This window comes from Spongorhabdus nitratireducens (assembly GCA_947387575.1).
Classification (GTDB): domain Bacteria; phylum Pseudomonadota; class Gammaproteobacteria; order Pseudomonadales; family Endozoicomonadaceae; genus CANDOC01.
On sequence record CANDOC010000004.1, the window covers coordinates 345,002 to 402,672 of the forward strand.

Annotated in this window: 47 protein-coding genes and 1 tRNA gene (2 of these 48 running past the window's edge); 19 read left to right on the forward strand and 29 right to left on the reverse strand. The window is 49.8% G+C overall.

Annotated elements, in window-relative coordinates:
- The 8 genes from ACYZZ0_RS10030 to ACYZZ0_RS10065 all read right to left on the reverse strand — a co-directional run.
- Positions 1–75, reverse strand: the beginning of a protein-coding gene (locus tag ACYZZ0_RS10030; protein WP_461536480.1) for an acetyl/propionyl/methylcrotonyl-CoA carboxylase subunit alpha. Its footprint begins 1,929 nt before the window's first position; 75 of the gene's 2,004 nt are visible here — the first part of the coding sequence; its start codon is at positions 73–75; the stop codon falls past the left edge of the window.
- 26 nt (positions 76–101) lie between these two features.
- Positions 102–1,283, reverse strand: coding sequence for an acyl-CoA dehydrogenase family protein (locus tag ACYZZ0_RS10035; RefSeq protein ID WP_461536481.1), 1,182 nt, complete (start codon positions 1,281–1,283; stop codon positions 102–104).
- A gap of 38 nt (positions 1,284–1,321) precedes the next feature.
- On the reverse strand, positions 1,322–2,947 hold the full coding sequence (locus tag ACYZZ0_RS10040; RefSeq protein ID WP_461536482.1) for an acyl-CoA carboxylase subunit beta: 1,626 nt from the start codon (positions 2,945–2,947) through the stop codon (positions 1,322–1,324).
- A gap of 10 nt (positions 2,948–2,957) precedes the next feature.
- Complete coding sequence (locus ACYZZ0_RS10045) at positions 2,958–3,836, reverse strand: SDR family oxidoreductase (RefSeq protein WP_461536483.1); 879 nt, start codon at positions 3,834–3,836, stop codon at positions 2,958–2,960.
- A 24-nt stretch (positions 3,837–3,860) separates the two neighbouring features.
- Positions 3,861–5,678, reverse strand: a complete 1,818-nt coding sequence (locus tag ACYZZ0_RS10050) for an acyclic terpene utilization AtuA family protein (protein ID WP_461536484.1) — start codon at positions 5,676–5,678, stop codon at positions 3,861–3,863.
- A 189-nt stretch (positions 5,679–5,867) separates the two neighbouring features.
- Positions 5,868–7,583 (reverse strand): hypothetical protein, encoded by a 1,716-nt coding sequence (locus ACYZZ0_RS10055; RefSeq protein ID WP_461536485.1) that lies wholly within the window; start codon positions 7,581–7,583, stop codon positions 5,868–5,870.
- 80 nt (positions 7,584–7,663) lie between these two features.
- Positions 7,664–9,289 (reverse strand): PhoPQ-activated protein PqaA family protein, encoded by a 1,626-nt coding sequence (locus ACYZZ0_RS10060; protein WP_461536486.1) that lies wholly within the window; start codon positions 9,287–9,289, stop codon positions 7,664–7,666.
- 138 nt (positions 9,290–9,427) lie between these two features.
- A complete protein-coding gene (locus ACYZZ0_RS10065; RefSeq protein ID WP_461536487.1) occupies positions 9,428–10,129 on the reverse strand; it encodes an NUDIX hydrolase in 702 nt (233 codons plus the stop codon).
- 313 nt (positions 10,130–10,442) lie between these two features.
- Between ACYZZ0_RS10065 and pncB the strand changes: the two genes are divergently transcribed.
- Both pncB and ACYZZ0_RS10075 read left to right on the forward strand, forming a co-directional pair.
- Entirely contained in the window at positions 10,443–12,278 is a 1,836-nt protein-coding gene (gene pncB / locus ACYZZ0_RS10070) for a nicotinate phosphoribosyltransferase (RefSeq protein WP_461536488.1), read from the forward strand.
- A 153-nt stretch (positions 12,279–12,431) separates the two neighbouring features.
- Positions 12,432–13,169: a sterol desaturase family protein gene (locus tag ACYZZ0_RS10075; RefSeq protein ID WP_461536489.1), complete on the forward strand. Its 738-nt coding sequence runs from the start codon at positions 12,432–12,434 to the stop codon at positions 13,167–13,169.
- Here the strand turns inward: ACYZZ0_RS10075 and ACYZZ0_RS10080 are convergent.
- Complete coding sequence (locus ACYZZ0_RS10080) at positions 13,166–13,795, reverse strand: DUF4329 domain-containing protein (protein ID WP_461536490.1); 630 nt, start codon at positions 13,793–13,795, stop codon at positions 13,166–13,168. The genes ACYZZ0_RS10075 and ACYZZ0_RS10080 overlap by 4 nt on opposite strands.
- Before the next feature lie 92 nt (positions 13,796–13,887).
- Positions 13,888–14,715, reverse strand: coding sequence for a lipopolysaccharide kinase InaA family protein (locus ACYZZ0_RS10085; RefSeq protein ID WP_461536491.1), 828 nt, complete (start codon positions 14,713–14,715; stop codon positions 13,888–13,890).
- A gap of 132 nt (positions 14,716–14,847) precedes the next feature.
- Between ACYZZ0_RS10085 and ACYZZ0_RS10090 the strand changes: the two genes are divergently transcribed.
- From ACYZZ0_RS10090 to ACYZZ0_RS10110, 5 genes are all read left to right on the forward strand, one after another.
- Positions 14,848–15,273, forward strand: a complete 426-nt coding sequence (locus ACYZZ0_RS10090) for an Mpo1 family 2-hydroxy fatty acid dioxygenase (protein WP_461536492.1) — start codon at positions 14,848–14,850, stop codon at positions 15,271–15,273.
- A 430-nt stretch (positions 15,274–15,703) separates the two neighbouring features.
- Complete coding sequence (locus ACYZZ0_RS10095; protein ID WP_461536493.1) at positions 15,704–17,020, forward strand: OprD family outer membrane porin; 1,317 nt, start codon at positions 15,704–15,706, stop codon at positions 17,018–17,020.
- A 185-nt stretch (positions 17,021–17,205) separates the two neighbouring features.
- Positions 17,206–18,774: a bifunctional UDP-sugar hydrolase/5'-nucleotidase UshA gene (ushA, locus tag ACYZZ0_RS10100; protein WP_461536494.1), complete on the forward strand. Its 1,569-nt coding sequence runs from the start codon at positions 17,206–17,208 to the stop codon at positions 18,772–18,774.
- A gap of 78 nt (positions 18,775–18,852) precedes the next feature.
- On the forward strand, positions 18,853–19,122 hold the full coding sequence (locus ACYZZ0_RS10105) for a hypothetical protein (RefSeq protein ID WP_461536495.1): 270 nt from the start codon (positions 18,853–18,855) through the stop codon (positions 19,120–19,122).
- A 3-nt stretch (positions 19,123–19,125) separates the two neighbouring features.
- Positions 19,126–20,574, forward strand: coding sequence for a sodium:solute symporter family protein (locus ACYZZ0_RS10110; RefSeq protein ID WP_461536496.1), 1,449 nt, complete (start codon positions 19,126–19,128; stop codon positions 20,572–20,574).
- Between the two features lie 30 nt (positions 20,575–20,604).
- Here ACYZZ0_RS10110 and ACYZZ0_RS10115 read toward each other — a convergent pair whose 3' ends face one another.
- Positions 20,605–21,141: a cytochrome b gene (locus ACYZZ0_RS10115; RefSeq protein ID WP_461536497.1), complete on the reverse strand. Its 537-nt coding sequence runs from the start codon at positions 21,139–21,141 to the stop codon at positions 20,605–20,607.
- Between the two features lie 152 nt (positions 21,142–21,293).
- Between ACYZZ0_RS10115 and ACYZZ0_RS10120 the strand changes: the two genes are divergently transcribed.
- A complete protein-coding gene (locus ACYZZ0_RS10120; protein ID WP_461536498.1) occupies positions 21,294–22,607 on the forward strand; it encodes an OmpP1/FadL family transporter in 1,314 nt (437 codons plus the stop codon).
- A gap of 47 nt (positions 22,608–22,654) precedes the next feature.
- Positions 22,655–24,649 carry a sensor histidine kinase gene (locus tag ACYZZ0_RS10125; protein WP_461536499.1) on the forward strand — a complete coding sequence of 665 codons (1,995 nt, stop codon included), beginning with the start codon at positions 22,655–22,657 and terminating at the stop codon, positions 24,647–24,649.
- Positions 24,650–24,666: 17 nt separating this feature from the next.
- Here ACYZZ0_RS10125 and ACYZZ0_RS10130 read toward each other — a convergent pair whose 3' ends face one another.
- From ACYZZ0_RS10130 to nosR, 9 genes are all read right to left on the reverse strand, one after another.
- Complete coding sequence (locus tag ACYZZ0_RS10130) at positions 24,667–25,290, reverse strand: pseudouridine synthase (RefSeq protein WP_461536500.1); 624 nt, start codon at positions 25,288–25,290, stop codon at positions 24,667–24,669.
- A gap of 365 nt (positions 25,291–25,655) precedes the next feature.
- On the reverse strand, positions 25,656–26,327 hold the full coding sequence (locus tag ACYZZ0_RS10135) for a Crp/Fnr family transcriptional regulator (protein WP_461536501.1): 672 nt from the start codon (positions 26,325–26,327) through the stop codon (positions 25,656–25,658).
- 212 nt (positions 26,328–26,539) lie between these two features.
- Positions 26,540–27,739 (reverse strand): NnrS family protein, encoded by a 1,200-nt coding sequence (locus tag ACYZZ0_RS10140; protein ID WP_461536502.1) that lies wholly within the window; start codon positions 27,737–27,739, stop codon positions 26,540–26,542.
- A gap of 175 nt (positions 27,740–27,914) precedes the next feature.
- Positions 27,915–28,535 (reverse strand): nitrous oxide reductase accessory protein NosL, encoded by a 621-nt coding sequence (locus tag ACYZZ0_RS10145; RefSeq protein ID WP_461536503.1) that lies wholly within the window; start codon positions 28,533–28,535, stop codon positions 27,915–27,917.
- Between the two features lie 32 nt (positions 28,536–28,567).
- Positions 28,568–29,395, reverse strand: coding sequence for an ABC transporter permease subunit (locus ACYZZ0_RS10150; protein ID WP_461536504.1), 828 nt, complete (start codon positions 29,393–29,395; stop codon positions 28,568–28,570).
- The gene (locus tag ACYZZ0_RS10155; RefSeq protein ID WP_461536505.1) at positions 29,392–30,321 is read right to left on the reverse strand and encodes an ABC transporter ATP-binding protein; all 930 of its coding nucleotides are present in this window, start codon (positions 30,319–30,321) and stop codon (positions 29,392–29,394) included. The genes ACYZZ0_RS10150 and ACYZZ0_RS10155 overlap by 4 nt, the downstream gene beginning before the upstream one ends.
- Positions 30,318–31,706, reverse strand: coding sequence for a nitrous oxide reductase family maturation protein NosD (locus tag ACYZZ0_RS10160; RefSeq protein ID WP_461536506.1), 1,389 nt, complete (start codon positions 31,704–31,706; stop codon positions 30,318–30,320). The genes ACYZZ0_RS10155 and ACYZZ0_RS10160 overlap by 4 nt, the downstream gene beginning before the upstream one ends.
- A 52-nt stretch (positions 31,707–31,758) precedes the next feature.
- Positions 31,759–33,660: a TAT-dependent nitrous-oxide reductase gene (gene nosZ / locus ACYZZ0_RS10165; protein WP_461536507.1), complete on the reverse strand. Its 1,902-nt coding sequence runs from the start codon at positions 33,658–33,660 to the stop codon at positions 31,759–31,761.
- 9 nt (positions 33,661–33,669) lie between these two features.
- Complete coding sequence (nosR, locus tag ACYZZ0_RS10170; protein WP_461536508.1) at positions 33,670–35,811, reverse strand: transcriptional regulator NosR; 2,142 nt, start codon at positions 35,809–35,811, stop codon at positions 33,670–33,672.
- Between the two features lie 430 nt (positions 35,812–36,241).
- Here nosR and ACYZZ0_RS10175 point away from each other — a divergent pair, with 430 nt between their 5' ends.
- Both ACYZZ0_RS10175 and ACYZZ0_RS10180 read left to right on the forward strand, forming a co-directional pair.
- On the forward strand, positions 36,242–36,721 hold the full coding sequence (locus ACYZZ0_RS10175) for a hypothetical protein (protein ID WP_461536509.1): 480 nt from the start codon (positions 36,242–36,244) through the stop codon (positions 36,719–36,721).
- Between the two features lie 619 nt (positions 36,722–37,340).
- The gene (locus tag ACYZZ0_RS10180) at positions 37,341–38,819 is read left to right on the forward strand and encodes an MFS transporter (RefSeq protein WP_461536510.1); all 1,479 of its coding nucleotides are present in this window, start codon (positions 37,341–37,343) and stop codon (positions 38,817–38,819) included.
- An 85-nt stretch (positions 38,820–38,904) separates the two neighbouring features.
- Here ACYZZ0_RS10180 and ACYZZ0_RS10185 read toward each other — a convergent pair whose 3' ends face one another.
- The 5 genes from ACYZZ0_RS10185 to ACYZZ0_RS10205 all read right to left on the reverse strand — a co-directional run bounded on the left by ACYZZ0_RS10185 (position 38,905) and on the right by ACYZZ0_RS10205 (position 45,183).
- A complete protein-coding gene (locus ACYZZ0_RS10185; RefSeq protein WP_461536511.1) occupies positions 38,905–39,915 on the reverse strand; it encodes a carbohydrate kinase family protein in 1,011 nt (336 codons plus the stop codon).
- Between the two features lie 133 nt (positions 39,916–40,048).
- Positions 40,049–41,695 carry an acyl-CoA dehydrogenase family protein gene (locus ACYZZ0_RS10190; RefSeq protein ID WP_461536512.1) on the reverse strand — a complete coding sequence of 549 codons (1,647 nt, stop codon included), beginning with the start codon at positions 41,693–41,695 and terminating at the stop codon, positions 40,049–40,051.
- Between the two features lie 223 nt (positions 41,696–41,918).
- Positions 41,919–43,451 (reverse strand): YfcC family protein, encoded by a 1,533-nt coding sequence (locus tag ACYZZ0_RS10195; RefSeq protein WP_461536513.1) that lies wholly within the window; start codon positions 43,449–43,451, stop codon positions 41,919–41,921.
- Positions 43,452–43,532: 81 nt separating this feature from the next.
- Positions 43,533–44,792, reverse strand: a complete 1,260-nt coding sequence (gene pepT, locus ACYZZ0_RS10200) for a peptidase T (protein ID WP_461536514.1) — start codon at positions 44,790–44,792, stop codon at positions 43,533–43,535.
- 187 nt (positions 44,793–44,979) lie between these two features.
- Positions 44,980–45,183 carry a DUF2788 domain-containing protein gene (locus tag ACYZZ0_RS10205; protein WP_461536515.1) on the reverse strand — a complete coding sequence of 68 codons (204 nt, stop codon included), beginning with the start codon at positions 45,181–45,183 and terminating at the stop codon, positions 44,980–44,982.
- Between the two features lie 198 nt (positions 45,184–45,381).
- On the opposite strand from ACYZZ0_RS10205, the gene ACYZZ0_RS10210 reads away from it, so the two are divergent.
- The 4 genes from ACYZZ0_RS10210 (at position 45,382) to ACYZZ0_RS10225 (ending at position 47,228) form a co-directional block, all read left to right on the forward strand.
- The gene (locus tag ACYZZ0_RS10210) at positions 45,382–45,732 is read left to right on the forward strand and encodes a hypothetical protein (protein WP_461536516.1); all 351 of its coding nucleotides are present in this window, start codon (positions 45,382–45,384) and stop codon (positions 45,730–45,732) included.
- Positions 45,733–45,786: 54 nt separating this feature from the next.
- Positions 45,787–46,275, forward strand: a complete 489-nt coding sequence (locus ACYZZ0_RS10215) for a hypothetical protein (protein ID WP_461536517.1) — start codon at positions 45,787–45,789, stop codon at positions 46,273–46,275.
- Positions 46,276–46,423: 148 nt separating this feature from the next.
- Positions 46,424–47,020: a DUF416 family protein gene (locus ACYZZ0_RS10220; RefSeq protein WP_461536518.1), complete on the forward strand. Its 597-nt coding sequence runs from the start codon at positions 46,424–46,426 to the stop codon at positions 47,018–47,020.
- A 131-nt stretch (positions 47,021–47,151) separates the two neighbouring features.
- Positions 47,152–47,228 (forward strand) — tRNA-Arg (locus tag ACYZZ0_RS10225).
- 19 nt (positions 47,229–47,247) lie between these two features.
- On the opposite strand, the gene ACYZZ0_RS10230 is transcribed toward ACYZZ0_RS10225, so the two are convergent.
- From ACYZZ0_RS10230 to ACYZZ0_RS10240, 3 genes are all read right to left on the reverse strand, one after another.
- Positions 47,248–47,838 (reverse strand): alpha-ketoglutarate-dependent dioxygenase AlkB family protein, encoded by a 591-nt coding sequence (locus tag ACYZZ0_RS10230; RefSeq protein WP_461536519.1) that lies wholly within the window; start codon positions 47,836–47,838, stop codon positions 47,248–47,250.
- A gap of 53 nt (positions 47,839–47,891) precedes the next feature.
- Positions 47,892–49,787 (reverse strand): hypothetical protein, encoded by a 1,896-nt coding sequence (locus ACYZZ0_RS10235; protein ID WP_461536520.1) that lies wholly within the window; start codon positions 49,785–49,787, stop codon positions 47,892–47,894.
- A gap of 83 nt (positions 49,788–49,870) precedes the next feature.
- Positions 49,871–50,362, reverse strand: coding sequence for an aminoacyl-tRNA deacylase (locus ACYZZ0_RS10240; protein ID WP_461536521.1), 492 nt, complete (start codon positions 50,360–50,362; stop codon positions 49,871–49,873).
- A gap of 154 nt (positions 50,363–50,516) precedes the next feature.
- Between ACYZZ0_RS10240 and ACYZZ0_RS10245 the strand changes: the two genes are divergently transcribed.
- Positions 50,517–51,518, forward strand: coding sequence for a pentapeptide repeat-containing protein (locus ACYZZ0_RS10245; RefSeq protein WP_461536522.1), 1,002 nt, complete (start codon positions 50,517–50,519; stop codon positions 51,516–51,518).
- Between the two features lie 135 nt (positions 51,519–51,653).
- Positions 51,654–52,763 carry an exo-alpha-sialidase gene (locus ACYZZ0_RS10250; protein ID WP_461536523.1) on the forward strand — a complete coding sequence of 370 codons (1,110 nt, stop codon included), beginning with the start codon at positions 51,654–51,656 and terminating at the stop codon, positions 52,761–52,763.
- 42 nt (positions 52,764–52,805) lie between these two features.
- Here the strand turns inward: ACYZZ0_RS10250 and ACYZZ0_RS10255 are convergent, their stop codons facing one another.
- Positions 52,806–53,300 carry an aminoacyl-tRNA deacylase gene (locus tag ACYZZ0_RS10255; protein WP_461536524.1) on the reverse strand — a complete coding sequence of 165 codons (495 nt, stop codon included), beginning with the start codon at positions 53,298–53,300 and terminating at the stop codon, positions 52,806–52,808.
- A gap of 333 nt (positions 53,301–53,633) precedes the next feature.
- On the opposite strand from ACYZZ0_RS10255, the gene nhaD reads away from it, so the two are divergent.
- Both nhaD and ACYZZ0_RS10265 read left to right on the forward strand, forming a co-directional pair.
- The gene (gene nhaD, locus ACYZZ0_RS10260; RefSeq protein WP_461536529.1) at positions 53,634–55,058 is read left to right on the forward strand and encodes a sodium:proton antiporter NhaD; all 1,425 of its coding nucleotides are present in this window, start codon (positions 53,634–53,636) and stop codon (positions 55,056–55,058) included.
- Between the two features lie 522 nt (positions 55,059–55,580).
- On the forward strand, positions 55,581–57,671 hold part of the coding region annotated (locus ACYZZ0_RS10265) for an Ig-like domain-containing protein (protein WP_461536525.1) (this coding region is incomplete at its 3' end). 7,757 nt of the annotated region lie beyond the right edge of the window; 2,091 of 9,848 annotated nt are visible.

A 57,671-nucleotide genomic window follows, 5' to 3' on the forward strand; every position in this document is an offset into this window, starting at 1 on the left:
AATGATTCTCAGGGCAATTTCGCCACGATTGGCGATCAGTATTTTATTGAACTGTCTGTAGCTGGAATGGGTCATTTATTTTTCTCCTGCAAGACAGTCCTTTAGTCATTCTTCTGTTGTGCTGCGTACGCCTGAACTTTGGGTGCAATGCCCATTAGTTTGGTAATAATTCCCAGCATGATTTCATCGGCGCCACCGCCAATGCCGGTCAGGCGCAGGTCGCGGTGATAACGGTTGACCTGATTATCAAACATGTAACCCATGCCACCCCAGTACTGAACACAGGTATCGGTAACTTCACGGGTCAGGCGGCCAGCCTTGAGTTTTGCCATGGATGCCAGCTTGGTAACATCGCCACCATTGATATAGGTTTCTGTTGCCTGATAAACCAGTGCCCGCAGGGCTTCGATTTCGGTTTGCAACTCGGCCAGCCGGTAATGAATGACCTGGTTATGCAGCACTGGTTGGCCAAAGGTTTTACGCTCACGCAGATATTCAATCGTGTCATTGAGGCAGGACTCCATTGATTTGAGTCCCATGGCGGAGCCAAACAGACGCTCTTCCTGAAACTGAATCATCTGCATGGTAAAACCCGCACCTTCCTGACCAATCAGGTTACGACGAGGCACTCGTACATCGTCGAAAAATACCTGAGCGGTGTCCGATGATCGCATACCAAACTTGTTCAGCTTTTCAGAAAAACTGATTCCCGGCAGGTGGGAAGGCACAACAATCAATGACTTGTTTTTGTGAGCCGGATCATCAGAGGTATTGGCCAGCAAACAGAAAAAGTCCGCCTGTGTCGCATTGGTAATCCACATTTTGGTACCGTTGATGATGTAGTCATCACCATCTTTCCGGGCCTGAGTTTTGGTTGCAGCCACATCGGAGCCGGCACCGGGTTCACTCACGGCAATCGAGGCTACTTTTTCTCCGGCAATGGCAGGAGCCAGAAATTCCTCTTTCAGTTCATTCGAACCGAAACGGGCCAGAGCTGGAGTGGCCATATCGGTTTGTACTCCGATGGCCAGTGATACACCACCGGACTGACAAAGTCCCAGCTCTTCTGAGAAGGCAACCTGATAGCTGTAATCCAGACCCAGTCCGCCATGGGCTTCTGGTTTGGTAATTCCCAGCAAACCCAGATCGCCCATTTTTTTAAATACTTCATGGGCAGGGAAGGCACCGGCTTTTTCCCACTCTTCGGTATGGGGGTTCAGTTCTTTTTCAACAAAGTCGCGGACGGTTTTCTGGATGGCCTTGTGTTCTTCAGTAAACAGCATGGGAGTGAATCCTTTTTATATCGTTATTGTTATTTAGTTCAGAACCGGCTGACGCCATAGCTGCTGGTATTTGTCTGCCTCAACTCAGATGCTTTGCAGATATCAAGTACATAAGCCAGTACCCGGCGGGTGTCGCGTGGATCAATCAGACCGTCATCCCATAAACGTGCAGTACAGGCCAGAGCTGTTGATTGAGCCGCCATCTGTGCCGCTGTTTTCTGCTCAATACCGTCGAGTAACTGACTGTTGTTTGCGTCATTAGTGTCTTGGCCACTTCGTGCCAGCTTATCTTCGGTAACGATACGCAGTACTTTACCAGCCTGTGCAGCCCCCATTACGGCAGTGGTGCTGTTGGGCCAGGCGAAGATAAAGCGCGGATCAAAACCCCGGCCACACATGGCATAGTTGCCGGCACCGTAAGAGCCTCCCACGATAATGCTGATGCGCGGTACTTTGGCATTGGAGACGGCCTGAATCAGTTTGGAACCATGTTTGATAATGCCGTTGCGCTCGACTTCGGTTCCCACCATAAAACCGGTGGTATTGTGGATAAACAGAAGGGGAATGCCGGCCTGATCACAAAGCTGGATAAACTGTGCGGCCTTGCTGGCACCCGCCGGTGTAATCGGACCGTTGTTACCGATAATGCCGCAGGTCTGGCCTTCTATTTTGATATGGCCACAGACAGTCTGGTTATCAAACTCGGGTTTAAAGTCGAGGAAGTCAGAACTGTCGGCAATACGCGCCAGAATTTCCCGAACATCGTAGGGGGTTTTGGGGTCAGCGGGAACAATGCCTGCCAGTTCATCAGGACTGTAAAGCGGTTCTTCAAATGCCTGCTGTCGGGATGGCATTCCGGCATCCCATGAGACCATGGCCATCACATCCCGGGCAATTCGAATCGCATCCCGGTCATCTTCAGCAAGATATTCACCGGTACCGGCTTGCTGGGAATGCATTTCTGCGCCGCCAAGCTCTTCATGAGTTGCTACTTCACCGGTTGCAGCTTTCAATAGTGGTGGGCCTGCCAGATACATTGTTGCCTGCTGCCGCACCATAATCACATAATCAGACATACCCGGCTGATAGGCTCCGCCTGCAGTTGCACTGCCATGGACGACTGTAATCTGGGGAATACCGGCAGCCGAGAGTTTGGCCTGATTAAAAAAGGCACGGCCGCCAGGCGCAAAGGTTTCTGCTGCATAGTTAAGATCTGCCCCACCACTCTGAGACAGCGAGATTAACGGCAGTTTATTTTCAAGAGAGATCTTCTGCAGTCTCAGTCGCTTTTCCAGGGCAATAGGCGTGATTGTGCCGCCTTTCACTGCGTAGTTATCGACTGCGACCAGACAGCGAACGCCGGATACATAACCAATACCGGCGATGCAGGCTGCCCCTGCACCGGTACCATCCTTGTCGCCATACATCTTGTATCCGGCCAGTGAAGACAGCTCCAGAAACGGACGGCCCGGGTCTACTAATAGATTGAGTCGTTCCCGTGGTAGCAGTATGCCTTTTTTCTCATAACGGGCTTTTTTCTGGTGGGCAGTGTCTTCGACCAGTGTTTCGATATCCCGAAAAGCCCGCACATGAACATCCATGGCTTCACAGTTAGCGTGAAAACCGGCTGAGCTTGTATTTATATTTGTTTCCAGCCTTGGCATAGCCTGATCCTCAACTCTCTTCGTTTTCTTTCAGTACGTCAGGCAATTCAGCCAGATGGAAACCATTGTAGGTTTCTACATTGCGGGCTTTGGTAGGGCTGGGCCAGGCAGCACTGCCTAACGGTGCGCCACCGTCGATACGGATGGTTTCACCGTTGATAAATGCAGCACCTTCGCTCAGCAGGAAAGAGATAACCGAGCTGACTTCTGATTCGGTTGCCATTCGCTTCAGGGGAACATTGTTTTTCAGGGTCGGGATAATCTTTTTCATGGCACCTTCGTAGGTGTCCATGCCACTGGATGCAACCCAGCCGGGGGCAACAGCATTGACTCTGACACCACTTGGGCCCCATTCAAAAGCAGCTGTCTTGGTTAGGTTGACCATACCGGCACGGGCTGCTCCCGAATGGGCCATACCCGGCATGCCATTCCAGTTGTCAGCGGTGATATTGACGATCGCACCACCATGTTGCTTCATACTCTGGTTGTACACTTCCCGTGACATCAGAAAGCCGCCGGTCAGATTGGTTGCCACTACCGCTTCAAAGCCTTTGGCGCTGATACTTTCCATCGGTGCAGGAAACTGACCTCCGGCATTGTTTACCAGCCCGTGAATAACACCGAATTTTTCAACAATAGAAGCAATCGCTGCCTGTACACCCTCTTCATGACGTATATCCACAGACCATGAAACAACCTTGCCGCCTTCTTCCTCAATTTCGGCGGTTACCCGGTCAAGCTTTTCCTGACTGCGGCCGATCAGAATGACCTGGGCTCCCAGTGATGCCAGTTCATGTGCAGTACAGCGCCCAATACCACTGCCTCCACCCGTCACAATAATGTTCTTGCCGACAAAAATTTCTGGATGAAGGACGGATTTATACGACATGCTTAATACCTTGTTATTGTTGTTTTAATCGCAAAGTTTTGCAGCGAGTGCTGCGGGCACCGGAACCGGAAAATCAAGCAACTGCTGGGCAAAAGCCTTGCCCTGCGGATCAATCCGCAGGCTGGCGATTCCCCCGCCCCCCAGACTGTTTTCCAGCAGGAAGTTAAATGCCTGAATACCTGGCATAGCCCAGCGGGCAACCTTGCCACTGACCGGATCCAGAACATGTTGCATCCAGTCGGCAACGGCTTGCTCTGATAGTGCAGCTGCAATATAGGGCACATAGTCAGGATGACGGGCAATAACACCAATATTGGCGTGGTTACCCTTATCCCCGGAGCGGGCTACAGCAAGCTTGATCAATGGGACGGTAGCATCAGTCTCTTCAGACACTGACGGAGTCTGTTCCTGAACAGGCGAAGGTGGTGTGCTTGAATAACCCTGCTCGGGCAGAACAACGTCAGTGATACTTCCCTCAATATCAACTTTCAGGTCGAGCCTGCTCTTCTCGACCAGGCATGACCATAACCTGATAACAGGGACAACCGAGGGGCGGCCACCCACAAAGCCTGTCATCCCTGGAGCCATGGCGGTTGCTGCCTGGGCGATTTCCCGTGAGAAGATAGCCAGGGCTTCTTTCCGGCGGTGAGCAACAGCAATTTTTACGATCACTTCACGGCAGGAGGATATGCAACTATTTGTGCCATAGGTGCTTTCAGTGCCCAGTATCTCAATGCATTCACCTGAGTAATCACCAAGCTCCAATTCCTCAAATCGCCGCCTTGTTTTGTCAAGAATTGCACGAGCAACGATTTCTGCTTTTTTATTAGCATCGATACCGGCCAGCAGAAACGATGTAGTGGATTTGAAACCATCACGATAGGTGGCAGATACCTTGTATTTATCAGTAGGAGCGTAACCTGTTGCGCCGGTTACCCTAACCCGGTTTGATCCTGTTTCTTCGAGAGATACTTGAGTGAAATCACAAATCACATCCGGGAGTAGATAAGCGCCTGGATCACCAATCTCGTATACCAGTTGTTCCGCGACAGACTCACGACATACGATGCCGCCAGTATTGTCTGGCTTACTGACTTCAAACCGGCCATCCGCTTCACAGGTGATCACAGGAAAGCCCATATTGCTGTAACCGTCAGCAACTTTTTCCCAGTCGGTAAAGTTGCCGCCGGTGCACTGAGCGCCACATTCAACAATATGACCTGCAAGGCTGGCCTGAGCCAGCTTGTTGTAGTCGGTCATCGACCAGCCAAATTCATGAACCAGAGGCGCGGTTACAACAGCGCTGTCGACAATTCGTCCGGTAATAACAATATCTGCTCCGGCTTCAAGTGCCTGAATAATCGGTGAAGCACCAAGATAGGCATTCATGGTTACCAGGCCTTTCGGCATTGCTTCTTCGCTGAACATTTCTGTCGTGCCGGCTGCTGCCAGATCACTGGCCTGCGGCATCACATTATCACCGGTGACCAGTGCAACTCTCAAACTCAGGCCGGCCTGTTTGATCACAGCTTCGAGTGCATCACGGCAGGATTCGGGGTTCACACCGCCAGCGTTGCTGATAACACGAATCTTTTTATCAGCGATATCCTGCAGCAGTGGGCCTATAACCTGAAGGAAGTCTGTTGCATAACCCAGCTCCGTTTTTTTCATTCGGGCTGCAGCCATGATGGAGAGAGTAACTTCGGCCAGGTAGTCAAACACCAGATAATCGATATCTGCTTGTTTCACCAGCTGTGCTGCCGCAGTTTCGGTATCACCCCAGAAGGCGCTGGCGCAACCAATGCGGACGGTTTCCGGTTTGTTTTTATTGTTTTTTTCCACCGTATTCCCTCGATTAAACGGGCAGAGTGGCATGTCGTAAGCGCAGCAGTTGCCATGATAAAAGCAAGTATTGGCAAAAGTTGTGCACGACGTTGTTATTATTTGTTGAACGGACTATACCAAGCAAGCGCTTGGTTTTGAAGAGTCAGGAATGCTTAGTGCATTCCTGACAATATTTGTGATGGGAAATTACAGGGAAAGAGGTTGCAGGTTCAGATGATCATGAATTCTGCCAAAATCATAAGCATGATCTGCTCCGGCAGGCACACCGATTCTGCCGAATTCAGAACAGGCTGGAACGAATCTTTTTTGGACAAATGCAGATTGTGCTGCCTCTTGATCCAGTTCCTCACCATGAACCATCGTTACCTTGTGAATGCTGACAACAGCGTCGACAGGTTGATTTCCTCTGGTTAAAGCAGCAATTTTGATGTTTGGGGAATCTTTTTGTGCGTCAAACCTGGTGCAGGCAACTATAAAGATGCCATTTCGATAAGGAATCTGCAGCCTGTTTTCCGAAGCGCGACTGACTTTATCGGCAGCCCGGATTTTGCCACTCATAAAGAATTTAAAGTGAAAACCCTCTTCATATGCAGGAGGTAGTTTGTACAGCAGAAGGGGGGAATGCCCTGTCGTGATCGGATGGGAATCCATCATAGCTTTTGTTGTAGGGATATTGGGTAGCAGCCCAATACAGTTCTGGCTTGCTTCCAGTGGAGCATAGGCCAGCTCATGATGGTGAAGCTGCATGGTCAGATAGGCCTGGTCATCGTGAACAGTCGTCAGCATGCTGTGACAGGAGTTTGCCATTAACTTTGTTTGCTCATTTGGGCGTGGCCACATACTGGTAAGGTTGGAATAGGCATGCTTTTTCCAGCGCGGTGTTGAAGATGAAGGATCAGGTTCCGTAGAATACTGACACATAATGATACCTCTGCCGTTACAACCGGCAGGTTCATTACTGGTGAGATAATCTACACCGGTAGCATACTCTCCGTTTCGACTGTCCAGAGTGACGACCAACAAAAACTCTGACTCCGTCTTCTCCCAAGAAATACCCGTAGCATAGTCAGGGAAGATTCTTGTCTGCAGGTCATCAATGTTTTTGCCCGCAGCTTCTTTTAGTCCTCCACGGGAGCGTGCATCTGTGTTTAGTACTGACGCTACAGTCCAGGGGTTGTCTACCGGAGTAACCGGGACATAGCAAACATTGTTATCTCTGTCCGGGAATGGACGTATGTCCATTCTGGGTGCATCTGTTTCGGCACCGGTGATGACAATTCTGAACACATGGTTGTCAGCAAGCGCAAATACTGCAGGTTGGTGGCCCTCTTTTTCATCACGGAATGGGCGGGAGAAATGTATCGGCATACCGAGATTTCTCAGTTTGAATGCTTCCAGCTCGGGGTTGAGCTCTTTAGAACTTGCTCCCTCGGTTTGATCTGTCTTCGTGGGGAATACTTCGTCGAGCTGTTGAATCAGGGCAGCATTCTGAAGGAGTGGCTTCATTCCGTAATCAGCAAGATTCCTGGTTTCGACCAGGCTTGCTGCCACCGATGCTACTACTCCGGCCTGTCCGGCATTTTCACGGTAAAGGTGGATCTGACCATCGATTGTGCCGACAACGTGAAGACCTTCCGAGACCTGAACGTGCCGGGTAATAAATCCACAGTTATTAACACCTGTGTGTGGCACTGTTGGTGATTTTGGAATCCCGTCAAGAACAATATCTTTGTGGTTGAGGGGGGTATCAATATCGATTATTGATCGTACAAACAGTGTTGATGTTGTTGCTTCCGTACTGGCGGATCTGGATGTAACCAGATTCAGGCCGGGACCAGCCATGGAGACCGGCACAGTAATGCTGGCAGTGATTGCCAGCAGCGCTGTGAGTTTACGAATCATTTAATCTACCTCCAGGAGTTATAGATCATGCCCAAAGGTAGACAAACAGAGGTAGTTTACAGTTCCGGCTGTAAGTTGCGTTATCTGACGGGAGGATAAGATTCCGGTCGCACCAAAACCGGGGTGGTCAGTAGGAGAGGAGGTAAGCTTTTGTCCTCAAAAGAAAATTCCGTGAAAAATGCACTCCAGCCTTTGTCTGGAAATGAAATATCGAACGTATATTTACAGGAAATGCCCTGACAGGTGGCATCGATATGCCGGGCTATATACCGAACAGGAGCTTCAGAGCCCCGGTTTATTCGAAAATCTCGAATGTCCGGACTTTCTGCCTGCCAGAAAAGTATATGATTCGGTCTTTGGGTTGTGGTCACCACAAGCTTTCCGTCTACCAGCTGCCATTTCAATTCGGGTAGCGGTGTTCCGGTGGCAATGTAGGCAGCAAAAGCAGTCAGGCTATCGGTTACTGTTGCAGCATTCTCCCGCACGATGTAATGAGGGTTATTGGGCAGAACCTGGGTATACGTTGGACCTTTTAGCTCTTTCAGGAAAAACTGCCAACTGTCCGGCAGGAAAAAGTCATCGCTGGAAGCACTGAGGACCAACTTGGGCTGGGTAATACGATTTTTATAAGTAAATGGGTCAACCAGATGGAGTAGCAGCTCAAGATTTTGCCTTTCTATCTTTTGTTGTGGTGATAGCTGGCGTCCGGGCTCCAGTAGCTGCAACATGCTGCGGTAGCTGGCCACAGCGGGTGCCCAATGTCCGGCGTAGGCCATAAACTGATGCTGCATGCTGGGCACTGTATTCAGCACATCAATGACGCCTGGCATGATGGCCACAACCCGTGGATCAAAGGCTGCGGTTAACCAGGTTATCCAGCCCCGCTTGGAGAGACCGCTGACAATAAACTTGTCGGCTGATGGCAGGTTGTGTCGGGCTAATAATGTTTGGGTAACATCCATCGCTTTCACTGCGGCTTTAAGCATCGGCAGTTGCAGTGGAACACTTGTATAAGTGTCAGGATTGGATATAAACCGCCTCCAGCTCCAGGCAATCAGGTCATCTTCCTTGTAGAAACCATGAGCGCCTCCGGGGGTGACCTTGCCTTCTTTTGTTGCTTGGGAGTTATCCTGGCTGAAACTGAAATACTGATTGGGTATGTCCTGTAAATGGACAACAATCAGCCCGGTTCTTGCAGCTATGGACTGAAAGTTAAGAGCATCTGATCCCGGTTGAGCCGGTGTACCGGCAATAGGATGCAGGGTTCCACCGTCGATATAGAAAATGATATGTCCTGAGTGTGATACTGCAGTCTGTGACTCGGGAATATAGAGTGTCAGGCGGTGTTGCCAGAGAGGAAAGTCGACCCCGGCGGCTTCACCCTCCAGCCAGCGCTGGGAAGTGAATTTGTATCCCAGCCGGCGGATGCGAAGTAACTTGCCATCCAGTTCAATTGTCTCACTGGTTTCGACATCAGGCTGCTGTGGCAGGGTAAAGCCATTGTCCTGTCGCTGCAGAAACGCTTGAATAATCTGCTCGGGATGTTGCTCGATCTGTTCGTGTGTGGCGCTGGTTGGCTGTACCACTTTATTACCCGGGTTATCCATGTCGGCTGCGGTCGTTGGTGAATTCTGTCCTGTAGCGGCTGTCTGCAGGGAGAATAACATCAGGCAAAGAACAAAAATGTATCGAGCACCGAAGGTCATGCACTTCATCTCTTTTCATAATTTTGCCTGAAGTAAAGACCTTAATCGGCATATTTCCCAGCCGGGTTAGTATAAGCATGCAGCTGGGGTGCGTTATTAGTGAACGATTGTTGATAGCGAACTATTGTTGTTGGCGAGCTATGACGCAGTGGTGTGATAGAGCCGGTTAAACAATCGGGGTTCATGCTCCGGGTTGATCCGGTAAAGTGCTGCCGGCCGGTTACTGCCATAGCGCATGGTTCCTGTAGGCTGCAGCAGGTTATCACTGAGGAAGCGGTTACGGATCGAACGCATGGGCGGAGCTTTTCCCAGCAGGGCTTCAAATACCTTGCGAATATCGGAGAGGGAGAATGTTTCAGGCAGCAGATAAAGCGGCAGGGTGCTGTACTGAACCTTTTTGGATAACCGCTCCATTGCTTGCTTTACCAGTGCGCCATGGTCAAAAGCCAGGGTCGAAGTCTCTCCCATAGCACTGACATCATGCCATTCCGCATCGGTACCGAGCTTCAGCTCGGCAGAAGGTGGAATCAGGGCATAGTAAACCACGGTCAGTGACCAGCCACGGGTATCCCGGAAATCATTGCCAATCGTAACCACCTGTTCGAGATATGTCGGAGGCGTATCCAGCAGGGTCAGTAAATGGCGCTCTGCCGTATTATCCAGACAGCTGTCCAGCTCCGGTTCAATACGTCCGGCAGGCAGAGCCGGCAGGTCGGTATCGGGCCGGCTATGGGTTAATACCTGTAACTTGTTATCACGCAGTACAAAAGCGGCAATATCTACGGATATTAATGCTGTTGAAAGAAGCATACCGGTTTTGGCATCTGCAGACAGCGTCATTCTTTGGGGCCTTTTCTGAATCTCATTTCACTTTATTATGGGTATTCTTGACAGGATAGTAAATCAGGTTCACTATGTTAGTGAATCTAGTTTCATAACCGATATTATCAGACTGCCATCAACTGCCCGACAATCTTTCATGATCTGGCTCTCCAGAGCATAGCTAGAGCATAAAAAATCGGATGGTTAAAGAAGTGATGGCACTGAGTCCCAGAACTGTGGCCTGAACAGCCATAAGCAGGATGTACCGTCACCCCCGGGCCGAGAGGCCGACGGTATGCCAAAGGTAATAAAGCAAAGCAGTATCCTATTTATGACAGTCCATCTTGGAAACCGGGAGCGTATCGCTGCCTTTGATGTTGATGCCCAGAAAGGTTTTACTCCGCTTTGTCCGGACGAACTGCCGGTGCCTGACGGTCACACCATCGTGGCTGAACTGAATGCCCAAGCTGAACTGGCGCGCTGGCGGGTTGGCAGTAAAGATGCCCATCCGGAAGTTGCCGTCTGGCGTGCAACGGAAGAAGCCCCACAACTGACACCGCTTGAAGGCGAGCATGTCGATGTTCGCTGGAACATGCATTGTGTTCCCGGCACGGCTGGCTTTGAACTGCTGGATGGACTGCCAGCCGCTATTGGCTATGACTATTTTGTCTGGAAGGGGGTTGAGCCGGATGTTCATCCTTACGGCGCCTGCTTCCATGATCCTGCTGAAACCCGTACAACAGGTGTCATTGAATTTCTGCGCAGCAACCGGGTGGAAACAGTGCTGGTGGGCGGTCTGGCATTGGAATACTGCGTTAAAACCACAGCCTTACAACTGTTGAATGCCGGTTTCCGGGTCATTGTTAACCTGGGGGCTACCCGTGGTCTGGCTGAAGACTCCACCGCTGCGGCTTTAAGTGAGATGAAACAGGCCGGCGTTGAATTTATTGAGTCGGCTTTTCCGCTGCAGAAGAAACAAATCCGGTTTGCAGAAAACAAACCGATGATTCCGTCGCTGCTGGATACTGACTTCTACAAGTTCTCGATGCAGCAGGCGATGTTCCACCGCTATCGTGATGTTCATGTCAAAGCAGAGTTCCGCTGTCGTACGCCTCATGATCTGCGTATTATTCAAAATGAATTGCAGGCCCAGATCGAAATGCTGGGTGAGCTGCGTTTCAGTAGCGGTGAAATTGATTATCTGCGTTCACTGGGCCATTTCCGGGAAGACTATCTGAGCTATCTGGCGGATTTCAGGCTGGATCCGCGAGCAGTCGTTATTGATGAAGAAGCCGGGCGTATGACCTTGGTCGTTGAAGGCCTCTGGTCAGATGTCACTCATTTTGAAATATATCTGCTGGCACTGATCAGTGAGCTTTACTCCCGCTATGATGAACATCATCAGCTGGCTGAAGGACGGGCACGCTTGCAGGATAAAGTAGAGTGGCTGCAACGACAGCTGGCTACGCCGGGTATGGAAGGATTCCAGTTTGCAGACTTTGGTACTCGTCGTCGGGCGGGTCTGGACTGGCACCGTGAGGTGATGGAAACCCTGCAGCAGTGTTCTGAAACCGCACTGGTGGGTACCAGTAATGTGATGTTTGCGCGGGAAATGGGGCTGAAGCCAGTAGGTACCATGGCCCATGAATGGGTACAGGGACACCAGGCACTGACTCATGATCTGCGCAGCAGCCAGCGTGTAGCGTTGAATGTGTGGCTGGAAGAATATGGCGGTGATCTGGGCATTGCCCTGACTGATACCATTGGTCTGGATGCGTTTCTGCAGGATTTCGATATCAATCTGGCCAACCGTTACAGCGGTGTACGTCACGACTCCGGTGATCCGATTTTCTGGGGCCAGCGCGTGCTGGAGCATTATCGCAAACTTGATATTGATCCTCGGGAAAAATCACTGGTATTCAGTGATGGCCTGAACTTTGACAAGGCTGCAGAACTTTATCGCTGCTTCCATCAGGATACACGCCTGATGTTTGGTATTGGCACCTGGATAACCAATGACTTTGGACTGCGTCCGCCTAATATTGTCATCAAGATTGTGGAAGTTAATGGTCAGCCGGTAGCAAAGCTTTCTGATGCGCCGGGTAAAACCTTATGTCGTAGTGAGAGCTATGTGGCTCACTTGAAAGAAGTATTCAAAGTAGCCTGATTCAGGTGCCTTGACTCAAAAACCAAAAGGGCGGGATATCTTTTTATATCCCGCCCTTTTGGTTTTCATACGACTTTAAGCCCCGAATATAATTCACTATGATGACTTGATTCCGAACAATAATCATAAGAATAAAACGGAAAGTCTCAGATCATGGCAAAACAGCTACAGCAATTGCAGGTAATGGAGTCCTTTCGTACTCGCTACCGAAGCAGTATCAGTTCTGGATATAACGGCTGGGTGCATATGTTGACAGTGGCTGTGACCGGCCTGGCTGTGATTTTGGCAGCAGCACTGATGCTGCAAAATGTTACCCTGCAGGAATGGCTGGTGCTGCCATTAATGCTGCTGGTCAGTAATTTTTGCGAGTATGCCTCTCATCGCTGGCTGGGTCATAAAAAGGTTGGATTCGCTAAACTTTTTTACAGTCGGCATACCGGTGACCATCACAGTTTCTTTCTGGAAAACGCCATGCCCTGGCAGTCAGTAAGGGACTGGCGGGTGGTGTTGTTTCCTGCCTATCTTATTTTTGCTTTTCTGCTGTTTATTGTGCTGCCCTGGGGCGCTTTGCTGTATTTCATGGTGTCGCCTAATGCCGCTTTTCTGCTGGCGATAGGGACGATCAGTGGTTATCTGTTCTATGAGGTGATGCACTTCAGTTATCACCTGCCGGATGGTAGTTTTGTAGAAAGGGTGCCGGTGTGGAAGCAGTTACGGCAGTTGCATAATCTGCATCACCGACGGGATGTTATGGCTAAGGTAAACTTCAATATTACCTTACCGGTGTTTGATATGTTACTGGGTACGCTTTATTGGGAGAAAAGGCCTGAGCAAAAGAATGCAGACAGGAACTCTACTAATAAAAACAGGATTGCTTCGGAAGACTGTTAATTCTGTTCGTCTGAGTCTGAGCGAACTCTGATTTTCAGGCTTTGCCCTTTATTGTTGGCAACCTGCTCACCAGTAGCCATACCGGTTCTGCGTCCAAGCCCCAGTTGTTTGGCTTTGTAGGCGTTAAGTGTGGTCATTCCCGGACGAAAGATCTTCAGTTGGCCGTCTGGAGTAGCCAGATAAAAGGGCTTACCGGTCTCCTGTACCAGTTGTGTGTCCTGCTCGGAGAAATAGCTGCGTAAATAGCCACGCGTTGCTCCGGCTGCGCCATGGGTATGCCAGAAAGCGGTTAGTTCATGGTTTTCCGGCATATTGAAGCAGATTCTGATCCGGTCCCGGTGAGCATTGCCGGCTGCAACATTAAACCGAAACCAGGTTCTGCCAAAGACTTCAGTCGTAAAGACAGCCCCCATATACTCTTTATCCTGCTTTACCGAGAGCGGATTATATTGATTAACCGCGGCCAAAACGGCTTCCTGCTCGGAACGATAGTAATCCTCGTCATTCAGTACTGCAGGTGAGCAGTTCGGAGTCTCCTGACCAATAGCCAGCGGCAAAAAGCATAACAGGCACAATACCGTAATTGCGGAAATGTAATGCCCAGCAGAAAATCGCGATAGCCCCATAATCCCCTCCGGGATGCAGAGCTATTTTTTTCGGCAGGAAATGTCGGGACTTGATGGAAGGCGTGGGATTCAGAAAGAAGAGAAGAACAGGCTTATGTCTGATCTTCTTTAAACACGTGAGGCTTATGGGTCTGGATGTAGTCCATAACCTGCAACAGACGGCTGCGCAGAGCTTCGTGGCGGAAAAATTTCGGGCCGGCATTGAGGTAGTGATCCAGAAACTCTTCTGCCTGCTGGCGACTGAAGCCGAAGAAGTGACGGAACAGGCACTCAAGGTCCTTGAAACGGCGCATCTCGGGAATCAGTTGATAACGGGCCTTTTCAAGGTCGATAAAGCGGATATCCGGGCCGGGTTTGAATTCGCCGGACAGAACCAGTGGATCCTTCTTGCTCAGGTAGCGCACAAATACATGAGTGGAATAGAGGCACATATGGCATTGCCCCTGATCATGCATATGCCGTACTGTTTCGGCCAGTTTCAACAAGGTAATCGCGATCTCGGCTTCACTGGCGGTTTGTTTCCAGTCGTGCAGGCTCTGGTAGCCATCAAGTGCCCGGCTGATAAGAATCGCCTGATGCTTGTCGCCGACTTTGCGCTCGTTGTAGTAAACCACATCCAGAGTCGGGATATCACGCTGATGAAAGCGCTGGATACTTTCCATTTCCCGGCGATAGGTGGGAACACCCTTGATCGGATGTAGCAGCGTCGGAGTATTGTGATTCTCCTGCCGCTTGATAAAAAAAGGTGCCTCAGTGCTGCCTTCAATTTCAAGCCGGCTGACGCCACTCCAGCCCTTGCGCCGGTAATTGGGCGGTTCGAACCATTCAGTGGTGCAGTTCCACAACGATTCGAAATCGTTAAAACCAGCCTGCTCAAACAGCGGCCGGTATTCAGGCATCAGAAAATTGCGGTCGGTCATTTACCCGCCAACATTAAAAAAAGCGTATTAAACCATAAACCCGGCTCTGAAGCGTATAGGGTTGACCCGCAACAGCCAGACCTGAAGAATAGGGCACACCAATAACAATAATAATATTTGAGAGGCTATACCATGCGGACACTGGAGCAATGGTTTGAAGCATACGGCAGCAGTCACCGCAATGCGGTCAACAAGGCTATTCACTGGGTTTGTGTGCCGGTCATTGTGTTTTCAATTCTGGGGATGTTGTGGGCCTGGCAGCCGTGGCTGGCAATGGCACTGATAGCTATCAGTCTGATGTTTTATATTCGGCTTTCATTGAGGCTGACGCTGGCTATGGGAGGATTACTGGCCGTCTGTATCGGCGTTGGTTATGTGATTGAACCTGTTCTGTTTTTGATTTGTTCGGTATTGTTTGTTTTGGCGTGGATTGGCCAGTTTATCGGACATCATATTGAGGGAAAAAAGCCCTCATTCTTTGAAGATATCCAGTTTTTACTGATCGGCCCGCTCTGGGTGATCGCCTTCCTGTTCAGAAAATTCGGGATTAAATATTAAGCAATTTTGTCTGTTTTCGGATTGAGCTGAAGCCACAGAACAAAATTGACTTACATCACTTGTTTTTAACTCGTTGCTTCAGTTTAATCCCTTGCCCCGCGCGACCTTCAGTCAGAATGTCGCCCTCGGAAATATTACTTTTCTGTTGAGTTTTTAAATAAAAGTTGAGCCTGAAGCTGCAGAAAACTGAGTTAGATCAGTGTTTCGTCAGAAAGTGTAAAAAACTGTGTTTTTTATGCTGATATCTCGTTTCCAGAATAATAATATCGCCGCCGTTTGAGATTGATCATACACACACAAAACAGTTCATCGTACCGGCGACGGATAGGTCTTTTACCTAGAGGTTACCCCCTAGAGACTATTCCGGGTTATCAAAAAGTGTCGGCGAATGGACAATGTTGAACACACAACACATACCTTGGAGTTCAGGATGTTGCGTAAAGCCGCCCTCCCTATGGCCATTGCCGCCGCTCTGACTGCTTCTGCTGCTCAGGCTGATTTCAGCAACTTCTACGAAGACGCTACCATTGGTGGCAAGCTGCGTACTGTTTACATCGACGCTGACAAAAAAGACGGCAAAAGCGATGCTGGTGCCTGGACTGCCAGTGCTGTTGTTGATTTCCGTTCCGGCTACATCTTCGACATGATCGGCTTTGACGCTTCCTACTACGGTGCTGTAGCGATCGATGATGGCGATACCAAAGATCCTAAAAACCTGCTGACTTACGGCGACAAAGACGGTTTCGGCAAGCTGGGTCAGGCTTACCTGAAAGGCAAGTTCGGCGACAAGGACATGGGCTTTTCTTTCAAAGCTGGTCGTACCCGCATCTACACCGGTCTGATCTCCGGTTCCGGTTCCCGTTCCATTCCCAGCTCCTGGCAGGGTATCGACACTGACTTCAACTACCACGGCCTGAACGTGGGTGTTGCCTGGGTGAACAAGGTTCTGCCTCGTGACACTCCAGACATGAAGAACATGGTTACCGCAGAAAAGGTGAACGGCAAGCGTCAGCGCATCAAGCACATCACTGGTATGGAAGCCAGCTACGCTTTCGACAATGGTCTGAAGGTTAAGTACACCAACGGCTTTGCTAAAGATTACGTAAAAGGTCACCAGTTTGTTGCCAAGCAGAAGTACAAAATGGCTGATGGCACCAGCCTGACTGTTGAAGGTAACTACCGCATTTCTCAGGAAAACGGCAAGCTGTGGACCGGCACCGGTGGCTGGGGCGGCAATGGTTTTGGCGACAAGGCTCAAACCTTCGACTTCAACGTGAAGTACGGCATGGGTGCTGGCTACGTTCGTGCAGGTCTGGGTTACACCAAGGCTGACTCCTACAAGAACGGCAGTGACTACAAGACTGCTCGTCACTACTACGATTTCGGTCGTTACTCCTACGGTGCATGGAACACCTGGACCAACTCCGGTCTGGTTGAAGAGTTCTACTGGGATGGTGAAAAAGTTATCGCTGTTGGCGCTGGCTACGACTTCACCGACCTGGGCATGCCGGGTCTGACCATCGACTACAAGTTCCGCAAGGGCTTCAGCATCGACGTAGTAAATGCTTCTACCGGCAAGGTTGACAGCGACGCTTCCGAAACCGAGCACACCTTCGACATCAAGTACAAGTTCCAGAATGTTAAAGGTCTGAGCTCTCGCGTTCGTTACGGTATCTACCAGCAGAACGACGTTCCTGGTGAGTCCGACGAGAACCAGCTGCGCGTTTACCTGGATTACAAGTTCTAAGAGTGATCCCCGTCAGAAAACCTGATTTCTGACCACGGTAAGATGCCAACCCGGTTCTGCTCTTCCCCGCAGAACCGGGTTCTTCAAATGCCATAACTGAAATGTTTTTCATTAGCGCTGTTAATGAAAAATATCTTCACGCCAAGAACTGTTTTTAAGAATAACGTCTACCAAGGATGCCTTTCATGCAAATGATGCATCGCGGGCTGAAGCTGTTTGCAGCTACAGCTATCGCTCTCTCCGTCAGTGCCTGCTCCATGCTGCAGGATTCCGGTGTCAGCTACGAACAGGACAAAACCTACAAGCTGACCGTTCTGCACACCAATGACCATCACGGTCGTTTCTGGCAGGATCGCAAGGGTCGCTGGGGTATGGCTGCCCGTATGACTCTGGTTAACCAGATCCGTGAAGAAGTTGCTGCTGAAGGCGGTAACGTACTGCTGCTGTCCGGTGGTGACATCAATACTGGTGTACCTGAGTCTGACCTGCAGGACGCCGAGCCGGATTTCCTGGGTATGAACATGCTGGGCTACGATGCCATGGCTGTTGGTAACCACGAATTCGACAACCCGCGCGCCATTCTGGAACAGCAGGAAGAGTGGGCTAACTTCCCGTTCCTGTCCGCTAACATCATCGACGAGAAGACTGGTGAGCCGGTATTCAACCCGTACACCACCTTTGAATTCGACGGCCTGCGCGTTGCCGTAATGGGTCTGACCACCACTGACACTCCGAAGCAGACCAGCCCGGAAAGTGTAGAAGGTCTGGAATTCAAATCTCCGGTAGACGTGGCTTCCAAGCTGGTACCGGAACTGGAAGAAAAAGCTGACATCATCATCGCTTCCACCCACATGGGTCACTACACTGACGGCAACTTCGGTGTAAACGCTCCGGGTGATGTGACTCTGGCTCGCAAGGTTGACGGTATCGACCTGATCGTTGGTGGTCACTCTCAGGATCCGCTGTTCGAACCGGATCAGCAGAACGGTACTTACATCGTTCAGGCTCACGAGTGGGGCAAGTACGTTGGTCGTGCTGACTTCGAATTCAAGAATGGCGAGCTGAAGCTGGTTGACTACAAGCTGATTCCGGTTAACCCGAAGAATGCTGAAGTCAAGATTGCTCAGGACGAGAAAATGCTGGCGCTGCTGAAGCCTTTCCAGGACAAGGGCTCCAAGCTGGTTGAAGTTAACGTGGGTTCCATTGACGAGCGCCTGATGGGTGAGCGTAAGGAAGTTCGTTACTTCCCGACCAACGCTGGTATCCTGCTGGGCAAGGCGTTCATGGAAAAGACCGGTGCTGACTTCGCTACCATGAACGGTGGTGGTATCCGTGCCAGCATCGACGCCGGTGACATCTCCTACAAGGACGTACTGACTGTACTGCCTTTCGGTAACACTGTGACCACCGTTGAAATGAACGGTCAGGAAGTGATGGATTATCTGGCTGTTGTTGCGACCAAGCCTGTGAAAAGTGGTGCTTTCGCTCACTTTGCCGGTGCTGAAATGGTTATCGACGGTGACAAGGTTTCCGACGTTAAAATCGGTGGTGAAGCGATCGACCTGGGCAAGACCTACAAGATGGCTATCCTGAGCTTCTCTGCAGGTGGCGGTGACAACTACCCGAACCTGAAGACCAAGCCTGGCTTCGTTGACACTGGCTTCGTTGATGCCGACGTTCTGCGTGAGTATGTTGAAAATCACTCTCCGCTGAAAGTTGCTGAATTTGAACCGAAGGGTGTTATCCGCAAGTAATTGCTGATTCTGTCTTCTGGTGATGAGAAAAACCCGGCCAAAGCCGGGTTTTTCTTTTTGCATAAAAATGTACTTTAAATGCGCTTCATCCTGCATGGTCTAGACTGGATCGGAATCCGGATTGCAGACAAGAAGTTGCAGACAATGAAGTACAACAATATCCGCCGGCTCTATTACCTTGCTGTTTTTCTGCTGATGGCTGTTTCAGTGCCCTGGTATCGTACCCCCGGGCAGGAGACTGAACTGATCCGGGGCTTTCCTGACTGGGTTGTTATTGCCTTCGGTTGTTACTTCACCATTGCAACACTGAATATGTTGTTATGGTTTTTTTCCAGAACGGAGCGATAACTCATGATCTCTCCTCTCTGGTTAATCACCACTTATTTCTGCCTGTTGATTCCGCTTTGTGTTATGGCCCGGCGAGCCAGCCGGAATGGCAGCGCCATTGACCATTATCTGGCCAGTCGTTCACTCAGCTTTTTTGTGCTGTTCCTGACCCTGTTTGCAACCTGCCTCAGTGGCAATACCCTGATGGGGCATTGTGGTCAGGCCTATTATGCCGGCTTTGTCTGGGTGCTTTGTGCCGGACTGTGGGCTGCATCGATGGGTAGTTTTCACCTGTTGGTGCCGAAAATGAGACCACTGGCTGTCCGGCATAATTTTGTGACGCCTGGAGACTGGTTGCGGTTTCGTTTTCCCGGGCAGAAGAGTGGCTGCTGGCTGCGTCAGCTGACGGCATTCTGCTTGTGTGTGGCAATGGGTAATTTTCTGTTTTCCCAGCTGAAGGCCGCCGGGGAAATTATGGCACTCATGACCAATGATCAGATTTCCTACGAACTGGGTGTCATTCTGTTTGCTGTTGTGATTCTGGTGTATGACTCGCTGGGTGGCCTGAGAGCTGTAGCATGGACTGATGTGTTTCAGGGGCTGATTATCCTGCTGGGATTGCTTTTGCTGGTGATATGGCTTGGCGGGCAGTCAGATAATCTTGCACAGTTTGGAGAGCAGGTTACCAGTCATAAACCTGAAGCGGCGCTGGTGCCAGACCGGGCGGCACAGATTAAATGGGTTAGTTTGCTGTTGATGGCCTATATGTCGGTCGTTATCTATCCCCAGTCGATGCAACGGATTTTTGCTGCGTCCAGTCATAAAGTACTAAACCGGTCTTTCGGATTAATGAGTATTTTGGGGGTAGGGTCGAGTGCGCTGGTTCTGGTTATCGGCTGGTGTGCAATATCCATGGTTGACCCGAATGTGATACATAACCGGGATCAGGTATTACCTTATATCCTCGAACTATGGGCGCAAAGCAGCACTTTTGGCCGCCTGGCTGCCAACCTGACGCTACTGGCCGTTTTTGCCGCCATTATGTCGACAGCAGACTCTTTGCTGCTGACGCTGGTTTCTATCTTCAAGCATGATTTTGTTTTGGCTTCTGACCGCCAGACGCTGAGCAAGGATTACTGGATTGCCATTGTGGTCATGGGAATTATCACTGCATTTGCCCTGAATCGTGATATTACCCTTTGGCGGTTGCTGGAGTTCAAACTGGAGCTGCTTATACAGTGCTTTCCGACGTTTGTAATAGCCCTTCACTATCGTCGCTTGCCTGCTCAACCTTATCTTGCCGGTCTGGTTTGCGGCTTGGTCTTTCTGATTGCCAGTCTGGTTTGCGGGATAACGTCGTTTGGTGGACTGAGTGCTGGATTGGTTGGATTAGCTGTAAATCTGATGGTTATTTTTATCGTGTCGAGATGGTGCCGGAATCGGGAGTGGCCGGGTAACCCTGTAGCGGATTAGCCGGGCCACGCCCTAAAAAGAGCTGATACTTCAGAGCATACGTTTCAGCGAGTCATGATCCGGGTGGTCAAACATACGGTGCTTGATCACGGCCAGTAAATGAACAGCAATCACGCCTAGCAGAACATAGGGAATCACTTCATGAATATCATGCAGCAGTGAAGCCAGCTCCTTGTCCTTCTCTACCAGATTGGGCAATACCCAGCCGAACATGGCCACTTCTCTGCCCGGTGCCGCTGCCGACATCAGGTAGCCACTGGCCGGGACCAGAAACATCAATAGATAAAGCAGTGTGTGACCGAGATGAGCCAGACCTTTTTCAATCTTTGGCATAGTCGATGGGAGGGGGGGGATCTTGCTGAATAGCCGAATTACAATCCGCAGCACCAGCAGAAACAGAATCAGTACCCCGAATGATTTGTGCCAAGGGTAAATGTCGTATTTGTAATCAACTGACTTATCCAGCCCGGCCATAAACCAGCCACTGGCAATCAATCCGAGAATGGCGATAGCCATCAGCCAGTGGATAGCTCTCATCATCAGAGAATATCTGTGAGGTGCGCTCATTTTGGTCCCTGCCGTGGTCGGTTATTTTTGTGCCTCTTCTATTAATTACCCTAGACGATTCTGAAGCAGTTTTTTGACGCTGGTTCTTTTGTAATTCCTGTCGCGGCCGATCTTTTTTGTGAATAACTCCGATTTACAGGGATGAGAAGGAAATGATGTTCAGAATTGCAGCCGCATTGTTGCTGCTGGCGGGTTCAGCAGCCCAGGCTACCAATGGATATTTTTCGCACGGTATCAGTTTGAGTGAAAAGGGTCGTGCAGGTGCTGGTGTCGCTTATGGTCAGGACAGTGTCATGGCCGGACTCAACCCGGCGGCTCTCGGGCTGGCCGAGAACGGCTATGAGCTGGGTGTTTCAATGTTTTCACCGCACCGGGAATATCAGTCCCGGGGGAATGCTTCCAGAGTCTTTGTCTCACCACAGCAGTTTACCTTCAGTGTGGGAGATGGTTATCAGCAGGCTGACAGCCGCAACACTTTCTTTGCGATTCCCTTTGCCGGTTATCGCTGGGGTATCAATGACCGCCTGGCTCTTGGGCTCTCCTTCTACGGTCATGGTGGTATGAATACTGAATTCAAGGGTGGTCAGGCCTGGATGGGACCGCAGCCACTCCCTGGAACGCTGGGTGGAGGCAAAACCGGGGTTGATATGGCGCAGGCATTCTCCAGCTTTAATGCCTCATGGAAGCTGAATGACAATGTTGTATTCGGAGCCAGTCTGATCGGGGCGGTACAGCGCTTTAAAGCTTATGGTCTGAGTCGTTTTGCCGGTTTCTCCACAGACGGAAGCCATCTGACGGATAAGGGCTATGACTACTCTTCCGGTTTTGGCTTCAAGCTGGGCGTTATGGCCAATGTCATGCCTGATGTGACGCTGGGTGCTTCCTGGCAGCCACGGATTCGAATGAGCCGGTTTGACCGTTATGCCGGACTTTTTGCCGACAAGGGTCGGTTTGATATTCCTGAAACCTGGAATCTTGGCATGGCATGGAATATTAACCCGGAACATGTAGTGATGTTTGATGTTCAGAGAATCCGCTACAGCAAGGTCAGTTCGGTCGGTAATGGTATGGATCAGCTGGTGAATCGCTGTATGCGCGGGGATACCTCAGGCTGCCTGGGTGGAAAAAATGGTGCCGGCTTTGGCTGGCGGGATATGACCGTTTACAAGCTGGGTTATGAGTGGCAAGTCAAAAATGACCTGAGATTGCGGGCTGGTATCAGTACTACAACCCAGCCGGTTCAGAAACAGGATGTCCTGTTTAATATTCTGGCACCGGGCATTATGGAAGAACATTACACCATGGGGCTGGACTGGAACCTGCAGCCTGAGAGCCGGCTGTCTGTTGCCGTAATGTATGCGCCGGAAGTGACCGTGAAAGGTCAGAATGTATTTGACCCGGCCCAGACCATTGCCCTGAAGATGTATCAGTGGGAACTGACAGTCGGCTATCGTCACAGCTTCTGACAGGTATTGATACTTTCAGATAAACAGCTCGTTCAGGGAAAGGCTGAATGCTGCAAGGGATAAATTGTCGTCTGGTAATGTCTGTGCTGCACACCCTGCTGCTTGCGGCAGGGTGTATGTTGTTTAGCGGACAGACAATAGCAAAAAAGCTGGTGCTGGATGATATCAGGCAGTCAGTAAACCTGTCCGAGTATGTTGAATATCTGGTTGATGAAGAGGCTGAGTGGCGTGTAGAACAACTCAGCCAATCGGCCCTTTCAGAACAATTCAAACCTGCTGATGGTAATACCATCAATGGCGGCATGACCCGTTCAGTCTATTGGCTGCGGCTTAACCTGATGCAAATGGCTGACGAACCGGGTGCATCTGTTCGCTGGCTGCTGGAGATGGCCTATCCGCTGGTTGATGAAATGACAGTTTATCTGCCATCGCCGAAGGGAGGCTTCACCGTTCACCAGCAGGGTGACCTGCAACCCTTCAAATTGAGAGATGTACAGCACCCGCACCTTCTATTACCACTGACTTTACCTGCAGGTGTTGAAACGCCGGTTTATATCAGGCTGGTGTCTGGTGATTCGATGCAGATACCACTGATGCTGTGGAAGCCATTGGCGTATATCGAGCATGCGTCTGCGATCGCTTATGTGTTCGGTATGATTTATGGCGTTCTGGCGGTGATGTTTCTGTATAACTTGTTCCTGTTTATCTCGGTACGGGACCTCAGCTACCTCTATTACATTCTCTGTATTGCGTCGTTTGGCTTGCATCAGGTAGCCGCCAATGGTGTAGGTTATGCCTATTTATGGCCGGACTGGCCCTGGTGGCAAAATATCTCCGGTCCTTTCCTGATTGGTGGTACAGAAGTATTTGCGGCACTGTTCGCCCGCAGTTTTCTTAATACTGAACAACATGCCCCGACACTGGATAAGATGTTGAAAGCGCTGGCTGTAGCCGGTGCCGGCGTCATGCTGGTTTCGCTGTTTGTCGATCATTTCTGGGCTATGTGGTTGGCTATCGCTGTTGCCCTGCCGCATATTCCCACCATGCTGACGGTAGGTATTCGTTGTGCCATGAGTGGCAACCACTCAGCTCGCTATTTTGTTGTGGCCTGGTTTGCTTTTCTGGCTGGTGGCGGCATATATATGATGATGCTGCTGGGGCTGCTTCCCAATAATGATTTCACCAATTATTCCGTACAGGTTGGTCAGACAATAGAAGTCACATTGCTGTCACTGGCCTTGGCCGATCGTATCAACCGGCTAAGGGAAGAAAAGATTGCTTTCGAAACCCATGCACGCGAGCAGCTGGAAGAAGTAAATGCTGCACTGCAGGAAAGTAACCGGCTGAAAGATGATTTCCTGCACACCGTAACACATGAACTCAGAACACCAATGAATGGTGTGATGGGTATGCTCGATCTGATGAAGGTCGAGGATGATCCTGAGTCTATGCAGGAGTTGTTGGGTGTGGCATCACAGTCAGCCGATGAAATGCTGCATATCGTGAACAGTATCCTGACTCTGGTTGAGCTTCAGTCAGGGCAGCAAACCAAGCAACCATCAGCCTTTACCGTTACAGATATAGTGAAACCTCTGGCAGACCGTTACCAGCCTTTGTGCAATGAAAAATCATTGCAGTGGAGGGCTGATGTCGAGGATATCGGCGAAATCAAGTTAGAGGGTGATCATGGCAAGATTTCACAGATACTGGAGTGCCTGCTTAGTAATGCCATCAAGTTTACCGAGCAGGGCGAAATAGCTTTGGAAATATCACTGGCTGAAGATGAGTCTGAAGCCGCCAAGCTGAATTTTGAAGTCAGAGACACCGGTATTGGTATGTCTTCGGAAGTAAAAGACAGCATCTACAAGGCATTTGAGCAAGTGGACGGCAGTATGAGCCGTCGCTTCGGCGGCCTGGGCCTGGGACTGGCTTTAGCCCAGGCGCTGGTGGAGGTATTGGATGGAAAACTGAGTCATGATTCGGAACCTGACAAAGGTACTGTTTTCCATCTGAGCATTCCTGTAGTCCGAACAGTTGCTTAAGCCTGTTACTTTTGACGTTATAGTTTGACCTCTCGCCATTCACCCGGTTGTAGCTTTTCCAGTGACCATGGACCTATTTTACTCCGTATCAGCCGCAGTGTTGGAAATCCTGCCGCAGCAGTCATTCGGCGCACCTGTCGGTTACGTCCTTCCTTGATGGTCAGCTCAAGCCAGCAATCTGGCACAGATTTGCGTTCACGCACCGGAGGAATCCTTGGCCAGACGGATGGCGGGTCAATTCGCTTGACGCTGGCCGGCAAAGTTATGCCATCTTTGAGCTCAATCCCCTTGCGCAGCTGTTCCAGATCACTCTCTTCAGGAATACCTTCGACCTGAACCCAGTAGGTTTTTGCCATTTTCTGCTTCGGGTTGGCAATTTTGTGCTGCAGCTGGCCATCGTTAGTTAGCAGCAACAGGCCTTCACTGTCTCGATCGAGGCGGCCCGCAGCGTAGACACCGGGGATATCAATAAAGTCTTTCAGAGTTTTCCGCCCATTCTCATCAGTAAACTGGCAGAGAACATCGAATGGTTTGTTAAAAGCGATCAGTCGGGCAGGACCCGTTGGTTTTTTATTTTGAGGACGTCGCCGGGGGTTGAATCCGGGAGTTGGTTTGCGCGGGTTTCGCGGCTTGAATGACATAGTGATGCAGCTGTACGGGTCTTTAATGATAGAGGACAGTGATTATATCAGTCGTAATGCCAAACCGGTTGAAATCACGTGGATAAATTATCGGCTCAAGGCACGGAAGTTGATAAAAGCAGAAGGTATTTGTTCGGAATCAGGTTAGCGAATCGTGGATCAGTGCGCATTTTAAAACTTTATCTGCACACCATAATAGAGCCTGTAGATAAGCGCTGTTCCGTACTTATCTCCACGGGCAGGGCATGTGATATTTAATCCCCTCCTGAATATCAGTTTGCCCTGTCATGTTCGTTCTTGTGCTGATTTGGCCCCGTGTTTAACGACACGGGGCTTTTTTTATTGCTTGTTCCTATCGTTATTCATTATTCGTAATGAAGCAGCCGCTCATCATCCAGAATTGTCACCTGACGCCCATCTACCGCAATAATATTATCATCGGACAGTTTGCGCATGATGCGGGAAAAGGTCTCGGGCTGGATTGATAAGCGGGCGGCAATCAGCCGTTTTGGAATGGGCAGATCGATTTCCGGCTGCTCTGTCCTACTCTGAATCAGGTAACGCACAACACGGTGCGTCGTATTCTTCAGCGACAGTGTTTCAATCTCATTGATTCTTTGATGCAGCCGTATACTCAGCTTTCCCAATAATGCCATGGCGAGCTCGCTATTGTTTTTTAACAGCTGCTGATAGGTCTTGTTGGAAAAGGAAAACAGCTGGGATGAAGCCAGTGCCTGGGCATTCACCAGATAGTTTTTTTTATCCAGAAACATAATGGCTTCGGCAAATGTTTCATGGGGTCCGATCAGTTCCAGCACTTTTTCATTACCGTCCGGGGAAACCCGGTACAGCTTGATCATGCCGTCGAGCAGGAAATAGAAGTGCTCGGCAGGCTCTCCCTGACGAAACAGCAGGTTGTCCCGCTCAAGATTGATCAGCTGAGCATCTTTCAGTAACAGGCCCAGTTCATCATCGGTAAAAGATGAGAAAAGATGGTGCTGGAGCAGGGTGCTGGCGTGAACACGCTTGAGTTCCATAGAGAGACAGTCCTTCGCAGTCAAACTGGTCAGGCACCAGCTTCTTCGATGATCGGTTAGTGTATTCTATCCTGCTCAGGATTGTGTACATAGATTGTTTGCAATAAAAGGCTTTTGTTTCAGCCTGTTACGGAAATATAAGGGGTGATTTTTGAGTGTTGAATAACTCGCCTCGATTATTATCAAGGCGAGTTATTTACAATGGACTGAATTTATCCGGGGCGGCCATCCACTCTGGGGCGGCTAAGAACAGGCAGATAAACGACAAAGAAAATACCATAGGCTGTCAGCCAGAACGTAATACTTGTCATCAGCCAGATATCGTACTGATAGGGCAATACAGCTGGCATCAGTCGTGCAATGGCAGCAACAATGATCAGTCCAAATGCCAGATTAATGGCTTTACCGCTTTGCAAAGGCCGTCCGGTATGGCCCAGTGATACCCGTGATATCATCGCCAGAACCAGTCCACCAATACCACCGACGGTCAGAGCATGAATCATGATGGTGGGTGCTACCGGGGCGCCGGCATAATGAAGGAAGGCAAGCAATAACCCGATTACTATAAACAGATAAGCGGCATGCAGCGACCAGAGCAATGGGATGGACAGGGTTTTTTGTCCACGCCAGGTCGCAACCCGAATCAGGTTTGCGATACCGGCCAACAGGGCACATAGTGCACTGAGTAACTCCAGCTGCTCGGCCAGTCCGGCTATAACCAGCACAGTCAACAGTACCAGTGGAAGAATCGAACCCAGCTCAATGACTTTGTATCGGGTGACCGGCGGCAAACCCAGTTTATTGGAGGTAAAGAAGGGAATCACGCGCCCGCCAAGAATAACCATCAGCAGAGTTATCAGAAAGATACTGCCATAGGCTCCCTGATACGCCAGAGTGAAATCTCCGGTTATAACACCGGCATGCATCAGGGCATTGGCCAGCGCCATCATTAACAGTACCGGCGTGAATACAAGGTTGCGCCACATTTTTACCCGGATCACATAGTTTGCCATCAGTGCTGCAGTGACCAGAGGAAAAGCGACATCGATACCGGCAATCAGAAGTTGTGATATCGAGCCGGGAAACAATAGCAGTATTCGACCCGCCAGCCAGAGTGAAAACAGCAATGCCAGCTGAGCGCCTTTAAGTCCGGGAAGGCCGGTCCAAGTCTGCACTGCTGTCAGCAGAAAGCCAGCAATAATGGCCAGAGTAAAGCCAAAGATCATTTCATGCATATGCCACCAGAGCATGCCCCCGTAAGGCGCCAGATCAAGGCCATGAAACAGGAACATGCCCCACAGTAACAGACTGATCAGGCTGAACAGGGCACCGGCCAGAAAGAAAGGGCGAAAGCCGAGACGAAGCAGAGCGGGTATCTGTTCTTCCCGGGCAGGATCCGTAATTTGCATCATGACGACAGCTATCCATATCAGGGGGAGTGTTATCTAACGGATAAACGCAAGAGGATGCAAATCAGGTTGGAAGCAAACATGATTATGGTCAAGTACAGCCTGAGAGCTGCAGGGCAGGCTAACGTATAAATAGCCTGCCAGTATAAATAGCTGTTGTATGATGCTTTATAACAGACTAACTATCGCTGCCGGATGCATCCATAGTCATATGTTCATGGTGTTTGTGCCCGGATTCAGAATGATGCATATCCTTCATATCCATGTTGTGCATCATGCCCGCCGGCTGATCGTTCAGAACCTGCAAGGTAATGTCGTCAAAACGGATGACCTTACCGCCGAAGTCTTGTGCAAATTTGTCCGCAGCGGCCTGTTCAGCAAAGCTGGCCAGGGTGGTGCCCATCGCTCCTGCTTGGCTGCTGCCGGCTACATACCAGGCATCTCTGGCATTGATAAAGGCTTCGTCATCGGGAGTATTCCAGGGGCTGACAGCCATATCATGAACAAATATGGCATCGATATTTGGCTGGTTTTCAGGTTGGAGCACCCAGGCAAACAGATCACGGGTAGAGCAGAAACGTTTTACTACTTCACTGCCTTTTGCATACAGCTCACCCTTCGGTCCCGGATGATTTTTGATAATCATACCGCAAAGATGGCAGGTGTCGCCTGACTCGATAGGTACCGGTTTATGCTCAACAACAGTTTCCGGATCGCTGCAAGCTGTTAGCAGGGCAATTAAAAAGCCTGTCAGAAGGGCAAAAAGAGTTGTTCTATTGAGCATGTTGGTAATCAGCATGACCTGCTATTCCTTACACCTATTGCAGAAAATTAGAGTGCTCTTCGGCGGAAACATATCAGGGCGATAGATACCGGCAATAAAAGCCAGGTCAACATGGCACCAATCAGCCCCCAGGCAGGAAATATGCCGCCGGATGCCACAGACATCAGACCTGTCAGAGCCTGTTCGCCACCCAATCCCTGGAGATTGAGTAACCGGAAAATATCAGTGGGATTCAGAAGTAGCAGCCAGGGAAATAACTCACCGCTGATTTGCCCGCCGGTGGCAACCAGTATGCCAAGTAACCCCATATCAAAAATCAGTACAAATAACAGCCAGATCACCAGCGCCAGACCGGCTGCTTTGGATTTTTCCTGAACGACTGCGCTGACTAGATAAGCAATACCGATAAAACACCAGCCCAGCAGAATGGAAGACAGGATAAGTAGCAGAAAGGGTTGAATCAGGCCTGTCCAGCCGGTGTCAGAGAACAGTCCCATCATTACCGCAGCTGAACCAAAACCCAGAATGGTTGAGGTGGCAAGAATAGCGCCGTGTCCCAGCCATTTTCCGAGCAGCAGCTGGTCGCGACTCAGGGGGTAGGTCAACAGCAGAAGCAGGGTGCCGTTTTCTGCTTCTCCGACCAAGGCATCATAAGCCAGCATCAGTGCAATCAGTGGAACAATAAAGACCGCCAGACTGGCAAGGCTGGCAATTGTGGTAGCGACCGGAGCGAAACCACTCTGTCCGGCAGCTGCCGCACCGAACACGGCCAGCCCGATGGCCAGCAAGGCCAGAATAACTGCGATGGCCAGCAGCCACCGATTGCGTAAACCATCCTGGTATTCTTTGCCGGCAACGATCAGCAGTGCATTCATGACTGCACCTCCCGGTTAGTGACAGGCTGACAGAAATGGTTGTACAGGTCTTCAAGATTGGGGATATGCCACTGAAAATCTGTCACTTGTTGCATGGCTGCCAGTGTTTGCATCATTTTCATCTTGTCCTGGCTGTTGCCGCCAAGTACCAGATGGTTTTCAAGATTGGAATCCCCGGTGTTTTCCAGCATATGCTTCACATCCTGCGGCAGATTGCTGAGTAAATCCCGACCTTCAATTTCCAACCTGACCGGTAGCTTTGCCTGCTTTCTTAATGTACCCAGAGAACCCAGCGCCAGCAGTTGTCCTTTACCCATAATGGCGGCTCTGTCGATATAGCGCTCAACTCCGGGTAAAACATGAGAGCAGAGGATAACGCTACAACCCTGTTCCTTGAGTTCAGCCACACTCTGATAGAAATCCTGGGTAGCAACCGGGTCCAGCCCAACGGTGGGTTCGTCCAGTAAAAGCAGTTTCGGCTCTCCCAGCATGGCCTGGGCAAGCCCCAGCCGTTGTCGCATACCTTTGGACCAGGTGCCGACCTTGCGGTTAATAGCATGGGAAAGTCCCAGACGTTCCAGCAGAGCCAGACATTGTTTACGACCAAAGCCCTTCAGTTTGGCAAAAAACATCAGTACTTCCAATCCGGTCAGTTGTTCATAGAAACTGACATTTTCCTGCAGAAAACCGATCTGGTGACGTTTGTTGAGAAATTCCTTCTGATCCGGAGCCTGACCGAAAACAGAGATATGGCCTTCATCGGGTGACAGTAATCCCAGAATCAGTTTGATACTGGTGCTTTTGCCGGCACCGTTGTGACCAAATAATCCCAGTACTTCACCTTCTTCCAGTGAATAGCTGATATTTTGAATGGCTTTCAGGTCACCAAAGTTTTTGGCCACATTTTCCAGTTGCAAGACACTCATAGTGACTGCTCCCCGTTCTGCTTGTATTCAACGGCTTGGTTTGCCACAGAGCTATCTATTGATGTGTCTGCTGCTGAAATGTTTGTGTTGCTGTCGATATACCCCTGGGCAGGATTTGCCATCAAGGGGTAGCTGTCTTTTACGCCTGGTGCCTTGAATACCGGAAACTGCTGCTGCACCCAGCGCAACACAACGACAGCGGGAGAGTTAATCAGCAGGCGTGAAGAAGGATATTTCCACAGCAGTCGATCCATGCTGTCATTGGGTTCATAAGCGGTATCACCCAATCCGTCTCCATTCATATCCCAGCCAAGGTAGTCGCTCCAATAATTGCCCCGTGAGAGATTACCGTTCTTGGCTGACCACTCCTGGGTATCATTAACGACGTATTTCACCTGGGTGCGGTTATTAATAAAGGCATTTTCATAAACCTTGTTACCTTCGGAGCCGGCTGTCAGGTGAATACCGAGATCGCTGTCGACAAAGCTGTTGCCGCGAATGGTATTAAAAGCAGAGTTATAGACAAACAGCGCCTTTCCTTCTGCTCCCAGAACAGTGCCCATACCCGGAGCGTGGATACGCTGTATCCGGTTATCCCGGATCTCGGAATAGGTAATGAAATTCATCAGGATGCCGTAGCTTTCATTATCTCTTGATACGTTACCGGCAATGAGCAGATTTCTGGATGACATCAGTGCCAGCCCGACCCGGTTATTCCAGGACTGGTTATCTACGACTTCATTGGAGTGGGAGTACATGTAGTGAATGCCGAAACGCAGATCATGCATGCGGTTGTTAATCAGGCGGTTATTCTGGCTGGAGATGATATACAGACCATCCCGGGTCTCTGAGATTTCGTTGTCGCGGACTTCAATATTCTTAACCAGTGACAAATGAATCCCATTGCCACGATCCGCTGAGCGAAGGCTGGAATTACCTTTCACCCGGTTATTTCTTATCAGGCCACCGTCGACTTTTTCGAAAAAGATACCAAAGCTGTCACCCTGCAGGGTGTTGTGTTCGACAAGGGCATTATCCGCACCTTTCTGGACATAGATGCCGGCGTTCTGGGCGGTCAGATCATCACCCCAGTTAACGACTTCCAGCCCACGCACCGTCACATTCGGAGCTGTTATACGAAGGGCGTCTTTTTTGCCGTTGGCATCAATAACTGCGCCAGATTGCCCGGACAGAACTATTGATTTTGAAACAATAAAATTACCGCGATATCGGCCTGCCTTCAGTACCAGCTGGTCACCGGTCTGGCTGGTATTGAGTAACTGTTGCAGGTCATCACCGGGAGAAACCGGAATCTCTGCAGCAGCAACTGTGCGGGTACCAAACAGTAAAAACAGCAGGTAAAAAAGGCAGACAGAATAACGCATAGTCACTTTCCTGTGGCAGACACACTATGTGCCTGCCTTACTTACTTCCCGATCAGGCTTTTTCAACCAGCATGCGACCACGCATTTCCATATGCAGGGCGTGGCAGAACCAGTGGCAGTAGTACCAGTGGACACCGGGTTTATCAGCCTTGAAGGTGATAGACGAGGTTTGCTGCGGGCTGATTTCCATGCTGACGCCGTGATTGACCAGACAGAAACCGTGAGTTACGTCTTCGACGATATCGAGGTTGGTCACAAACACAGTGACTTCATCGCCTTGCTTGACGGTAAAGTCAGTGAGGCCAAAGCTCGGGGCAATCGAGGTCATATAAACCCGAACCTTGTTGCCATCCCGAATGACTTTGTTGTCCATTTCCAGGATTACACCGTCTTTCTCGGCCTGAGCTTTGGCACCGGCAAAGAAAGGATCATCACGAGTCCAGACTTTTTTGGTCTTGACCTTGCTGCGGTGAACAATCATACAGTCGTGTGGCTCGGCATACGTCGGGCCATCATGAACGATCCGCATTTCATCGCCGGAGATATCAATCAGCTGATCGTTTTCAGGATGCAGCGGGCCGGCTTTCAGGAAGCGATCCTTGGAGAACTTGCACAGGGCAACCAGCCATTTGCCATCAGCATCGCGGGTTTCACCCATGGAGGTGTGGTTGTGGCCCGGCTGGTAATGTACATCAAGTTTCTGGCTGATGTAATTCACTTTTTCGCCGTTATAGGCGCGGACTGCCTTTTCAACATCCCACTTGACGATCTGGCTGTCGATAAAGACGGTGGTGTAGGCATTGCCACGGCCGTCAAAGGCAGTGTGCAGCGGCCCCAGGCCCAGTTCCGGCTCGGCAACAATGGTGTCACGCGGCTTGATCTTGTCGCTGAACAGGTCGTCCAGACGGGCAATTTCAATCACACTGACAGTCGGTGACAGTTTACCGTTGGCAACAAAATATTTGCCGTCCGGTGCGGTATTCAGGCCGTGAGGGCTCTTCGGTACCGGAATGTAGCGGGTCAGATCGCTGCCTTTACGGCCGTCAACAACCGGTACTTTGGAGTCACCAATAGTCTGGAATTTGCCGGCTTTGACTGCGGCTTCAATCCGGGGAATATTAAAGACCACCACCCAGTCACGCTCTGCTGAAATCATTTCCGGCAGGGTCATGCCCTTTTCGCTGTTGTAGCAGGTCGCTGCGACATACTTGCCTTGATAATCGGCATCGGTGTTGTCAAGGTTACCATCGACAATGACCTGAAATACGACTTCCATCTTCTCGGCGTCAATCACGTTGAACATGGAGAAATAGTTTTCGGTATTGTTCAGATCCCGGCCATCGTTTGGCAGTGGAATTTCATATTCACCATTAGCGAAAAGGTACTTGGTGTGCGGTACTTTTTGTACCCGCAGGCCATGAATAGCTGAGACATTCGGTACTTCGACAATTTTGTCGGTCTTCATCACATCACAACGGATCCGGGCTACCCGGGTGTTGGCCTTGTCATTGATGAAAACATACTTGCCATCGTAATGACCATCAGTCATGGACATATGCGGGTGATGGCAGTCACCGTTCAGGTACTTGGATGAGTCTCCCAGCACATCTTTACTTTCGTTGGTCAGGCCCCAGCCGGTGGCTGAATCGACATTGAAAACGGGAATCCGAGTCAGTTCACGCATAGAAGGCAGGCCCAGCACCCGCACTTCACCAGAGTGACCGCCACTCCAGAAACCGTAGTATTCGTCCAGTTCACCCGGAGCGATAACACCATGACCGGCACCTGTTTTGGATGAAGCAGCCTGAGCAGTCGGAGCCAGCAATCCTGTTGCCAGACCAGTACCGGCTGCAATCATTCCGGCTCCACCCAGTGCAGCAGCAGAACCAAGGAACATACGACGGCTTATACGAACGTGCTCGGATACATTCTTGTCATCTGGATCAATTTTCATGTCTTTTCCTTATGGGCCTTCCTGTACGAGAGGAATCTCACCATCAAACGACGGACGAGTTTTGTTGCGCTTTTTCTTTTTCAGAATCAGGGGCGGGCACTTGCTGTCGTTGTAATAGGTGATCTGACAGTCAAGGCAGTGATGGCATTCGTTAGGGTTAATCTCGCCATCCGGAGCGATGGCCTGGATTTCACATTCATTGGCACAGACCCGGCAAGGCTTGCCGCACTCCGGGCGACGCTTGAGCCAGTCAAACAGTCGCATTCGGGCAGGTACAGCCAGCGCAGCACCCAGCGGGCAGATATAGCGGCAGTAGGCCTTGCGAGTGAAGATGGAAATAAACAGGAGGAAACCGGCGTAAAAAGCAAAGCCCCACTCGCGCTGGAATTTCAGGGTGATCGCAGTTTTAAAAGGCTCGATCTCGGCATAACGCTCGGCTGTTGCCAGTGATTCCAGTGATATCGCAAACAGCACCAGCAGAATGATGTATTTGATGGCCCACAGTCGTTCGTGCACTGCCCAGGGTAATTCGTACTGTTTTACCTTGAATTTACGAGCCAGTTCATTGATCAGTTCCTGCAATGCACCAAACGGGCAGAGCCAGCCACAAAAAATTCCCCGACCCCAGAGCAGCAGCGTCATCGCTACAAAGCCCCAGAGAATAAACAGCATTGGATCAAGCAGGAACATATCCCACTTGAAACCGTTCATCAGGGCATGAATAAAGGTAAAGACATTGACGATTGATAACTGTCCCAAGGCGTACCAGCCGATAAAAAAGACGGTATAGACCAGATATCCGGTACGCACACGATGCAGCAGTTTCGGATGGCGAACCAGAATATCCTGCAGGAACAAAATAACGGTCAGGATCCCAAGCCCGATACCCAGCACTGCAATCTGGAAGGGTTGCTGTTTCCAGACTGAAACCCACAGAGGTTCAGGTTCTGGCTCTACAACCGGGGCAGGGCGGGTAATATATTTTTCGGGTGTTGTGTAATCACCATAGAAACTGGTGAAAATACTTTTGATCGGGCCTACCTGACGGCGTACCAGTAATTCCAGTTGCCAGGGGCTGCCCGGATCGAACTCATATTTGGCCCGGGCAATAAAGATGGACATCTCTCCAAAGCCTGGGAAACCGTCGATATAAACATCATCCAGACGGTAGTAGTCGGAGTCCCGGAAACTGATGCTGTTGTTATTCTGCTCCAGCTGAATCCGGTCGAAAATACCACCGCGTACATAGCCGTTGCCCTTGAAGGAATAAAGGCCATTGGCCATCACTGCAAAAGCCTGATCACCGGGCTTCAGTTCACCCATCAGCCACTGATACTCACTGTCTCCCAGCAGGTTACGACCCACTGTCGGAATATTCAGCGGAGCATAGTAAAGCTCGATAAAGGTGTCGTTCTTTTCTTCGGCTGCCGCTTCTTCAATGCCTTCACCCTCGGTTCCGACAAAGGCTTGATCGATATCGGCACGCTGGAGTTTCAGCATCCGGACTGAGCCGTCACCGGTCAGGGTCAACCAGTCAGCAGGTTGAAACAGGTCATCCTTTATTGTGGCTGGCAGCGATGCCTGGCTTGCAGCATCAATAACACCGAAAGCTGCAGCGACTTTTGCTGCAGCACGCATAACAGTTTCATTTACCACCATCACAGTAACGGTGGCACCGGTAATAGCATCGACGTTGATAACGCCTTCCTGATTGCCGGCACCCACCCGTACCCGGTCGGTGACATTCAGGCCAATATAATCCGCTGCAAAATCAAACAGGGATTGCTCCGGAATACCTACCAGAAGAATCGGCTCATGGTGCTCAAGTACTTCAGAGGCTAGAATCTTGCCATCAGGGTCGATAGCAACCAGCATATTGACCGGTTTGCCTGAGTAGGCGGGAATATCAACAACATTTTGGGTTTCAAAAGCCCAGCCAATAGTTTGCTGATCCTTTTTTATAACCCAGGCAGAGTAAGGTTCGGATACCTGAGAGAAGGATGCCTGCGGGAACTTCTGTTGTAGCAGGTTTGGTATGGTGTCCTGCGAATGGCTGAATACCGAAAAGCCTGTCAACGCACTGATCAGAACGAAGAAACGCGCTATATAGAATAATGCTGCCTGATACTGACTCTGGCTGTAGGGCTTCACCACAACACCTGTTAACTTTTCTTGATTTGCAGGTGCGACATTTTGTCGCAGTTAACAGGTGTTCACTCTTGAGCATAATCAAGGTTTGAAAAAACGGTGCGAATAGCGAGTGGTTTTTTGATTCGGGTCAATAAATAAGGTCTGTGAAATGTAAAGACATGGACATTCAGTTTTTGAAAGTACTTTTAATTGAAGAAATAATGCTGTTGGGTTTTCTGCTTTTGGAAAGCAATAGCATTTCATTCAGTCGCTTTAACTACCGGTAGTAATCACCGAAGTGTACTGTCGTGACAGCAGATCAGCTTTCTATCTTAGGTTATCAGCAAGTAAGTCGTAACTATCTGCCTGCAGACCGCTAATCTTGGTAGACTCCCTACTTTTCAGTTCGCAGGATTTTGGTAGAATTCGCGCTTTTTTGCCGGAGAAGGCCATGAGTGAACAGCTGCTGGAAAAGCTGAAACAAGAAAACCGCGCGCTCAAAGCCGAGCTGAAAGCTTTGCAAGCTGACAACCCGAAGCGCCTGAAAGAACAGAACAAGCGCCTGCAGGCTCAAAACCGTGGTAAAGATGCTGAGCTGAATCAGTTGAAGCAAAACCTGAAAAAAGTCACCAAAGAACGTGATGATTTTAATGCTGTGCTGGATGATCTGGGGGCACTGGCCACTCCCCAATGGCTGTCTGAAGACAAGTCGTGGGCGATCTACCTGTCCCGTCCCGAATTTACCGGTGAAGAACTGGCCGATGATGAACTGCATCTGAAGATTGTCGATCTGAAAACCGGCGGCGCCAAAGTCGTACATGTTGACGAAACTGAAAACGGTAACGAAGTTTCTTGGCCGCGGATGCGTACTGTACCGAAAAATGTAAAGGATGAAGTCAATAAAATCGTGGCTGAAATCTCCTGGTCATAAAGCTATTAGCTGACATTATTGGGTATCACCATATTTAAGTAGTGAATAATCATCGTTTATTTGCTCGTTGCCAGCTTATTCATTGGTGATACTCGATTTTACATAGGTACTGATATCCAAAAATGCCGAATATGTAGCAATATTTTCAGTAGTTGTTAGCACTGTGTACCAATCCCGCCGAGTGTATATTTCCTGTCAACACGTTTCTTACAAATAAAGACCCTGTGTAAACGGAATGTTGCTTTCTTGAAAGAAAAGTATGCGAAATGCCGAAATTTCGGGAAAACACCCTGCGATTTAATTGCCGCAGATCAACATTGTTAACGCTCGTATAGCTCAATATTCGGCACCCTGCTTATTCATTAGTGTAAACATCGAATTAGCGGGCTTTGAAAAGCGGTAAAACCGGTTTTTAGCGCCGTGAAAATACGTGGTTAAAGAAACATTCGTTTTGGAAACAGTTGTTTTCATGGGGCCAGGGGGGGTGGATGTTCCCGCTGGGTTTTGAATTCAGTTAAACACATTTAATCAGTCAGTTTTTTAACCGAAAGCTGGCAGGGCTTGTTACGCCTGAAAAATGTGTTGAGTCCATTTGAGTCAAAAGTAAAGAGTAAAATCCATGTGGAATAGACTTAACAAGTCCATGATGTTCTGCCAAATGATGTTTGGCCTTTCATTTTATGGCGTAATGATCATTTTGACCCGCTTCTTCCTGGAAGAGCTTCAATACAGTGAAGCTGAAACCATGATGATCGTGGGTGCATTCTCTTCAATCGGTCCCCTGTTCGCCATTGCCGGCGGTTTCATCTGTGACAAGTTCCTGGGTTCCAAGCGTTCCCTGACTCTGGCTTACATCAGCTTTGCGTCCGGTTATGCCCTGCTGGTATTCGGTGCCTCCATTCAAAGCGTTTCCATGAGTATGCTGGGTATTGCACTGGCCAGTTACGCCCGTGGTCTGATGTCTCCTTCTTACCCGAGTCTGTACAAGCGTACTTTCAAGACTCAGGAAGATTTCGAGAACTGCTACCCGATCAACTACTCCGTAAACAACGTGGGTGCGCTGCTGGGTCAATACCTGTACCCGATGTTCGTACTGTACATTGGTTTCAACGGTGGTTTTGCCCTGTCTGCTACCATGGCTGCGCTGGCTGCTGCGACCCTGGTCGTATTCCACAAGCCGCTGGTTGAAGTGGGTGCTGACATCGACAAGGAACCGGTAAGCGGCAAGAACATGGGTATCTTCCTGGCGCTGTCTGCTGCAATGCTGGGCATGGTATTCTTCATGTTCAACGACATGGCTACCGGTAAGTACATCGTATACGCCATCGGCGCTGCTGCTGTACTGTACTTCATCACTCTGATGGCCAAGGCTGACAAAGCTGACGCGCTGAAGATGGGTACCATCCTGATCATGACTGCGCTGACCACTGCGTTCTTCGTATACTACGGCCAGATGATGACTTCCATGACCATGGTAACCATCAACACCATGCGTGGCGATCTGCTGGGCTTCATCCCGCTGGCACCTGAAGCTTCCATGGCGCTGAACCCGCTGTGGTGTATCGTTGCCGGTCCGGTGATCACCGCTATATTCTCCTCTCTGGAAAAGCGTGGCATTCACTTCACCACCGCTACCAAGGTTTCCTTCTCCTTCGTACTGGCTGCGGCTGCCTTCGGCGTCCTGACCATGGCTGTCAAGGGTGTAGGTGAAGACGTTATCATCAGCCCGGATGTTTTCCTGGTAATCCACGCCTTCCTGGCTTTCGGTGAAGTTATCGTGGGCTCCCTGGTTGTTGCCTTCATCCTGTCTGTTACTCCGAAGCACATCGAAGGCTTCTCTGTCTCCCTGTTCTCTGTTGCTATGGCTCTGTCCGGCATTATCGGTGCGGTAATCTCCGGTGCGATCGCAATGGAAAAAGGTCAGGAAATCACCCAGCAGTTCGTACAGACTGTATACGGTGACTACTTCGGTATGCTGACTGTTGCTGCTGTAGCCATGGTTGCTGTAGCACTGGGCGCATCTGTTGCTATCCGCAAGATGATCGCCAACAGCGAAAAAGCTGAAGAAGCTGTTGCAGGCGCTGCTGCCCAGGCTTAATCAGCTGTCACGACGAATGTCGTAAAAAACTGACAACTAGATTCAGTTCCACCCTGCCGGTGAATGCCTGCAGGGTGGTTTTCGTTCAGGTATGGGAAATTAGCTCCTCAAGCTTGTTCAATGGCTTGGCATTACCCGTAGCCGAGAGACTGAACAGGCTGAAATAAGCTGCAGCACATCCCAGCTGCATACACTTCTCCAGCGGCATTTGCTGATGCAGGCCATAAAGTGCACCGGCACAGAATGCATCACCTGCACCTAGCGTACTGACTATATCTTCCGGTTTTACCGCATAAGCAGGTACAGAAACTGCCTGGCCGTGCTTTTCCAGGCCGGTTGCACCTGAAGGATAATGAATGATGACGGATTGCTGAACACCCAGTGTTAACAGTCTTTCTGCAAGCTTCATGAATGCTGCAGTATTACCTTCTTCCGGTATGGGAACTCCGGCCAGTGCGCAAGCTTCCTGATCATTGATAATCAAATAGTCAACAAACCTGAGGGCAGGTTTGACCCAATGCTCGAATGCTGAAATCTCCGGGCTGGATACCAGATCGACTGAAACCAGATACCCCATGCTTTTAAGTGAAGCCATAGCGCGAGCCGCCTTTGACTGGTAGTCCGGAGCATAGCATTCAAGGGCCGGCAGGCCATTGAGGTAGGCAATGTGCACAATGTGAGCGCGGGTCTGCAGTTGAGAGATAAATTGCTCTGTCAGTTGAGTATTGGTTCCCGGTAAGTGGAAGACAGTTCGATCACCGGAGCGGCTGTTAATTATTACATCTGAGAATGCAGTGGGAATCTTTGAAAGTTGATTGACAAGTGTCGTGTCAATATTGCGTTGTGTGGCTTGTCTCAGAAGAAAGCAGCCGTCTTCGTCCTGTCCTGTCAGTCCTGCCAGAAATAAAGGTATGTCTGAATCAATTGCTGCAAGGTTTAAAAGTGTATTGGTACAACCTCCACTACTGATATCAACTTTATCAATCAGTGCAACTTGGGTTTCCTCTGGATAGTGGTTAGTGACTTTTATTCGGTCCAGCAGCAGGTTTCCCGTGATAAGAATACCTTTGCGGCCTGAATTGTGATCTGCATCCATAGATATTATGAGCAATAAAAATTGATCACATTTCTATAGCGTATATCTAGCGCAGCAATATGAAAGAGTTGGAGTACTACTGGGCGTACAAGCTGGAACACCAAAGTGATCCAAGCTTGTATCTCTTTACTGATCAGGCCAGTTTGTTGCGTTCGATAATATATTGACAATCAATACCTGCAGGCAGTGCGCCAAACAGCTGTCCTCTGGACTGCGGGTCAAGTCGGGTCTGGCAGAAAGCATCGGCAATTTTGCTATCCCCATCTTGCAGCAGGGCAGATGCCTGTAATGCAACAGCCAGTTTTTCGACGATCAGGCGGGAGCGAGGCAGCATATCTTCCTGATTTACCATCTCAGACTGAATACTGTCCAGCCAGTTTGCCAACAACGGATGTTTATCCGCAGCTTTGCCGATTTCGGTCTGAACAGCTGTCAGGGTATCCGGATCTTTTTGCAGGGCTCTTAAAACATCCAGGCATTGAACATTACCACTGCCTTCCCAGATTGAGTTTACCGGAGCCTCGCGGTAGAGCCGTGGCAGAATTGATTCCTCTACATAACCGGCTCCGCCCAGACATTCCTGAGCTTCATTGATCATGAACGGTGCCCGTTTGCAGATCCAGTATTTGCCGATGGCTGTAACGATACGGGCCAGTCGTGCTTCATGCTGGTCTTGCTGCTGGTTCTCAAGTGCGGTTGCCAGCCGCATTGTTATTGCCAGAGCGGCTTCACTTTCCAGTGCAAGATCGGCAAGAACGCCTTGCATGATGGGCTGATCAATCAGGGTTTTACCGAACACCTGACGGTAGCTGCAGTGATGAATCGCCTGACTGACCGCCTGACGCATAATGGCCGAGGAGCCAACCATGCAGTCAAACCGGGTCAATGCCACCATATCAATGATAGTGGCAACACCACGGCCTTCCTGTCCTACCATCCAGGCTTCAGCGCCACGGTATTCAACTTCACTGGATGCATTGGCAAGGTTGCCGAGTTTGTTCTTGAGGCGCTGAACATAGAATTCATTGAGAGTGCCGTCTTTTTTCCAACGAGGCAGCAGGAAGCAGGACAATCCTTTTTCAGTCTGTGCCAGCGTTAGAAAAGCATCGCACATCGGTGCCGAACAAAACCATTTATGGCCGGTTAGTCGGTAAAGCTGACCGGGGCCTTCATTTTCAATAGCCGTAGCTGTTGTCGTATTGGCGCGAACATCGGTGCCCCCCTGTTTTTCGGTCATTGCCATGCCAATCGTCACGCCCTGCTTTTCAAACCATGGCTTGTTAGAGGGGTCATAGACACCGGATGTAATCAGTGGCTCCCATTCTTTCGCCAGATCTGGTTGATGCCGGAGGGCGGCTACCGATGCAAAGGTCATGGTCAGAGGACAGCAGGTGCCGGCCTCGACCTGGTTATGCAGATACATAATGGCTGCCCGGGCGGTATAAGAACCCTTGCGATTATCTGTCCAGGGAATGGAATGACCGCCTTCATTAATGGTGGCGGCCATTAACTGGTGATAAGCGGGGTGAAAATCAACCTGGTTAATACGATGACCAAAACGGTCATGGCAGTGATAGACCGGTTTGTTTTCGTTGGCCAGAAAACCCTGTTCCATCATTTCGCTGCCGGCCCGCTTGCCGTAGGCATCCAGTTTGGACAGTGCCCATTCGGCCTCACGTGCAACGGCTTCTTTTAGTGGCGTATCAAGGCTGAAAAGCTCGGTGCCTTCAAAGAAAGGAGGCTGGTTAAAAACTTCGTGAGTTTCTGCGCTACTGGTCATGATATGTACCCTGTCGTACGTAACCTGAGAGCTACTTTTTATTGTTATGGGTATTTTAAAAGCACCTGTGTGGGTACTTAAACGGAGCCGGTTAGATGACAGACTCCTCAGATCATCAGAATGACCGTGGTCTGAATCATATCTCAACAGAAGAGGAAAGGGCAGGGATGGCAGGAACGTATATGTAACGTTCCTGCCGTATAGTGGTGTGATTTTTCTCGAATTAGATATAAACAGTCGCTAACAGGCAAAGTGCAGCGAGGCCAACCAGCATGCCCAGCAGAGGCAATACAAACTTCAGCCACTTGTCGAAGGTCACATTCACCATCGCCAGAGAAGCCAGTACCAGACCTGTCGGCGTAATAAACGCCATCAGTCCCATACCATACTGATAAGCACTGACAATATTATCACGGGGCATACCCACCACATCAGCCAGCGGAGCCATAATCGGCATGGACAGTACAGCCAGGCCGGAGGAAGACGGTACAAAGAAAGAGATCCCGGCAAACAGTACCATCATTACAACGATAAACAGGCCTTTATCCATACCTTCGACCAGGCCGGCACTGGCATAGAGAATACTGTCGCTGATCATGCCCTGGTCCATCAGTACGGTTACACCGCGGGCGATGGCGATGATCATGGCAACACCCAGCAGATCGTTGGCCCCCTGCAGGAACTCACGCACAAAAGACTTTTCGTCAGTACGACTGAGCACACCGATAACCAGTGCAGAAACAAAGAACAGGGTGGTCATTTCTGTAAACCACCATCCCAGCTGGGATACGCCATACACCATATACAGGAAGGTGGCAGCAAAGACGGTCAGGATCAGTTTGATCTGGCCGGTCATTTCTGCAGGCTGGTCGGAATGTTTGCCAAGGAAGCGCTGTTCGATTTCCGCTTTCTGGCTGTAGATCAGGGACTGTGAAGGATCCGCCTTGACCTTTTCGGCATAGCGCACCAGATACCAGATGCAGAGCAGGGTACCCAGACCCAGCATAATCAGGCGTGGAGTCAGGCCTGCAGTCCAGTTAATACCGGCAGCATTGGAAGCAATAATGGTGCTGAACGGGTTAACAGTAGAGCACATGGTGCCGATGGAGGAGCCAAGATAAATCGCTGCCAGAGCGACCATGGCGTCATAGCCGGCAGCAATAAAGATCGGGACCAGAATCGGATAGAAGGCAATGGTTTCTTCCGCCATGCCGAAGGTGGTGCCACCGATAGCAATCAGTGTTGTGACAATTACAATCAGCCACTTTTCCTTTCCTTCAAAAGTAGAAGACAGGCTTTGAATACCAGAGTTGAAGGCACCGGAGTGATTGACGACACCAATAAAGCCACCAATAACCAGCACAAAGAAGACGACATCAATAGAGTCGTACATACCGGTAATCGGTGCCTGGAAGAACTCTCCGATACCCTGGGGTGATGCTTCTACATTACTGTAGGATCCCGGAATACCGACAGGCTTGTAGATATCACCGTTGGTGAACTTTTCCAGTTCAGCCTTGATGCCAAACTGATCCAGCGTTGCCTGTGTTGCAGGAAAATTCTCGGAAGTACCGTCAGCATAGGTAACGGTAAATTCGTTACTATCGTAACTGAGTTTATTGTAAGTACCGGCCGGCACAATCCAGGTCAGCATCGCGACCAGAGCGGCAACGATCAGCAGGACGGTATAGGCGGTTGGAAAGGTCAGCTTCTTCTTTGGTGCCGCATGTCCGGCGACCGCGGTCTGTGTAGTCATAATGATTCCCCCATCATTACTATTTAAAACTCTGTGTGAAAAAAGGGGAGCCACCTTTCGGTTAACTCCCCCTCTATAAAATTATTTGCTGTTACCTGTTTCAGCAGTGAGTCTGGCGATTTCGGCTATCACCTCGACACTCTTCAGTGCTGACTCAACGACCAGGTATTCATAAATACCGTGGAAGTTGTGGCCGCCGGTAAAGATATTCGGTGTTGGCAAGCCCATAAAGGACAGGCGGGAACCGTCAGTACCACCGCGAATCGGCTTTTCAATGGCCTTTACATCGCAGTTGTGCAGCGCCTGACGGGCAATATCCATAACCTGAGGTACTTTGACCACTTCTTCATGCATGTTGTAGTACTGGTCAACCATATCCAGCTCAACCCGCTCTTCGCCCAGCATTTCATTCATGCTGGCAACCAGCTTGATCAGCAGTTCTTTGCGTTCTTCGAAGCGGGCGCGGTCGTGGTCACGTACCAGATAGTTCAGACGGGAAGTGGTTTCATCACCGCTCATGCCGTACAGGTGGAAGAAACCTTCGTAACCTGCTGTTTTTTCTGGCACTTCGTCAGCTGGCAGTTCGTTGGCAAATTGTCGGGCCAGGTGCATGGAGTTGATCATCATGCCCTTGGCGGTGCCCGGGTGTACATTGCGGCCACGGAAGATCACTTCTGCACGGGCTGCGTTGAAGCTTTCACATTCCAGTTCGCCTTCTTCGCCACCATCGATGGTGTAGGCCCACTGGGCGCCGAATGCCGGCACATCAAAGTGGTCTGCGCCACGGCCAATCTCTTCATCCGGAGTGAAACCGATGCAGATATCACCGTGCTTGATATCCGGATTCTGCTGCAAATATTCCACTGCAGTCAGGATGGCGGCAATACCGGCCTTGTTATCTGCACCCAGCAGGGTGGTGCCGTCAGTGGTGATCAGGGTTTTGCCAATGTAATTCTTGAGGGAGACAAACTCCTGCGGGCAGAGCTTGATATCCTGCTCTGCATTCAGGGTAATGGCCTGACCATCGAAGTTTTCAATAATCTGTGGTTTGACGTTGGCTCCGGAGGCATCCGGCGCCGTATCCATATGGGCAATAAAACCAATGGCCGGTACTTCAGCGTCAGTGTTGGCCGGCAGGCGGGCAGACAGGTAGCCGTTATCGTCCAGAACAACCTTGTCCAGACCCATTGCTTCCAGCTCGTCACGCAGGGCAGCAGCCAGTACTTTCTGGCCTCCGGTGCTGGGTACGGTTTCGCTGGCAATATCGGAACGGGTATCAAATGACACGTAACGGAGGAAACGATCCAGGTAAGCCTGTTTCATACCGGCATAATCCATCATTCAGTAATAATTGCCGGTAATGTAACGGTCAGACAGAAAAAAAATATTGATTTGAATTAATAAGCGAATGGACTGAAGGAATTAACTTTGTTTTATTTTTTGATGTGTGAAAACACCTGATTTTAAAGCGTATGCAGATGTTTTCTTTATTTTTGGAAGTAATATCTCAGTAAAGAATTCAGTGCCTTTAGTAACCACCAATACTGCTAACAACAACGGATTTGATAACGAAAGCCAGAACACCGAGACACAGGGTTCCAAAAAGGACAAAAGTACCGAATTTACCGGCTTTCGATTTACGGGCCAGGTCATACACAATAAATGCCATAAACAGGATCAGCCCCGGTACAAAGATCTGCAGCATCAGGGTTTCAAACTCTTCTACATCCATAGGGACTCCTGTTTATTTTTCAATACGTTATTAAAGCTTTGTGTGTGAACCGCGCCATTATATCGATGGATCAGGCCCACTGCATCCATCCCTGATAGCCGGCCTCAAGCTGTTGGCTGGACAGCCGATACTGGTGATGAAGTCGAATTTCGCTGTGGCTTCAGTTTTAGTTAACGGAATCTCTCAGGAGTGCCTGACGTGCTGCCAGCTTCTCCAAAACTGAAAAAGAAGACAATTGATGAAGTCCGGGAGGAAATGAGCCGGGTGGTAGCCGAGGCCCGTCTGCTCGCGGACAAGTACGACGAACATGTCAAAACGCTTGGGCTGGATATGGATATGGTGCGGGAGTTTATCAACCTGCCCAGCTGGTCCGAGGAAGAAAAAGCAGAATCCCAGGTTGATGCGAAAGAATGGGATGATGACCTGAAGCGTGAAGTGGATAACGCGGTTGCTGAGAAAAAGCAGGAACTCAAGGCAATCCGCCGCCAGGAACGTGGCGGTACCAGAAAGAAGAAAGGCACCGGGCGGCGTCGTACCGGGTTCCTTTAATCGACTCCTTTGAAAATCGAAAATCAGGACTCAAGGTAACAGCAGGGCAGGTTTATGGTTGATCGTATTCAGGGTGGTGCCGTCGGAGGTGTGGGTCAGGTTGGCACCGAACCGACTGAAGTCAAAAAGCCGCATTTGCAAGCACTGCTCAGTGCCCGTGTCGCCGAGCGTACTAACTTGCTGCAGGAAAATGTCAGAGACTTTATTTCCCAAATTGAAGAAAGCAACCAGCAGCTGGCAAATGTGCAGGACTTAAGCAGCAAGCTGGGGCACAGCGATACTATAAACCTGTCTGAGGAAGACCGTAATCTGGCCCGATCAATGGGAATTGATGTGCCTGCCGGGCCGCTGAACAAGGATGCGCAGAAGTCACTGAAGGAAAAGCTTGAAGCCAAGGGTGAAGCGCTGGCTAATACTTCCCAGCTGCAAACAGTGAAGCTGCAGTCCAATATGAACAAGCATAATCAAAGCTTTGAATTGCTCTCCAACTTTACCAACAAGTGGTTCAATACTCTCAATAACATTGTGAATAACCTGAAGTAATCAGCGCTTTCATTTTGCCAACCTTTTTTGTTGTCGCCCGGTTACGGGCGGAAACCTCTCGCTTCGTATAACTGACAGTTTTGTCAATTCTGCTGACACTGCTATGATTCGCTGCCTTAATTGATATTGATCTCTGGACTTCCCCTGCATGAAAACCGGCGTACTTCGCAAACACCTGGAAAGTCTCAAGCCCTGGCAGCAGGCTGCTTTTTGTGTCGCACAGGCCGAACGCACCTGGCCTAATTTTGCGCTCTTTTCCGAATTAACCGGCTTCGGTGAAGCTGCCGATATTCGTAACTGCCTTGATCGGTTGTGGGAGTTTGTTGCGGGAGAACGTTCGCCCAAACAGCTGGAAAGACTGCACGAAAAGCTGGATCCCAATATGCCGGATCCGGAAGCCTTTGACGTCTATGGAGTGCACCCGGCACTGGATATGATTGTAGGGCTGACATCAGCCCTGAGCTGCAGTATTACGCCAAACTTTGATGAAACCATGTCATCAGCGCTGCTGGTTCAGTCTACTGTTGGCAAATTCATCAAGTTCAGTGAAGTGCCGGATCTGAAGGGAACCGAGCTGAATCAGTATATACACGACCACCCGCTATCAGTTGAGCAGGATGCCTTTTTCGAGGAACTGTTCGAGCTGTTGAAGCAGTATCCCAATCCCAAACCTGCGATTGCAAAAAATCTCAGACGACTGGCACAGAATGAGACCACTAGTAATATTGGTATCACTCTGGAGTAAAAGTCGTGTTGCTCAAGTGAGACAGCTGAACTAGGTACAACTGCTTAGCAAAAGCTGTTTGACGGTCAGAGTTCGAATCTCTATATTATGCCTCGTCGACAGGGCAACGCCCCAAGCGTCGAAGACATAGCGCGCTCGTAGCTCAGCTGGATAGAGTACCTGGCTACGAACCAGGCGGTCGGAGGTTCGAATCCTCCCGAGCGCGCCATATTAAAAAGCCTGCTTTTTCAAGCAGGCTTTTTTCGTTTCTGCACATCCTGTTTTTCTGCCAGTATCCTGCGAAATGTCAGGTTTATACGACCTTCCGTCACTTTGCGTGAAGCCGGCAGCGTATGTTCCCAATGCTCTTGACAATTCAGCATCAGCAGCAGGCTGTTATCTTCCAACTCAATATTAATCACCTGCCGGTTTTTTCTGTGCTTGAGCCTGAATGTGCGAGCAGCACCTGCGCTGACAGAGGCAATGCAGGCTTGATCGATCATTGATTCGTTATCACGGTGGTAACCCATTCGGTCATTGCCATTGCGGTAAAAATTGCAGAGTACAGCGTTAAAGTTAAATCCTGATAATTGTTCAACTTGGGCCCGGATGTTATTCAGGGGCTCAGGAAAGATACGGGCTGGGTGCTCTACTCCGGAATAGCGATAAGGTAACTCTCCATAATAAGCTGTCAGACGAGGAACAAGGTGTGTTTTGCCGAACATACGTATTGTTTCCTGCTGCCAGTCGATATGGTTGACTAACTCTGTATAGGAAAGCCCCTGAACTGAAGTGTTAAGTAACAGGGCCTTTCCATCATGATCAAAAAGTAGCTGCATTCAGAATGAATTATAGATTCGATGCTACTGGCAACAATACCTAGTCGACCCTGCTATTCAAAAGCACAGATTGACCAGTCATTGACAGGCACAACACACGGATGAATCACCTCTTCAGCTAACCATCGTTGTGAACTGATATCGTAGATACAGGCTTTTCCTGAATAAAACGCTACCAGATAAAGACCATCAGTACTTGGTAAAATGGCATCTATATGTAGAGGATTACTGGCCGGTTTGCCGATGTTCTTTTCTTGAGCTGTAGGTAAGTGCGGATGGGGGACCATAAATAGCTCATCCGGGTACCTTGCGTGCTTCTGTTCGCGTAACTGCCCCTGGCATTTAAAAAACAGGTTAGGGATATTTCCTGGTCCGGTACTACTGCACAGGCAGGTATTCCAGAATTCCCCTGGTTTTAAATCACCCCAAGAGGGCGTGAAGATACTGCCAGGATTATCTTCGAAGCACATTCTAAAGCGTGGTTGTTGACCTTTAGTATTTCCCTTGTCTTTATGATCATCCATTTGTGACGGCGCCAGACTGGTGAATAGGCAGCTTTTGTTCATTCCGGGAATAAAAACTGCACAGCTGCCTAGGGCAACCTGCAAATAATAGTGGCTGTTTATTTGATGGTTAAGGAGTGTGTATGAAGGCACTTTGGTTATATCGGTATCCAGCGGCCCAAAGCATCTGAGTGTATTTCCATGAGTTACAATTGTTGATGCGTTGGATGTTCTGGCTAATCCAACCAAATTGTTCGGCATCGCAGGGCCATAATCGCCGGAGCTGACATCCGAAGGATTAACAAAAGCGTATATATGACCTTGCCTTTTATGATGACGCTTGGCCCGGTCATGTATATCATGCTGCAACTGATCGTTTATTGTTTGCCAGTTATAGTCCAGGGGTAGTGTAATGATTGTGCCAAACTCATTAACCCAGCATGACAAATGACTATACCTGATATCAGCAGCTTTCATGGGGTTCTTGAATCCATGCTGATAGGAGCCAGGGCCGATAATTTGCAATTCACTTAAAGTACAACCGGGCAAATTAGCCAGAACTGCAGCAGATACTTTTTCAGCCCCACCCTCAGCCAGAGAGCATTGCCATTCATAAGTTCCCTGTAAAGCAGCTGGTACTCGCTGACATAGTACATGAACAACAGGCTGGCCGACGCCTGGGTGTACGGCAATCCTGACAGTCTGGTTTTGAAGTGCATATGCAGGTACAGCAAGTGGTACAGCTGTTTGTAATGGTACTGGCTGTGTCATTGTTGCACTGGGTGTTGTGATCGCACTCGATGTAAAAGGTGAATAAACTGTCGTGCTGGGAGTGAAAAAGGGAGTGATGTGGGGCTCAGTGACTGGCAGAGTAGAGTCAGTGATTACCGACGAAGTCTCTTCATCCATCAAACTGAGAGAGTCCGTCATATGAGTAAGGCTTTGACTGTGAATCCATGAGGAAGTGTTGCCAGGCTGATATGAAACTGAAGTGGGTGTAGTAGATCCTGAATAAAGCGAGCTACCGAGGGTCGTTGAGGTGGTAACTGAGTAACTGTCATCGTGATGCGGAGCACAGCGATGAGAGGGCATCCTGTTTTTCATTTCGCCAGTACCGCACTGGTCGCAAACTCCGGATTCAGAATCGATAGGAAGGTCGATATAAAATGTCAGTACTCCCAGTATCAGGCGTTCAACTGAACTTGGCTGGGAGTGAAAGCGGGCATGAAGATCAAGTACTTTGTTATCCGGGGCTTCTTCGGTTCCGCTATAGAGTATTTGTGAACATAGTGAGCATTTTTGCTGCTGATACCCCAAATCATTTGGGGGAGCGTCGGTGAAGGTGATCCCTTTCACGACCCTGCTGAATGCCATATCAGAAAGACAGGCTGAAAACGCCAGTACAACAAAAAGAAAAGCTGTTCCATTATGATTGATTGTTTTCATGTCACTAAGTGCTTATTACAACAGTTAAGTGCAAGGGGAACTCAAGTATGGCGCACAAGTCCCAAGTGCGCCTGTGGTCATTGTCAGGTGGTACTTTTTCCCGGACCAGTGTAGCTGATAGCCTCCTGCTGGCTATCTTCCATCAGGGCTATAAAATCCTGCTGGGTCACATGAAGCAGATTTTCATGATCCCCGGCTTCAAAAAACAGATCCCCGGTCTGTGATAGTTGGCTGTCCCAGATAGTTTCCATGCCCCAGGCTGGCCCCAGCGGGGGAATAGCGCCGGTTTCGCATTCACTGAATCGCCGGGCCAGATCATGTTCTGTGGCCAACTGCAGGCGGGAATCGGTGATTTCTTCCAGCTGGTGCATATTCAGCCTGCGGGAGGCCGGAATCACCGCCATCGTATAGTTATTGACCTGATCCTTTACCACCACGGCCTTGGCAATCGAATTCAGCGGGATCTGGGCAGCAATGGCGTTCTGAACCGAGCTTCTGGTTCGTGTGTGGTGGATGACCTCATAGTCAACATCATGGGCTTTCAGATAGTGATCAATACGGTGGGATATTGTCATGGGTGGACTCCCTTGATAACAGGGCTTGGGGGCAGGGGAAGAGATGAAAGTGTTGCCTGTCAATTATAGGTGACCATCAGGGCTATACTCAGCATAGAGGGTGAATGGAAAGCTCTCTGATTACTCAAATCTAACAGCAACGGATGCTTAACCCATGACCTCGGTGTCAGAATCCACTCCTTGTCACTGCCGGTATACAAGCCCGGAAGGCCACTCCTGCACTAACCCGCTGCATAATAATGACAGTCAGTTATGTTTTTGGCATGACCCTGGTGCAGACAAATCAGGGGATGATTTGTGTGACCGACTGGAAGCTTATGCTGCGACAGGCCAGCCAATGGATGGATTTGTGCTGCGCCATGCCAATCTGGAACAGTTGAATCTGAACCGGCTGCAGGGGCGTGATCGTTATCGCATGCGTTATGTCGACCTGTACCGGGCAAAGCTGGCCCGGGCTCATTTGTATGATATTGATCTGACCGGCAGTAACCTGATGAAATCGGACTTTTCCTGGGCCAATCTCAACAGTGCCCAGCTGGATGGCTGTAATCTGCTGGGGGTAAACCTGAAGAATGCCCGGCTGGAGGACGTCAACTGGGGCAAAAAAGTGCTGCAGGCCGCGGAAGCTGATAGGGCCAATAAAGCCGGAGATGATGCTTTGGCCAAGAGCATGTATCTGGAAGCCGAATCAGTTTGCCGTAATATTCGCCGGGTTGCAGAGCAGCAGGGGCTGGTAGATACGGCCGGGCACTTCTTTCAGCAGGAAATGAAGAACCGTCGAAACCAGTTTCCGTTGGACTCCTGGCAGCGGGCTTCATCCTGGCTGGTGGACTTTGTCAGTGGTTATGGTGAACGGCCTCTGCGGGTGATTACCTTCTCGGTGATGATGATTATGGTGTTTGCCGTGGCCTACTTCTTCACCGGGGTAAACTACAATGGTGTTGATCTGTTCTTTGACCCCCATGCCAGCTGGCTGAAGAACCTGCAAACCTTTGGCTACTGTGCCTATTTCAGTGTGGTGACCTTCACGACCCTGGGTTATGGCGATATTGTTCCGGTCAGTTCGGCCAGGGCACTGGCGGCGCTGGAAGCATTCGGTGGTAGCTTTATGATTGCGCTGTTTGTGGTGGTTTTTGTGAAGAAAATGACCCGCTGACGTACAGGGGAACTAACTTCTCTTGCTGTTGATGCCTTCTTTGTTATGTGTCATTCCTATAGCAGCACCATAAAGCTTTTCTGTATAGGTGCTGCTTTCCTGTTCTTCTTTTCTTCTTTTAATGCAAACAGTGTGTTGCCCCAGCTGATACAGCCCGGGGAAGGTTGCTACCGCTCCTGCGACTTTGTGCTGACAGGCTCTCCTGAATGCCATTCGTCCTGCCTGCATCAAACAGCTGACGGACAGGTTCATGCTGTCTGGATTGGCGGGGCTGAACATGCCGCAGTGGATGCGTGTGTCTGGGGGGCTGTGTATAACCTGAGTGCGAATAGCTGGGGCAACAAGGTTCTGATCGCCAATGGTCAGGAAGACGCAATGAGCGCTTGTTTGTCTGAGGCAGCCAAATATCCATGCTGGGATCCGGTTCTTTATCAGGAACAGGAACAACTGATTCTATTTTACAAGATTGGCATCAACCCAAGGCAGTGGCATGGTGTGTTCAAAATATCTAATGACAATGGGATAAGCTGGGAGCCGGCGGTAAAGCTGAATGGCAGGCTGGATTTTGAAGGCGTTGAAAATAAGTCGCCCAGAGGTCCTGCACACAAGCCACAAAGAACACAGAATGGTTGCCTGATTTGCGCTTCAAGTGCTGAATTGAAAGAAGAGAACAGTGGCACAATTAAATGGTGTGGTATTCATCTTGAACTATTGCCGAGTGGAGCGGCATTCAATAGCTCATGGAAGACAGTACAACTACAGGATGATCCTTACAAATTTTTTCCCATTCACCCTGTGCTGCTGAAAAAGGAAGAACGACAGTGGATTATGCTGTGTCGCAGTCGAAGTGATACAGGAAAAAGAATTATCCAGAGCATATCGAATGATGATTGTGAAAGCTGGAGCACTTTCACGGCTATTGATTCATTGCCGAATCCTGATGCCAATTTTGATGCCATCCGTCTGACCGATGGGCGGTATTTTCTGGTGTACAACCATGCAGTCAAACAGGCAGGAATAAACCGGACCGGACGTCATCTATTGAATGCAGCAATTTCTGAGGATGCTCTGGCATGGGAACCAATTCTTACGCTGGAGCATGATGAGAGCGAGAAGCTGGAGTACTCCTATCCTTCTGTAATTCAAACTCATGATGGTTTGATTCATATTTCCTATACATGGGAGAGAAGAGGAATCAAACATGTTACGTTGAGTACTGATTTTCCCGAACCTTCCGGGTCTTGAAAGTAATTAAGGGGGAGATGCAACGTCCCTGTCAGTAAACGACTAACCTTTATAGACTTCAGCTTCATCCGGATCACAGCTGATAGCCGCATGCGGCTGGCCGGTTAACAGCTTCTGAAACTGTTCCCGTTCCAGATGAACCAGCTCCCGGTGGTTACCCCCTTCGATATAGAGATCCTGAACGGCATTCAGTTCATCATCCCAGCAACAGTCCATGCCATAGGCAGAACCAATAGCAGGTACAGCGCCTGGCTCACAGTCAGGAAACAGTCCGGATATTTCATCTTCACTGGCCAGTCGAAGATGGCGGTCGAGCTTGAGGTTTATCCACCCCAGCATGACTTTATTAATGGAGGGAACAATAGCCATTACGTAGCCTTCAGCGTCGTGTAAAACAACACCTTTGGCCATTTGTCGGGAAGGCACACAGGCTGCTCTTGCGGTATTTACGGTTCGTTCTGAATAGGGGTGGCAGACAACATCATAATCGGCCTGATTTTCAGTTAGAAAGTGTTGCAGATGATTAGCAATTGACATGCTGACAGCTCCTGCCTGCCTGGGGCGTGTTCACAATTAGCCATGGGTAGTTGGTCGCATGTTTAATTGTGAACACACCCTAACTGATATTTGAGAGTTTAATTATTGGCAATTGGGTGAAAGCAGGGGTGAAAATCTGGAAAAAGTTTCAATACCAATAAATTCTATAAAGCTTCGTTAATATTCCGGGTTGAGTTTCTACTACTTATAGTGTCAACTACGCACCCTATAGGTTTTATCCCCTTGTGTTTTGTTGCGGGTATCAATTTGGAGTCACAGGGGCGTGACCTATAGCGAACCGGTTTCACTGAGAACAAACGGATAACCTCGATGATGTCAAAACGGCCACTTTTGCTGGCGCCACTCCTGCTGGCTCCTTCCGGCGTATGGGCAAGTATGCCGGAGCTGGTGGATGCCACATCCCACCCCCTCGCTTATCTTTGTATCGCCATTTTTGTCATTGCCTACCTGGCGGTTATGGCAGAAGAAAAGCTCCACCTGCGCAAATCCAAACCGGTTATTCTGGCAGCCGGATTAATCTGGGTGTTGGCAGCGACTATTGCGACTGAGCAAGGCGTAGCGCATGAAGCTGTACATAAGGCGATTATGTACAATCTGGAAGAATACAGCAGTATGTTCCTGTTCCTGCTGGTGGCAATGACCTTTATCAATGCCATGGAAGAACGACAGGTGTTTGCAGCCTTGCGGGACTGGATGGTGAACCAGGGATACAGTTACCGCATGCTGTTCTGGGTAACCGGTGTTCTTGCATTCTTCATTTCTCCAATCGCTGATAACCTGACAACCGCACTGTTGATGGGTGCTGTTATTATGGCCATGGGCTCAGGTAGCCCGCAGTTTGTATCGCTGGCCATGATTAACGTGGTTGTTGCCGCCAATGCTGGTGGTGCGTTCAGCCCATTTGGTGATATCACCACCCTGATGGTATGGCAGGCCGGAAAGATTGAATTCTTCCAGTTCTTTGCATTGTTTATGCCGTCTGTCGTGAACTTTATCGTACCTGCAGTGATTATGGGGCTGTTTGTACCCAAGGGGCGTCCACCAGCCAACGAAGGTGTTGTGGCCAGAATGCGTACCGGTGGTGCCGGGATGTGCCTGTTGTTCCTGCTGACTATCGCAATGGCAGTTACTTTTGAACATGCACTGGGCCTGCCGCCGTTTATGGGTATGATGACCGGCCTGTCGTTGCTGATGTTCTACTGCTATCACCTGAAGCGTCAGGGTACTCACAGTCAGGTAGAAAATCGCAACGATATGAACCCGATGATGCCGCTGGATGCCAACGAGTTTGAGCAGAAGAATGTTGATATCTTCACTCAGGTACCGCGGGCGGAGTGGGATACCCTGCTGTTCTTTTTCGGTATTATTTTCAGTGTGGGCGGTCTTGGATACCTGGGTTATCTGGAGCTTGCTTCGGTTCGTATGTACACCGACCTGGGTCCGGACTTCACCAATATTACAGCCGGTATTGTCTCTGCGATTGTTGATAATATCCCGGTGATGTTCGCAGTGTTGTCCATGAACCCTGAAATGGATTCTTTCCAGTGGCTGCTGATTACCCTGACCGCCGGTGTTGGTGGCAGCCTGCTGTCAATCGGTTCTGCCGCGGGTGTTGCGCTGATGGGTGCATCCAAGGGCAAGTACACCTTCCTCGGTCATCTGCGCTGGAGCTGGGCGATTGCCCTGGGTTATATCGCCAGTATCGGACTGCACTATTTGTGGAACAGTCCGGTCTGAGTGTGAAACAGCCCGGTCTGATAGCCCGGCTGGATAACACAACAAATAGAGAGTAATCGAGAAAAGCCCTGCATTTGCAGGGCTTTTTTTTGAGTTAAAGAAAACTACGAATAAATATGCGGGTAGTTGAATAAAGTAATCGAACCGACCATTTGGCTGTTATATTAATTGATACAAGTCAGCTTTTTGCTGGTTATCTTGCTTCATGTAAAAGCTGTATCTTGATGGGTACGTATTTTTACGTCTAGTATCGGTAAAGTTACGAGGCGGATCACTTCAGGTTGTGTGATCAGGCTGTCGCTTTGAGTCCTGACTGTACTTCGATCTGCTAGCTGCATTTTCGGTCTGAATGCGTGATGGCATTCTGACTTCTGATCTATCTGAAGAATCCCCCTTTGCTAACCCTGACATCCTTCAGCGTCTGTTGTGAGTGCTCGTATATATCGCAACTGTCGTCTGATGAGTGTTTACCCAAGGCTTTAGCCAACAGTTGTTAGTTGTGAAAGGGAGAGTTGGTTCGTCATGGCCAGTAAACTGCGCCTTCAGGCACTTGAACCCCGTGTGTTACTTGATGCTGCCGGTATGGCAACTGCAGCTGAAACAGTCGTAGCTGATTCCACAGCTGATGCTGTAGAGCCCGGTGCAGGCAGCTCTCCTGAGGCCTTTGGGGCCTTTATGGCAGCATCGAACCCTTCCGATCCTGCTGTTCCCGATACAGATGTTCTACCTCCGGTTATTTCTGCTGGCAGCGATCGCAGAACAACGGAAGACACTTCCCTGAGCCTGGGTGATATCTCAGTCAGTGACAACACTGAGGGCGATACAGTTGTACTGACGATCAAGCTGAGTGGCGACAATAATAACTTTGCGTCAGATGCCATCGGACAGGTGACATTTGGTGATAGCAGTGATGTCACTCTGAACCGCAATGGCAATACACTGACTTTGTCTGGTGCTGTAAACGATATAAATCAGACGCTGAAAACCATGCAGCTTGATCCGGGCGAAAACTACAATGGCGGTTTGTCGCTTGAGTTTTCAGCCGTTGACAAGGCCGGTAACACTGCTGAGTTGAAAACACTCGATATTGATGTGGTTGCTGTTAATGATGCGCCCACGCTTGGCAGTAGTTCGGTGAGTGTTGATGAAGGAGGGGCTGTCAGTTTTGGTGGCAGCTTTGATTTCAGTGACCCGGATATTGGCAGTGGCAATCAACAGGAACAGCAGATGATTGTCAAGGTTACCGGGCTTCCAGCCAAGGGTACTTTGACTTTCAATGGTTCCAAAGTCGTTGAAGGTTCCACTTTTTCCTATGACCAGCTGAGTCAGCTGAATTACCAGCATGACGGTAGTAATGTTTCTCCGGGAGACACTGACGGGTTTACTGTCACCATCAATGACGGTGCCGGACAGCAGACCAGTGACACTACAATCAATATCAATCTTAATCCGGTCAATGATGCACCGGATATCGGCGTGGTTGACCGGAATGTTGATCACCCCTATCAGGGCAGTATCAATGCTCCAGGGCTGACGGTATATGAAGGCACATCATCCCCGCTGGGTCTGAAGGTCACAGATATCGATGACAATCTTGATAACAGCACCATTACCCTCGGTAATCTTTCAGACACCCTGAAGGCCGAGGGGCAGCTGTTTCTGGATACGAATGGTGACGGTATTTTTACAGCCGGTACTGACCAGGATCTTTCAGCCGGCGGCAGCTTTAATGGCAGTGACCTTGACAAACTGACTTACAGTCATAATGGTGCAGAGCCAAATACGGCTGGAGATTACAGTTTTACCCTTAGTGTAACGGACAGCGGCGGTGGTCAGGGCCCGGGCCATGAACTGACTGTTACCAAAGAACTGTCTCTAAACATCGAACCGGTTGATGATGATCCCACTGTCGATATCAATCCAGTGGTCCTGCCCGATGATCAGAGCAGTATTGTGCTGGGGAGTGGTAGTCTGGATGCCTCTGATCCGGATAATGTGGATGCCAATCTGGTTTATACCCTTGAGCAAACACCTCAATATGGCCATCTACAGCTGAATGTTGGCGGTACCTGGTTCACTCTGACCCAGGGCACACGTTTTACCCAGGAGCAGATTAATACCGGACAGGTACGTTATATCCAGACGCAGGGTGTCGATCAGCCCACCACCGATAGTATTCAGTTCTCGCTGAGAGATTCAGTTGTTCAGGGCAGGAATGACGCCGGTTTTATCTACGGTGGTGTCAAAGACACAGACGGTAATATTGAAACCCAAACCCTGCAAATTACTGTGAATCGGGATCAGGGTGATACGGGAGGGCCGGGTACAGGCTATCCGGTACTGCAGCCAACGCTTCCGGAAAATAATACCGATCCGGGTTATACCATGCCGGCCTTTGATGAAGGCGGCAGTGTTGTTATTGAAAAAGGACTGCTGGATTACACCTTCAAATCTTCCGACGGCACCTATACTGTCCCGCCTGCAGAAACGGTCTATACTCTGACCCGCCTTCCGGCCAACGGCGTTATCAAGGTTGATGGCAAGGCCATCGGAGCCTACGGCACGTTTACCCAGGATGATATCAATCAGGGGCGGGTGACGTTTGAGCATAAT

Coding starts and splice junctions, on each gene's coding strand:
- ACYZZ0_RS10220 (WP_461536518.1), top strand. CDS start 46,424: ATGAAAACCGGCGTACTTCGCAAACACCTGGAAAGTCTCAAGCCCTGG.
- ACYZZ0_RS10245 (WP_461536522.1), top strand. CDS start 50,517: ATGACCTCGGTGTCAGAATCCACTCCTTGTCACTGCCGGTATACAAGC.
- ACYZZ0_RS10065 (WP_461536487.1), bottom strand. CDS start 10,129: ATGACGCTGTCTGCAGATGCCAAAACCGGTATGCTTCTTTCAACAGCA.
- ushA (WP_461536494.1), top strand. CDS start 17,206: ATGCAAATGATGCATCGCGGGCTGAAGCTGTTTGCAGCTACAGCTATC.
- ACYZZ0_RS10110 (WP_461536496.1), top strand. CDS start 19,126: ATGATCTCTCCTCTCTGGTTAATCACCACTTATTTCTGCCTGTTGATT.
- ACYZZ0_RS10095 (WP_461536493.1), top strand. CDS start 15,704: ATGTTGCGTAAAGCCGCCCTCCCTATGGCCATTGCCGCCGCTCTGACT.
- ACYZZ0_RS10055 (WP_461536485.1), bottom strand. CDS start 7,583: ATGATTCGTAAACTCACAGCGCTGCTGGCAATCACTGCCAGCATTACT.
- pncB (WP_461536488.1), top strand. CDS start 10,443: ATGACAGTCCATCTTGGAAACCGGGAGCGTATCGCTGCCTTTGATGTT.
- ACYZZ0_RS10160 (WP_461536506.1), bottom strand. CDS start 31,706: ATGCGTTATTCTGTCTGCCTTTTTTACCTGCTGTTTTTACTGTTTGGT.
- ACYZZ0_RS10135 (WP_461536501.1), bottom strand. CDS start 26,327: ATGGAACTCAAGCGTGTTCACGCCAGCACCCTGCTCCAGCACCATCTT.
- ACYZZ0_RS10190 (WP_461536512.1), bottom strand. CDS start 41,695: ATGACCAGTAGCGCAGAAACTCACGAAGTTTTTAACCAGCCTCCTTTC.
- ACYZZ0_RS10035 (WP_461536481.1), bottom strand. CDS start 1,283: ATGCTGTTTACTGAAGAACACAAGGCCATCCAGAAAACCGTCCGCGAC.
- ACYZZ0_RS10175 (WP_461536509.1), top strand. CDS start 36,242: ATGAGTGAACAGCTGCTGGAAAAGCTGAAACAAGAAAACCGCGCGCTC.
- ACYZZ0_RS10180 (WP_461536510.1), top strand. CDS start 37,341: ATGTGGAATAGACTTAACAAGTCCATGATGTTCTGCCAAATGATGTTT.
- ACYZZ0_RS10205 (WP_461536515.1), bottom strand. CDS start 45,183: ATGGATGTAGAAGAGTTTGAAACCCTGATGCTGCAGATCTTTGTACCG.
- ACYZZ0_RS10240 (WP_461536521.1), bottom strand. CDS start 50,362: ATGACAATATCCCACCGTATTGATCACTATCTGAAAGCCCATGATGTT.
- nosZ (WP_461536507.1), bottom strand. CDS start 33,660: ATGAAAATTGATCCAGATGACAAGAATGTATCCGAGCACGTTCGTATA.
- ACYZZ0_RS10215 (WP_461536517.1), top strand. CDS start 45,787: ATGGTTGATCGTATTCAGGGTGGTGCCGTCGGAGGTGTGGGTCAGGTT.
- ACYZZ0_RS10115 (WP_461536497.1), bottom strand. CDS start 21,141: ATGAGCGCACCTCACAGATATTCTCTGATGATGAGAGCTATCCACTGG.
- ACYZZ0_RS10040 (WP_461536482.1), bottom strand. CDS start 2,947: ATGCCAAGGCTGGAAACAAATATAAATACAAGCTCAGCCGGTTTTCAC.
- ACYZZ0_RS10045 (WP_461536483.1), bottom strand. CDS start 3,836: ATGTCGTATAAATCCGTCCTTCATCCAGAAATTTTTGTCGGCAAGAAC.
- ACYZZ0_RS10130 (WP_461536500.1), bottom strand. CDS start 25,290: ATGTCATTCAAGCCGCGAAACCCGCGCAAACCAACTCCCGGATTCAAC.
- ACYZZ0_RS10145 (WP_461536503.1), bottom strand. CDS start 28,535: ATGCTGATTACCAACATGCTCAATAGAACAACTCTTTTTGCCCTTCTG.
- ACYZZ0_RS10150 (WP_461536504.1), bottom strand. CDS start 29,395: ATGAATGCACTGCTGATCGTTGCCGGCAAAGAATACCAGGATGGTTTA.
- ACYZZ0_RS10075 (WP_461536489.1), top strand. CDS start 12,432: ATGGCAAAACAGCTACAGCAATTGCAGGTAATGGAGTCCTTTCGTACT.
- ACYZZ0_RS10105 (WP_461536495.1), top strand. CDS start 18,853: ATGCGCTTCATCCTGCATGGTCTAGACTGGATCGGAATCCGGATTGCA.
- pepT (WP_461536514.1), bottom strand. CDS start 44,792: ATGATGGATTATGCCGGTATGAAACAGGCTTACCTGGATCGTTTCCTC.
- ACYZZ0_RS10060 (WP_461536486.1), bottom strand. CDS start 9,289: ATGACCTTCGGTGCTCGATACATTTTTGTTCTTTGCCTGATGTTATTC.
- ACYZZ0_RS10140 (WP_461536502.1), bottom strand. CDS start 27,739: ATGATGCAAATTACGGATCCTGCCCGGGAAGAACAGATACCCGCTCTG.
- ACYZZ0_RS10255 (WP_461536524.1), bottom strand. CDS start 53,300: ATGTCAATTGCTAATCATCTGCAACACTTTCTAACTGAAAATCAGGCC.
- ACYZZ0_RS10155 (WP_461536505.1), bottom strand. CDS start 30,321: ATGAGTGTCTTGCAACTGGAAAATGTGGCCAAAAACTTTGGTGACCTG.
- ACYZZ0_RS10185 (WP_461536511.1), bottom strand. CDS start 39,915: ATGGATGCAGATCACAATTCAGGCCGCAAAGGTATTCTTATCACGGGA.
- ACYZZ0_RS10125 (WP_461536499.1), top strand. CDS start 22,655: ATGCTGCAAGGGATAAATTGTCGTCTGGTAATGTCTGTGCTGCACACC.
- ACYZZ0_RS10230 (WP_461536519.1), bottom strand. CDS start 47,838: ATGCAGCTACTTTTTGATCATGATGGAAAGGCCCTGTTACTTAACACT.
- ACYZZ0_RS10090 (WP_461536492.1), top strand. CDS start 14,848: ATGCGGACACTGGAGCAATGGTTTGAAGCATACGGCAGCAGTCACCGC.
- nhaD (WP_461536529.1), top strand. CDS start 53,634: ATGTCAAAACGGCCACTTTTGCTGGCGCCACTCCTGCTGGCTCCTTCC.
- ACYZZ0_RS10235 (WP_461536520.1), bottom strand. CDS start 49,787: ATGAAAACAATCAATCATAATGGAACAGCTTTTCTTTTTGTTGTACTG.
- ACYZZ0_RS10080 (WP_461536490.1), bottom strand. CDS start 13,795: ATGGGGCTATCGCGATTTTCTGCTGGGCATTACATTTCCGCAATTACG.
- ACYZZ0_RS10085 (WP_461536491.1), bottom strand. CDS start 14,715: ATGACCGACCGCAATTTTCTGATGCCTGAATACCGGCCGCTGTTTGAG.
- ACYZZ0_RS10120 (WP_461536498.1), top strand. CDS start 21,294: ATGATGTTCAGAATTGCAGCCGCATTGTTGCTGCTGGCGGGTTCAGCA.
- ACYZZ0_RS10195 (WP_461536513.1), bottom strand. CDS start 43,451: ATGACTACACAGACCGCGGTCGCCGGACATGCGGCACCAAAGAAGAAG.